The 57,671-nt window shown below is 39.0% G+C and carries 60 protein-coding genes and 6 pseudogenes (1 of these 66 running past the window's edge); 13 read left to right on the forward strand and 53 right to left on the reverse strand.

Annotation, left to right across the window (positions count from 1 at the left end; all coding sequences use genetic code 11):
• Positions 1 to 72: 72 nt before the first annotated feature.
• Both K364_RS0102235 and K364_RS27760 read left to right on the forward strand, forming a co-directional pair.
• Positions 73 to 351: a type II toxin-antitoxin system Phd/YefM family antitoxin gene (locus K364_RS0102235; protein ID WP_028306664.1), complete on the forward strand. Its 279-nt coding sequence runs from the start codon at positions 73 to 75 to the stop codon at positions 349 to 351.
• Positions 350 to 512 (forward strand): annotated as a pseudogene (locus tag K364_RS27760) (type II toxin-antitoxin system RelE/ParE family toxin); the annotation flags it as partial. The gene K364_RS0102235 and the pseudogene K364_RS27760, both read left to right, overlap by 2 nt.
• A gap of 192 nt (positions 513 to 704) precedes the next feature.
• On the opposite strand, the gene K364_RS0102245 reads toward K364_RS27760, so the two are convergent.
• From K364_RS0102245 to K364_RS0102260, 3 genes are all read right to left on the reverse strand, one after another.
• Positions 705 to 968, reverse strand: coding sequence for a hypothetical protein (locus K364_RS0102245; RefSeq protein WP_028306665.1), 264 nt, complete (start codon positions 966 to 968; stop codon positions 705 to 707).
• Between the two features lie 359 nt (positions 969 to 1,327).
• Positions 1,328 to 1,888 (reverse strand): hypothetical protein, encoded by a 561-nt coding sequence (locus tag K364_RS0102255; RefSeq protein WP_156946379.1) that lies wholly within the window; start codon positions 1,886 to 1,888, stop codon positions 1,328 to 1,330.
• A 418-nt stretch (positions 1,889 to 2,306) separates the two neighbouring features.
• On the reverse strand, positions 2,307 to 2,540 hold the full coding sequence (locus K364_RS0102260) for a hypothetical protein (protein WP_028306667.1): 234 nt from the start codon (positions 2,538 to 2,540) through the stop codon (positions 2,307 to 2,309).
• Positions 2,541 to 3,110: 570 nt separating this feature from the next.
• On the opposite strand from K364_RS0102260, the gene K364_RS0102265 reads away from it, so the two are divergent.
• The 3 genes from K364_RS0102265 to K364_RS0102275 all read left to right on the forward strand — a co-directional run bounded on the left by K364_RS0102265 (position 3,111) and on the right by K364_RS0102275 (position 6,025).
• On the forward strand, positions 3,111 to 4,343 hold the full coding sequence (locus tag K364_RS0102265; RefSeq protein WP_028306668.1) for an IS110 family RNA-guided transposase: 1,233 nt from the start codon (positions 3,111 to 3,113) through the stop codon (positions 4,341 to 4,343).
• Positions 4,344 to 4,766: 423 nt separating this feature from the next.
• Complete coding sequence (locus K364_RS22575) at positions 4,767 to 5,276, forward strand: RNA polymerase sigma factor (RefSeq protein ID WP_051533762.1); 510 nt, start codon at positions 4,767 to 4,769, stop codon at positions 5,274 to 5,276.
• A gap of 2 nt (positions 5,277 to 5,278) precedes the next feature.
• Positions 5,279 to 6,025, forward strand: a complete 747-nt coding sequence (locus K364_RS0102275) for a DUF4367 domain-containing protein (RefSeq protein ID WP_035267634.1) — start codon at positions 5,279 to 5,281, stop codon at positions 6,023 to 6,025.
• 113 nt (positions 6,026 to 6,138) lie between these two features.
• Here the strand turns inward: K364_RS0102275 and K364_RS0102280 are convergent, their stop codons facing one another.
• The 3 genes from K364_RS0102280 to K364_RS0102290 all read right to left on the reverse strand — a co-directional run bounded on the left by K364_RS0102280 (position 6,139) and on the right by K364_RS0102290 (position 8,698).
• Positions 6,139 to 7,365 carry a hypothetical protein gene (locus tag K364_RS0102280; RefSeq protein WP_028306670.1) on the reverse strand — a complete coding sequence of 409 codons (1,227 nt, stop codon included), beginning with the start codon at positions 7,363 to 7,365 and terminating at the stop codon, positions 6,139 to 6,141.
• 396 nt (positions 7,366 to 7,761) lie between these two features.
• A complete protein-coding gene (locus K364_RS22580; RefSeq protein ID WP_051533763.1) occupies positions 7,762 to 8,220 on the reverse strand; it encodes a hypothetical protein in 459 nt (152 codons plus the stop codon).
• 19 nt (positions 8,221 to 8,239) lie between these two features.
• Positions 8,240 to 8,698, reverse strand: coding sequence for a hypothetical protein (locus K364_RS0102290; protein WP_028306671.1), 459 nt, complete (start codon positions 8,696 to 8,698; stop codon positions 8,240 to 8,242).
• 527 nt (positions 8,699 to 9,225) lie between these two features.
• Here K364_RS0102290 and K364_RS0102295 point away from each other — a divergent pair.
• Together K364_RS0102295 and K364_RS27765 are read left to right on the forward strand one after the other, a co-directional pair.
• Positions 9,226 to 9,504, forward strand: coding sequence for a type II toxin-antitoxin system Phd/YefM family antitoxin (locus K364_RS0102295; protein ID WP_028306664.1), 279 nt, complete (start codon positions 9,226 to 9,228; stop codon positions 9,502 to 9,504).
• Positions 9,503 to 9,665, forward strand: a pseudogene (locus K364_RS27765) (type II toxin-antitoxin system RelE/ParE family toxin); the annotation flags it as partial. The gene K364_RS0102295 and the pseudogene K364_RS27765, both read left to right, overlap by 2 nt.
• A gap of 192 nt (positions 9,666 to 9,857) precedes the next feature.
• Here K364_RS27765 and K364_RS0102305 read toward each other — a convergent pair.
• On the reverse strand, positions 9,858 to 10,121 hold the full coding sequence (locus K364_RS0102305) for a hypothetical protein (protein WP_028306665.1): 264 nt from the start codon (positions 10,119 to 10,121) through the stop codon (positions 9,858 to 9,860).
• 28 nt (positions 10,122 to 10,149) lie between these two features.
• Positions 10,150 to 10,944, reverse strand: a complete 795-nt coding sequence (locus tag K364_RS0102310; protein WP_028306672.1) for a hypothetical protein — start codon at positions 10,942 to 10,944, stop codon at positions 10,150 to 10,152.
• 857 nt (positions 10,945 to 11,801) lie between these two features.
• Here K364_RS0102310 and K364_RS27770 point away from each other — a divergent pair.
• The 3 genes and pseudogenes from K364_RS27770 to K364_RS26535 all read left to right on the forward strand — a co-directional run bounded on the left by K364_RS27770 (position 11,802) and on the right by K364_RS26535 (position 12,359).
• Positions 11,802 to 12,076, forward strand: a pseudogene (locus tag K364_RS27770) (prevent-host-death protein).
• Positions 12,075 to 12,237, forward strand: a pseudogene (locus K364_RS26025) (type II toxin-antitoxin system RelE/ParE family toxin); the annotation flags it as partial. The pseudogenes K364_RS27770 and K364_RS26025, both read left to right, overlap by 2 nt.
• On the forward strand, positions 12,222 to 12,359 hold the full coding sequence (locus K364_RS26535; RefSeq protein ID WP_156946380.1) for a hypothetical protein: 138 nt from the start codon (positions 12,222 to 12,224) through the stop codon (positions 12,357 to 12,359). The pseudogene K364_RS26025 and the gene K364_RS26535, both read left to right, overlap by 16 nt.
• A 289-nt stretch (positions 12,360 to 12,648) precedes the next feature.
• On the opposite strand, the gene K364_RS0102335 is transcribed toward K364_RS26535, so the two are convergent.
• The 6 genes from K364_RS0102335 to K364_RS22590 form a co-directional block, all read right to left on the reverse strand.
• A complete protein-coding gene (locus K364_RS0102335; RefSeq protein WP_028306674.1) occupies positions 12,649 to 13,113 on the reverse strand; it encodes a hypothetical protein in 465 nt (154 codons plus the stop codon).
• A gap of 532 nt (positions 13,114 to 13,645) precedes the next feature.
• Positions 13,646 to 15,205: a bifunctional GNAT family N-acetyltransferase/carbon-nitrogen hydrolase family protein gene (locus tag K364_RS0102340; RefSeq protein ID WP_028306675.1), complete on the reverse strand. Its 1,560-nt coding sequence runs from the start codon at positions 15,203 to 15,205 to the stop codon at positions 13,646 to 13,648.
• A gap of 51 nt (positions 15,206 to 15,256) precedes the next feature.
• Positions 15,257 to 15,934: a GNAT family N-acetyltransferase gene (locus K364_RS0102345; RefSeq protein ID WP_028306676.1), complete on the reverse strand. Its 678-nt coding sequence runs from the start codon at positions 15,932 to 15,934 to the stop codon at positions 15,257 to 15,259.
• Between the two features lie 19 nt (positions 15,935 to 15,953).
• Positions 15,954 to 16,292 carry a phage holin family protein gene (locus tag K364_RS0102350; RefSeq protein WP_028306677.1) on the reverse strand — a complete coding sequence of 113 codons (339 nt, stop codon included), beginning with the start codon at positions 16,290 to 16,292 and terminating at the stop codon, positions 15,954 to 15,956.
• A 211-nt stretch (positions 16,293 to 16,503) separates the two neighbouring features.
• Positions 16,504 to 17,883: a germination protein YpeB gene (gene ypeB, locus K364_RS0102355; protein ID WP_028306678.1), complete on the reverse strand. Its 1,380-nt coding sequence runs from the start codon at positions 17,881 to 17,883 to the stop codon at positions 16,504 to 16,506.
• Positions 17,884 to 17,924: 41 nt separating this feature from the next.
• Positions 17,925 to 18,413: a cell wall hydrolase gene (locus tag K364_RS22590; protein WP_242841637.1), complete on the reverse strand. Its 489-nt coding sequence runs from the start codon at positions 18,411 to 18,413 to the stop codon at positions 17,925 to 17,927.
• Between the two features lie 162 nt (positions 18,414 to 18,575).
• Here K364_RS22590 and pylSc point away from each other — a divergent pair, with 162 nt between their 5' ends.
• Together pylSc and pylD are read left to right on the forward strand one after the other, a co-directional pair.
• Positions 18,576 to 19,421, forward strand: coding sequence for a pyrrolysine--tRNA(Pyl) ligase large subunit (gene pylSc / locus K364_RS0102365; RefSeq protein WP_277995527.1), 846 nt, complete (start codon positions 18,576 to 18,578; stop codon positions 19,419 to 19,421).
• Positions 19,422 to 19,480: 59 nt separating this feature from the next.
• Positions 19,481 to 20,293, forward strand: a complete 813-nt coding sequence (gene pylD / locus K364_RS0102370) for a 3-methylornithyl-N6-L-lysine dehydrogenase PylD (protein WP_028306680.1) — start codon at positions 19,481 to 19,483, stop codon at positions 20,291 to 20,293.
• Between the two features lie 34 nt (positions 20,294 to 20,327).
• On the opposite strand, the gene pylSn is transcribed toward pylD, so the two are convergent.
• The 23 genes and pseudogenes from pylSn to K364_RS0102485 form a co-directional block, all read right to left on the reverse strand.
• Positions 20,328 to 20,654, reverse strand: a complete 327-nt coding sequence (pylSn, locus tag K364_RS0102375) for a pyrrolysine--tRNA(Pyl) ligase small subunit (protein ID WP_028306681.1) — start codon at positions 20,652 to 20,654, stop codon at positions 20,328 to 20,330.
• Between the two features lie 51 nt (positions 20,655 to 20,705).
• Complete coding sequence (pylC, locus tag K364_RS0102380; protein ID WP_028306682.1) at positions 20,706 to 21,872, reverse strand: 3-methylornithine--L-lysine ligase PylC; 1,167 nt, start codon at positions 21,870 to 21,872, stop codon at positions 20,706 to 20,708.
• Positions 21,869 to 22,981 carry a methylornithine synthase PylB gene (gene pylB / locus K364_RS0102385; RefSeq protein ID WP_028306683.1) on the reverse strand — a complete coding sequence of 371 codons (1,113 nt, stop codon included), beginning with the start codon at positions 22,979 to 22,981 and terminating at the stop codon, positions 21,869 to 21,871. The genes pylC and pylB overlap by 4 nt, the downstream gene beginning before the upstream one ends.
• A 299-nt stretch (positions 22,982 to 23,280) precedes the next feature.
• A complete protein-coding gene (pduL, locus tag K364_RS0102390) occupies positions 23,281 to 23,970 on the reverse strand; it encodes a phosphate propanoyltransferase (RefSeq protein WP_028306684.1) in 690 nt (229 codons plus the stop codon).
• A gap of 17 nt (positions 23,971 to 23,987) precedes the next feature.
• On the reverse strand, positions 23,988 to 25,451 hold the full coding sequence (locus K364_RS22595; protein WP_051533764.1) for an acetaldehyde dehydrogenase (acetylating): 1,464 nt from the start codon (positions 25,449 to 25,451) through the stop codon (positions 23,988 to 23,990).
• Between the two features lie 384 nt (positions 25,452 to 25,835).
• Positions 25,836 to 26,102, reverse strand: a pseudogene (locus tag K364_RS27180) (BMC domain-containing protein); the annotation flags it as partial.
• Between the two features lie 106 nt (positions 26,103 to 26,208).
• Positions 26,209 to 26,484: an ethanolamine utilization microcompartment protein EutM gene (gene eutM / locus K364_RS0102405; protein ID WP_035267638.1), complete on the reverse strand. Its 276-nt coding sequence runs from the start codon at positions 26,482 to 26,484 to the stop codon at positions 26,209 to 26,211.
• Positions 26,485 to 26,605: 121 nt separating this feature from the next.
• On the reverse strand, positions 26,606 to 27,301 hold the full coding sequence (locus K364_RS0102410; RefSeq protein ID WP_028306687.1) for a cupin domain-containing protein: 696 nt from the start codon (positions 27,299 to 27,301) through the stop codon (positions 26,606 to 26,608).
• Between the two features lie 134 nt (positions 27,302 to 27,435).
• Positions 27,436 to 27,984, reverse strand: coding sequence for a BMC domain-containing protein (locus K364_RS0102415; RefSeq protein ID WP_035267640.1), 549 nt, complete (start codon positions 27,982 to 27,984; stop codon positions 27,436 to 27,438).
• On the reverse strand, positions 27,984 to 29,315 hold the full coding sequence (locus tag K364_RS0102420; RefSeq protein WP_028306689.1) for a 4Fe-4S dicluster domain-containing protein: 1,332 nt from the start codon (positions 29,313 to 29,315) through the stop codon (positions 27,984 to 27,986). Before K364_RS0102420 ends, K364_RS0102415 begins: the two co-directional genes overlap by 1 nt.
• A 13-nt stretch (positions 29,316 to 29,328) precedes the next feature.
• Positions 29,329 to 29,595, reverse strand: coding sequence for a EutN/CcmL family microcompartment protein (locus K364_RS0102425; protein ID WP_028306690.1), 267 nt, complete (start codon positions 29,593 to 29,595; stop codon positions 29,329 to 29,331).
• Positions 29,596 to 29,684: 89 nt separating this feature from the next.
• The gene (gene eutJ, locus K364_RS0102430) at positions 29,685 to 30,515 is read right to left on the reverse strand and encodes an ethanolamine utilization protein EutJ (protein ID WP_084295464.1); all 831 of its coding nucleotides are present in this window, start codon (positions 30,513 to 30,515) and stop codon (positions 29,685 to 29,687) included.
• A gap of 23 nt (positions 30,516 to 30,538) precedes the next feature.
• Positions 30,539 to 31,264: a hypothetical protein gene (locus K364_RS0102435; RefSeq protein ID WP_028306692.1), complete on the reverse strand. Its 726-nt coding sequence runs from the start codon at positions 31,262 to 31,264 to the stop codon at positions 30,539 to 30,541.
• A 104-nt stretch (positions 31,265 to 31,368) separates the two neighbouring features.
• On the reverse strand, positions 31,369 to 32,022 hold the full coding sequence (eutL, locus tag K364_RS0102440) for an ethanolamine utilization microcompartment protein EutL (protein ID WP_028306693.1): 654 nt from the start codon (positions 32,020 to 32,022) through the stop codon (positions 31,369 to 31,371).
• Positions 32,023 to 32,040: 18 nt separating this feature from the next.
• Positions 32,041 to 33,510: an ethanolamine ammonia-lyase reactivating factor EutA gene (locus tag K364_RS0102445; RefSeq protein WP_028306694.1), complete on the reverse strand. Its 1,470-nt coding sequence runs from the start codon at positions 33,508 to 33,510 to the stop codon at positions 32,041 to 32,043.
• 62 nt (positions 33,511 to 33,572) lie between these two features.
• Entirely contained in the window at positions 33,573 to 34,487 is a 915-nt protein-coding gene (gene eutC / locus K364_RS0102450; protein WP_028306695.1) for an ethanolamine ammonia-lyase subunit EutC, read from the reverse strand.
• 16 nt (positions 34,488 to 34,503) lie between these two features.
• The gene (locus K364_RS0102455; RefSeq protein WP_028306696.1) at positions 34,504 to 35,868 is read right to left on the reverse strand and encodes an ethanolamine ammonia-lyase subunit EutB; all 1,365 of its coding nucleotides are present in this window, start codon (positions 35,866 to 35,868) and stop codon (positions 34,504 to 34,506) included.
• Between the two features lie 25 nt (positions 35,869 to 35,893).
• Positions 35,894 to 36,046 (reverse strand): EutP/PduV family microcompartment system protein, encoded by a 153-nt coding sequence (locus K364_RS27775; RefSeq protein WP_084295465.1) that lies wholly within the window; start codon positions 36,044 to 36,046, stop codon positions 35,894 to 35,896.
• 240 nt (positions 36,047 to 36,286) lie between these two features.
• Positions 36,287 to 36,928 (reverse strand): HAD family hydrolase, encoded by a 642-nt coding sequence (locus tag K364_RS0102465; RefSeq protein WP_035267643.1) that lies wholly within the window; start codon positions 36,926 to 36,928, stop codon positions 36,287 to 36,289.
• 87 nt (positions 36,929 to 37,015) lie between these two features.
• Positions 37,016 to 38,458 carry a trimethylamine methyltransferase family protein gene (locus K364_RS0102470; RefSeq protein WP_035267646.1) on the reverse strand — a complete coding sequence of 481 codons (1,443 nt, stop codon included), beginning with the start codon at positions 38,456 to 38,458 and terminating at the stop codon, positions 37,016 to 37,018.
• A gap of 170 nt (positions 38,459 to 38,628) precedes the next feature.
• On the reverse strand, positions 38,629 to 38,934 hold the full coding sequence (locus K364_RS0102475; protein WP_028306699.1) for a hypothetical protein: 306 nt from the start codon (positions 38,932 to 38,934) through the stop codon (positions 38,629 to 38,631).
• 117 nt (positions 38,935 to 39,051) lie between these two features.
• Positions 39,052 to 40,059 carry a DMT family transporter gene (locus tag K364_RS0102480; protein WP_028306700.1) on the reverse strand — a complete coding sequence of 336 codons (1,008 nt, stop codon included), beginning with the start codon at positions 40,057 to 40,059 and terminating at the stop codon, positions 39,052 to 39,054.
• A gap of 28 nt (positions 40,060 to 40,087) precedes the next feature.
• The gene (locus K364_RS0102485) at positions 40,088 to 41,302 is read right to left on the reverse strand and encodes a phosphotransferase (protein ID WP_028306701.1); all 1,215 of its coding nucleotides are present in this window, start codon (positions 41,300 to 41,302) and stop codon (positions 40,088 to 40,090) included.
• Positions 41,303 to 41,932: 630 nt separating this feature from the next.
• On the opposite strand from K364_RS0102485, the gene K364_RS0102490 reads away from it, so the two are divergent.
• Complete coding sequence (locus K364_RS0102490) at positions 41,933 to 42,892, forward strand: choline/ethanolamine kinase family protein (protein WP_028306702.1); 960 nt, start codon at positions 41,933 to 41,935, stop codon at positions 42,890 to 42,892.
• A 76-nt stretch (positions 42,893 to 42,968) separates the two neighbouring features.
• Here the strand turns inward: K364_RS0102490 and mttB are convergent.
• The 16 genes and pseudogenes from mttB to grdA all read right to left on the reverse strand — a co-directional run.
• Positions 42,969 to 44,402: pseudogene (gene mttB, locus K364_RS27185) on the reverse strand ([trimethylamine--corrinoid protein] Co-methyltransferase).
• Positions 44,403 to 44,742: 340 nt separating this feature from the next.
• Positions 44,743 to 46,164, reverse strand: a complete 1,422-nt coding sequence (locus tag K364_RS0102505; protein ID WP_028306705.1) for a sigma-54 interaction domain-containing protein — start codon at positions 46,162 to 46,164, stop codon at positions 44,743 to 44,745.
• Between the two features lie 86 nt (positions 46,165 to 46,250).
• Positions 46,251 to 46,673 (reverse strand): Fur family transcriptional regulator, encoded by a 423-nt coding sequence (locus K364_RS0102510; RefSeq protein WP_028306706.1) that lies wholly within the window; start codon positions 46,671 to 46,673, stop codon positions 46,251 to 46,253.
• Positions 46,674 to 47,522 carry an energy-coupling factor ABC transporter ATP-binding protein gene (locus tag K364_RS0102515; protein WP_028306707.1) on the reverse strand — a complete coding sequence of 283 codons (849 nt, stop codon included), beginning with the start codon at positions 47,520 to 47,522 and terminating at the stop codon, positions 46,674 to 46,676.
• Complete coding sequence (locus tag K364_RS0102520) at positions 47,507 to 48,223, reverse strand: energy-coupling factor transporter transmembrane component T family protein (RefSeq protein ID WP_028306708.1); 717 nt, start codon at positions 48,221 to 48,223, stop codon at positions 47,507 to 47,509. Before K364_RS0102520 ends, K364_RS0102515 begins: the two co-directional genes overlap by 16 nt.
• Before the next feature lie 15 nt (positions 48,224 to 48,238).
• Positions 48,239 to 49,060, reverse strand: a complete 822-nt coding sequence (locus K364_RS0102525) for an energy-coupling factor ABC transporter permease (RefSeq protein ID WP_028306709.1) — start codon at positions 49,058 to 49,060, stop codon at positions 48,239 to 48,241.
• A gap of 134 nt (positions 49,061 to 49,194) precedes the next feature.
• Positions 49,195 to 49,758, reverse strand: coding sequence for a TIGR01440 family protein (locus K364_RS0102530; protein ID WP_028306710.1), 564 nt, complete (start codon positions 49,756 to 49,758; stop codon positions 49,195 to 49,197).
• Positions 49,759 to 50,050: 292 nt separating this feature from the next.
• Positions 50,051 to 51,229 (reverse strand): MFS transporter, encoded by a 1,179-nt coding sequence (locus K364_RS0102540; protein WP_028306711.1) that lies wholly within the window; start codon positions 51,227 to 51,229, stop codon positions 50,051 to 50,053.
• Positions 51,230 to 51,411: 182 nt separating this feature from the next.
• Positions 51,412 to 51,816, reverse strand: a complete 405-nt coding sequence (vapC, locus tag K364_RS0102545; protein ID WP_028306712.1) for a type II toxin-antitoxin system tRNA(fMet)-specific endonuclease VapC — start codon at positions 51,814 to 51,816, stop codon at positions 51,412 to 51,414.
• Positions 51,813 to 52,043 (reverse strand): type II toxin-antitoxin system antitoxin VapB, encoded by a 231-nt coding sequence (gene vapB, locus K364_RS0102550; protein ID WP_028306713.1) that lies wholly within the window; start codon positions 52,041 to 52,043, stop codon positions 51,813 to 51,815. Before vapB ends, vapC begins: the two co-directional genes overlap by 4 nt.
• 257 nt (positions 52,044 to 52,300) lie before the next feature.
• Positions 52,301 to 52,627: a type II toxin-antitoxin system RelE/ParE family toxin gene (locus K364_RS0102555; protein ID WP_028306714.1), complete on the reverse strand. Its 327-nt coding sequence runs from the start codon at positions 52,625 to 52,627 to the stop codon at positions 52,301 to 52,303.
• On the reverse strand, positions 52,617 to 52,904 hold the full coding sequence (locus tag K364_RS0102560; protein WP_028306715.1) for a type II toxin-antitoxin system Phd/YefM family antitoxin: 288 nt from the start codon (positions 52,902 to 52,904) through the stop codon (positions 52,617 to 52,619). Before K364_RS0102560 ends, K364_RS0102555 begins: the two co-directional genes overlap by 11 nt.
• 90 nt (positions 52,905 to 52,994) lie before the next feature.
• Positions 52,995 to 54,494, reverse strand: coding sequence for a glycine betaine uptake BCCT transporter (locus K364_RS0102565; RefSeq protein ID WP_277995528.1), 1,500 nt, complete (start codon positions 54,492 to 54,494; stop codon positions 52,995 to 52,997).
• 38 nt (positions 54,495 to 54,532) lie between these two features.
• A complete protein-coding gene (grdD, locus tag K364_RS0102570) occupies positions 54,533 to 55,699 on the reverse strand; it encodes a glycine/sarcosine/betaine reductase complex component C subunit alpha (protein ID WP_028306717.1) in 1,167 nt (388 codons plus the stop codon).
• Between the two features lie 32 nt (positions 55,700 to 55,731).
• Positions 55,732 to 57,273 carry a glycine/sarcosine/betaine reductase complex component C subunit beta gene (gene grdC / locus K364_RS0102575; RefSeq protein ID WP_028306718.1) on the reverse strand — a complete coding sequence of 514 codons (1,542 nt, stop codon included), beginning with the start codon at positions 57,271 to 57,273 and terminating at the stop codon, positions 55,732 to 55,734.
• A gap of 78 nt (positions 57,274 to 57,351) precedes the next feature.
• Positions 57,352 to 57,671, reverse strand: the 3' portion of a protein-coding gene (gene grdA / locus K364_RS0102580) for a glycine/sarcosine/betaine reductase complex selenoprotein A (RefSeq protein WP_277995531.1). Its footprint extends 142 nt past the window's final position; the window shows 320 of its 462 coding nt (coding positions 143-462); the start codon falls outside the window, past its right edge — the gene reads right to left on this strand; the stop codon is at positions 57,352 to 57,354.

Here is a 57,671-nt window from a genome sequence, read left to right on the forward strand (position 1 = left end):
GAAGAATTGATTGATATCATAGCATGATAGGAATAAAATATGGTTAGGATGTTACTACAAGGAGCTGATACCATGCAGATTAAACCGTCCGCAAGTATAAGGCAAAATTACAATGAAATTGCGGCTTTATGCAAGTCTACCGGAGAACCTGTTTTTCTTACCAAAAACGGGGATGGAGATCTTGTCGTCATGGATATAGAGGCGTTTATCCGCCGTGAAAAAATGCTGAAGCTGCGCGAAGAACTGCTGGCTGTTGAGGAAGACCGTCTGGCAGGGCGTGCAGGAGTTACGCCGGATGAACTGGACAAATACCTGGACAGTATTATTGACGAGATGGAACATGGAAAATGAGCATTTTCCATTTCTGGAGGCAGAATTTATCCCACCAAATGAAATATCACAAGATTTTCGTAGAGAAAAGGCATTTGTTTTTGTATCAGATCAAAGACCAGATGGTGTATGTTGATTATATAGTTGATTGCAGACAGGATTATGGATGGCTGGCGCGGTAGTTGTACCAGATGCAGACATTCAATAATTAAATTCACCAGCTAAAACCGCAACAGGAGAGACATCAAAGCCTCTCCTGTTTTTTTGTTTTAAAAAATCCTTTAATCCTAAAACGCTTTTATGTCTTCATTATAAAAGTTTATCTAAGGTTCCACAATACCAACTGTCATTTACTGGATAATACATTTGGTCTATTATTCATTTAATCCTTCAATATACTTTTCAAAAATCAGAATAGCCCATCCATAAACTAATATTATAGCACCTGCAAGTTTTAAGGGTTCGATATTAGTAAATTGACTGATTTTTGAAGCTATAAGCATTGCAATGCCTATAACAAGGATATCTGTAATTCTTTTTTTATTATGTTTTGAAGTACTTGCAACTCGAACCCAATAAGCTAAAGCTACTACCAAAACTATTATTGCAATTATAGAGTAATATGGTGTTGTTGACATTGTTTAGGTCCCCTTTTAAAAGCAAATTTTAGTATAATTTATTTATGCTGATTCGTTCCACATAAATATGTCTTCTTTGGCCATCAAATTCTCTAGAAGTAAAATCACTCATTGCAACTCCCCCTAGTGTACTAGCATTTGCTTCCCCTTTAAACCTTAAAGCATAGCTATTATTAGCTTGCAAGTAAAATGTTTTTGATTGATATTATTAGATATAGTATTTTTTTAGATTGAGATAAATCTGAAAAGGGAAAATGCACTACCAAAATATCTCTCTTTACAAATTCATCTATAAATCCAGTTGTTACGTCAAGGGAATTACAGTCGGCAGTGAATTCAAATCCATTTGCTATAAATGTTTATTGTTGTTTATCTATGCGAATTAAATCTTTCATTTCCCGATGAGTAAGGACTAAACTAAACCATTCTTCCATACACTCTTCTGATTCTATATAAGCATCTAGAGTTATTTCATGGATTATTGTAAAAACATGATAACTATTCTTACCAATTACATCATTTTTAATAAATTCTTTAGTATAATCTAAACCATAATCTAAATTCAATACTTCTAACAAATCTTCAAATTCCTCATGTGTCCAAGCTCTAACTGTAAACATTACAACCCTTATGTCATCACATATGATACAGTAAACAACTGTATCTTTTTTCTCCTCCGCTATTTCGTACACATCTTTCCATAAGACTGGTATATCTATAAAAAAATTATAAGCTGAATTATAATATGTTGTTGCTATTTCTATAGGGTTGCCTGTTTGGCTGTAATCTCTATCATCCACGGCATTATTTAAAATACCATAAGCTTCTTGTGTAGCTGCTTTAGGTTCTTTATTATAGCAATAGCAAATCTCTTTATCTGCACGCATATCTTCTGCTTGAGCATCATCTGCTTGATCCACTAATGGATGATGGAAACAACCAGAACAAAAACATATCACCATAAATATAATAAAAACTATTCTAATATCAATACACCCCTATCTCAATTTTTTAAATAATCTCTTAGCTTTTGTTAATTCTGTGAGAATTAGGAAAAATAATGATTTTTTAATCATGAATTTTATAACAGTAGAGGCTGTGGAAATGTGGGCAACAGTTTATCTTTGTCCAAAATAAATATGTCTGGTGTTGTTGCTTCGTGTTTTTACGAGTTATCCTATCTCATAGTTTAAACCTCCAGTTTGTATGGCGTTTTGCGTCTACTAGCAAACATTAATCATAACTGGAGGTTATTTATTATCAAAGAAAATTTTTATTCATTACAGGAATGCTTAGTGGAAATAACACTATTTATTAAATACTAACTAAATTATACCACTAAGTCCTGGCGGGTAAACTGCTACTGTAATATGTTGTAGGAAGATAAACGTTATGTATTTGACGGATTCCCACATCGCTTCTTGGTTCAGTATATTTACCATCTTTTTCAGGTTGCATCATGTATCCATCAAATGAACCGTATTTATCCAATGAAACACTAGTACTTGCCAATCCGGCACCTGAAATGAACAAAACCATCAAAATAAAAATAATTAAAGTAATTTTTTTCACAATAATCCTCCTCGTATAATTAGTTTAAACCTTAAATTAATCGTTTTTTCCAGTTACAACTCAAGTGAATGTTTAACTCAGAGAATTTCCAGTTTCTTATCACTTGAATGTTTTATTAATAACAACATCAACATCGATTTTGTTAACAGCAGCCGGAGCTGTGGGTATGTGGGCAACGCTTGCGTTGTCCAAGCGATTGTGGACCCTGTGAGCAGGTGCGAAGCAGCTGTCCACAAGTCCACATGAGCGGCATATACACAGTTCCCATGGCCCCTTAATTTAGGGTGTTATCTCTGACCTGCCTATGGGATAATAGGGCTGACAAGCTTTTCTCAGGGTATTTCTTTTCCTCCTTGCAGACCTATTGGTACTGCGGTAAAGAGCCTGCTACCCATGGCCCATCATCGATTTTCTAACCGCTGGTTGCACACCTTTTCTTGAAGGGGAGTAGCACCCATGTTGTCTTCATTTAAAGGATAGTGCTGATGACGAGGATGCTGTAGGTGGTTCCCATGGGCACCCAGGTCTGAGTTAGCTTGATTATTAAACTATAGCTAGGAGGTGATATTTATGTCCCAAATGCTAGTTGGTATAGACGTAAGCCTACGTTCTCATCATGTACAACTCATGGATGAAAAAGGTAGAGATCTGGCTTCTTTTTCTGTCTCTAACGATCTCCCCGGGGCCGATACCCTGATTAAGAGGACGATTAAGGCAGCTAATAAGTCTAATAGTCAATCTCTCCGTATTGGTATGGAGGCTACTTCTAATCTAGGTTGGCATCTTGCTCACTATTTACAGGACCAGTTCCAAGCCTACAAGCCTAATCTTAATACTCAGATTTACGTCTTAAATGCAAGAAAGATAGCTCGTTTTAAGAAGGGGTATGATACTCTTCCTAAAACCGATCGTATCGATGCCTGGGTTATTGCAGACCACTTGCGCTTTGGCCGACTGCCTCATGAAATGAAAGATACTATCCAATTTGAAGCCTTGCAGCGGCTTACTAGAACCAGATTTCACCTTATGAAGTCTGTTGCTCGTGATAAGACTTACTTTTTAAACCAAGTGTTTTTAAAGTTCAGTGGTTTGCGTCAGGATAACCCTTTTTCTAGTACTTTTGGCACAACTAGTTTAGCCGTTATTCAAGAACTAGAGCCTGAGCAAATTGCTGCTATGTCTATTGAGGAGCTTATTGATTTCCTAAAGGTTAAGGGCAAAAACCGCTTTAATGATCCTGAAGAAATTGCTAAATATCTTAAAAAATTAGCTCGTTCTTCTTATCGTCTTAATAAAGCTATGGCTGATCCGGTTAATATTTCTTTGGCTTGCATGCTTAGTGTTATTAATCATATGGAATCTGAGATTAAGAAATTAGATAAGGAAATCGCTAAGATCATGAAAGCTATTACTCAAACACTAACTTCTGTTAAAGGCATTGGTGATGTTTTGGCTGCTGGTATTATTGCTGAAATAGGTGATATTAATCGCTTTGATAATCACAATGCCCTAGCCAAGTATGCCGGCCTGGTCTGGAACAAACATCAGTCTGGTGAGTTTGAGGCTGATGATACTAAAAGAATGCATACCGGTAATAAATACCTTCGATACTACTTAGTTCAGGCTGCTGACTGTGTTAGAAAACATAATTCAGAGTACAAATCTTTTTATCAAAAGAAATACAATGAAGTACCTAAGCATAACCATAAAAGAGCCCTCGTCCTTACCACAAGAAAACTGGTACGGTTGGTGTATATGCTACTGAGCACCAACAAATTGTACACACCACAGGAGAGGAGATGATATTTCCTATTGTGATGTTATATATTCCCATTTCTTCCAACTCACCATAACATGATATTTTACATATATTTACTTTTTATGGTGGGTTTATTTCACTGTGCCCTTTTTTATGGTTATTTTGCTTTTAGCTCTAAACTTTTTCCAATTTTCTTTAATCAACCCCTTGACATATTACCGCTGCGCTTGTTTATTTTTATTCAAATTTATTCAAATTAAGTCTGTTTTTATGGCACTTTCATATACACCACCCTTCTAAATTTAATGTCTTCACCCCTTAGTGTGTTTTTAAGCCAAAAAAGTTCCCTAAAATTAGAAAAAAATTAAAAAAATTTTAAAACAGGACCTGGGTCCTATAATAATATAAAGGAAATAACTTACTTTAAATAGAAATAATAGGGAAAATAGTAGAAACAGGAGGTAATAATGTCTAAACAAATCCTTGACTCCCTTATCAAGCTTCATTATGAAAAAGTCTTTAAAATTCTATATTTGATATTCCAAGATAAAACTATTGCTGAGGATGCTTGCCAGGAAGCTTTTTATCAAGCTTCTAAAAATCTTGATTCTATCAAAGATATCAGTAAGTTTCACTCATGGGTGTTGACAATAGCTACAAGAAAAGCTTTTCAAATGATAAAAAAGAAGGATAATATAGTCCTAACTAATAGGATTGAGGATGAAAAAGACTTTAGTGTTAATGTAGAACAGCAGGCATTAACTAAAGAAATGCAAAGTGAAATTCAACAGCTGATAAAAGAGCTAGATTTTATCTATAGACAGGTGGTAGTATTAAGGTACTACTATGATATGGAGGATAAGGAAATAGCCATGATTTTGGATATACCAATTGGGACAGTTAAAAGCAGGCTACATAGGGCAAAGAGTATTCTAAGAGATAAAATCATGGCAAATACTAAGCAGGTGGTGAGATGAACATGAGACGGCATGATGATTTTTTAGATAAGCTATTGTCTGCGGAGATTAAAAAGATGATTGATAATATTCCTCCTCCTGATTCTGAAAAGGCTTATAACAACATAAAGAAAAGGCTTGATGCTTATTATAGAAGAAAAACCCTCCTTAAGAGGGCTGCTTCAGTTGCAGTATTATTAGTAGTATTTATTAGTGGTATTCTAGTTGGTACAGGCAATGCTTCTACGGCTGATATATGGTTTATTAAATCCTTTAAGTCGCTTTTTGATAATTCCCTTAATATAAAAATAACCACAGATGATAATTCCTTGGATACGGGTCAAAATGTACCCCCTGAAACCAATTTAGGTATGGAAGCAAAACTTGTCTCTTTGGAAGATGCTCTATTAGTTTTAAAACAACCTATATTCATGCCGACGTATATTCCTTTGGAATACTCTTTTCATGGCATCTATATTGATCAGCCAGTTCAAGAAGCAGCCATCATAGAGGTACAGTTTATTAACGGCGAAAATAAGTTAATCAATATAAAACAAATCCCATTAAAGCTGACTACATCTATTGCCTACAATGTTGGTTCTAGTGATGTTAAGACTGTAATGATAAATGGAAGAGAGGCTACTTTAATAAAACTAAGTAATAGGTCACAGTTAATTTGGGATAATTATGCCACACAATTTATATTAACTGCTCCACTAGATGATGATGAGCTGATTAAAATGGCTAACTCCTTAAAACCATCTGACTGATACCAAAAAGAGAGAAAGCAAAAGGTTAAAGCTAATATTACACAGATTTCTAATGAATCTCATCAAAAACAAATCCCCTCATAAACTTGAGCAGGATTTAGCCAAATCTACTCTCACCTTTTTTCATAAATATTTTTAAGATAGCTGATTATGTTCTTAAAAATATTGTTTTTTGGGTAACTAATATAATGCTTATGTAATGAGTGATAGATCAATGTTGATCCATCTGGTGAAATAATTATATTGTCTCCAATAACGTTACGGTTTTCCCTGGATAGATTTTTTCCTCTTATTACATAGGTATCAGTTGCAACATCGTATACACATAAATTAACAGTTCCTTCGGTGGTTCTCCCCCATTCGTTCCAATCAATAGGACTATCTGCAACTGAAGCTGCAACCAAATTGCCTTGTAACCTTGATAAATAAGCAACATTTTCCAATTCCAAAAAAATTAATTTGTTACTAGAATAATCAATTATCCCTATTGTTCCATGGGGAGGGCCAGTATAATCATTGATATAGGTAAATCCACAGTAATTTTCATTATTTCTATAGGGGTCAATAAAGAATTTGTCATCACCAATATATGTCTTCGTTTTACTTTCTTTTGAGATGTTATAAGTAATAATAGAGCTACCCTTATATTTTTCTATATCATCAAAGGCCCCTAGAATTAAATTTTCTTCATCAACCCAACATGCCCTGTAGATATTTTCTTTAAATGTCAATTTTGAAAAGTCTTTAAAATTTAGATCTGTTAAATACCACCATTCTTTGTCCTGAATTAGTACGTTTCCTGTATATGGATGAGCTACAATGCTATGAACTTCAAAATTTATTTGCTCTTCTATCATCTGTTTAGGGAACAAAATTTGCTTGTCAAGTTCATCATTTTTTATTAATACAAGAGCAAGATGATCCACAACAGCAAAATTGTTAGTATTTTTTATATATAGATTTTGAGCATAGTCGTTTACATCTTGGAAAAGCCTATCTATTTTTTTCGTTTTAAGATTATATCGATACATATAAAAATTGTCTTCTTTTGGCAAACGGGCTAAATATAGAAAATTATCATTATCTAAAAAACAGACAGGTGTCCAAAAATTATCTCTATAAAGTCCATCAAGTTCTTCAAACTCTCTTGTTATATAGTTAAAAGATTTATCTACTAATTTAGGGGTTATCCTAGTTTCTAAGACAAACTCTTTAGAAAAATCATATGATTTTCCCAAGTTTACACTAGGCTTGACATCCTCTGGTTCATTAGATAAAAAGTAGCATCCTGATGATAGAAATAAAAGGCAAAATATAATAATCATAAATAGTCTTAACATTTGGGCTACCTCCACATTCCTTCTTATTTATCCTTTCACTCCTTAGTACGTTTTTAAACCAAATTAGTTCCCCAAAATTAGAAAAAAATTTAAAAAAATTCAAAATAGGACCCAAGGCGCAAGAAACTTTTAAAGAAAACTGAAAATCTGGTGGGAAAGAAAAAACCAGCCATTTGTATAACAACTGGTATATCTGAACTCTGTAATTTTCGAAATGTTTGAAAAAATGAGGGTTAAGGTATACTTCCCTCTATTAATGAGAATAAGGTGAAAGACCCAACCGTCCTTTCACCTTATTAAAAACATTTAGTGCGGAAATATATAATTGAGAAACTTATTCACTTTAATGAAAGGGTCAAAGCTTAACTTATGGGCCGACCCTGCACGTAGTTTATATTATTCTGGTAATTCAATAGTTATCCCCAATTTTTCCATCTTCGCATTAAATTCTTCTTTCGTATATTCTTCTAACATTGGCGGGCCGATCTTAAATTCTCCCAATACTGTTTTTCCGTCAGCCGCATAAAGAGGTATGGTATGTCCGTTACTTGCTTGGCTCATTTTCATCATCGCTAAAGCTTCTTCGCGAGTTTTTGGCATTGGCCCATCTAAATCTGTTTTAAGAACATAACCTGTAACTCCATCTTCATCAACTGCTGCGATTAAATCGGGTTCTCCACCATGCAACTCGGAATATAAAGAGGAACCATAAGTTTGCCCAGATTCATTTACTTTATATTCCATCCTATTATCTTTTGCATTAACAATACCTGTTACAAAAGAACCCATAATCAAACTCAATACTAAAACAATGCTTGCCAATAGAATAAACCGTCCTTGTTTTATTAAGGTCATTATTTTCACTCCTTCTCTTTTATGGAACTGTAACCATCCTACTGGAATTTGCCTCATGTTGGGTATAACCATTGCCATTATATGCCCTGCCTTGCCCTTTGGAATAGTAAGATTGTCCTTGGACACCCGTCATCAAAGATGTATAAGCCTGTGCTACCTTATTTGTACCGCTTTCAGCATTATATGCCCATGCTGTAGTTCTTACAATGTTACCACTACCATCATACAAGCGCGAACGCGCACCCATATCGCCAACGGCTGCATGACTAGTAGTATAAATATAATGATGTGCGTATACGTCATTATTGTCAAGTACCAAATAAACATTAGATATTTGCGAATATTTTTTTCCTAATACAGTAAAATCGTTCCATGTGCCACTTCCAACAATAGCACTTGCTAACGCAGAAGATAACCCTGAGGAAAATAAAAATCCGACTATAAATACTGCTGTTAAAATTTTAATTTTTTTTAACATTTTCCCACTCCTTACATTGTTAATTTGGGATAAAGCACTACAAACATTAACCTCCTTTAAAATCTCCCTTCACAAATATCCCATAGGAAGGTTACAAGAATTAAGAACCTACCATTTGTGTAGGGGCCTCCCCTCATAACCAACCTTGCTTTTTTGCTTATAAGGGGTATTAAACACCTTCAGATCATTAATCCTTTGCTAAAAAAGTTGATCTGGAAAGCCTTTAAAATGAAGACAGAGAGCTTTTTAAAGTAATAGTGGTATTAAAAACATTCCCTCTTTAAAATTGTCTTCACACCTTAGTGTCTTTTTAAGCCAAATTAGTTCCCAATTTTAGCAAAAAAAATTAAAAAAATTTTAAAACAGGACCTGGGTCCTATAACCACAGATGATAATTCCTTGGATACGGGTCAAAATGTACCCCCTGAAACCAATTTAGGTATTGTTATAATTAAGAAGAATTGATTGATATCATAGCATGATAGGAATAAAATATGGTTAGGATGTTACTACAAGGAGCTGATACCATGCAGATTAAACCGTCCGCAAGTATAAGGCAAAATTACAATGAAATTGCGGCTTTATGCAAGTCTACCGGAGAACCTGTTTTTCTTACCAAAAACGGGGATGGAGATCTTGTCGTCATGGATATAGAGGCGTTTATCCGCCGTGAAAAAATGCTGAAGCTGCGCGAAGAACTGCTGGCTGTTGAGGAAGACCGTCTGGCAGGGCGTGCAGGAGTTACGCCGGATGAACTGGACAAATACCTGGACAGTATTATTGACGAGATGGAACATGGAAAATGAGCATTTTCCATTTCTGGAGGCAGAATTTATCCCACCAAATGAAATATCACAAGATTTTCGTAGAGAAAAGGCATTTGTTTTTGTATCAGATCAAAGACCAGATGGTGTATGTTGATTATATAGTTGATTGCAGACAGGATTATGGATGGCTGGCGCGGTAGTTGTACCAGATGCAGACATTCAATAATTAAATTCACCAGCTAAAACCGCAACAGGAGAGACATCAAAGCCTCTCCTGTTTTTTTGTTTTAAAAAATCCTTTAATCCTAAAACGCTTTTATGTCTTCATTATAAAAGTTTATCTAAGGTTCCACAATACCAACTGTCATTTACTGGATAATACATTTGGTCTATTATTCATTTAATCCTTCAATATACTTTTCAAAAATCAGAATAGCCCATCCATAAACTAATATTATAGCACCTGCAAGTTTTAAGGGTTCGATATTAGTAAATTGACTGATTTTTGAAGCTATAAGCATTGCAATGCCTATAACAAGGATATCTGTAATTCTTTTTTTATTATGTTTTGAAGTACTTGCAACTCGAACCCAATAAGCTAAAGCTACTACCAAAACTATTATTGCAATTATAGAGTAATATGGTGTTGTTGACATTGTTTAGGTCCCCTTTTAAAAGCAAATTTTAGTATAATTTATTTATGCTGATTCGTTCCACATAAATATGTCTTCTTTGGCCATCAAATTCTCTAGAAGTAAAATCACTCATTGCAACTCCCCCTAGTGTACTAGCATTTGCTTCCCCTTTAAACCTTAAAGCATAGCTATTATTAGCTTGTAAGTAAAATGTTTTTGATTGATTATATTGTTCATAATCAAAATAGCTGTTACTATTTCTAAGCAATGTTTGCTGGTGTAAAGTACCAGTGTCACTATTATAAACTTCAAGGTATGTTGCAAAATCGCCAGCAATATTTCTTCCTTTTAATGTGTAGAGAACATTTAAATCATACATTCCAGATTGTGACGGAGTAAACCAAACCCAACCAGTTCCATTTGCCCAAAAGTTACCACCCAACTCAGCTCTTGAGCCGATTCTTAATGTGTTCATATTATCCCATTGACTTTCACTATAACCAATACCTGATCCTCCATGCCCGTGACTATTACCATGCAACCTCCACCAAGTACCAGAAGTACTCTGTATTACAAATTCGTTGTCAAGCTTTTTTGCTTGTTCAGTTAGATTAGTAAGTTCTTTAAACTGATATTCAAGCTTTTGTTTCTCAGCTATCTGAGAATTAATTTTATATTCTTCTTCCAGATTTTTTAAGTTATCTTCTTTATTTTCAAATGCTGCTAGAAAACTAGATGTGTCCCAAACACTAAAGTTATCATTATTTGTTGCACCTACACTAGAAACAAATACTACTGTTAATAATACTAAAAGACTTATTAATATTTTACAAGTAGATTTCATAATATACTTTCCTCCTGTCCTTATTTTTTTCAAATTAAAATCTCTATAACATTAAATTGCTACATATTAGTTTTACACCCTCATAAACACCACCTCCCTCCAAAGATAATCTACCCTCATGCAACAGATACAGCTTAAAGATAGCCTATATTTACTGCAATATGCTATGGACAAAAGCTTCTGGGTGGGGAGCCTCTTTTTGCCCATTAACACCTCAATGCAATTGTGTTAAGCTGCCTACTGCACATAAACTGAACTAGTTATATCACTCTTATCATCATCAACAATGCTGCCACTCACAGCCTTATGATATGTCGCCAGCCTATAATATCTCCCCCTTCTACTTGAACCTGCCTACTACCAATAAAAACCACCTTTCTTAAAATTGTCTTCACCCCTTAGTGTGTTTTTAAGCCAAAAAAGTTCCCTAAAATTAAAAAAAAATTAAAAAAGTTTTCAAAATAGGACCTAGGTCCTATAATAATATAAAGGAAATAAATTACTTTAAATAGAAATAATAGAGAAAATAGTAAAAACAGAGTAAGAATAATGCGAAGAAAAACCCTCCTAAGAGGGCTGCTTCAGCTGCAGTATTATTAATTGTATTTATTAGTGGTATTCTAGTTGGTACAGGCAATGCTTCTACGGCTGATATATGGTTTATTAAATCCTTTAAGTCGCTTTTTGATAATTCCCTTAATATAAAAATAACCACAGATGATAATTCCTTTGGATACGGGTCAAAATGTACCCCCTGAAACCAATTTAGGTATTGTTATAATTAAGAAGAATTGATTGATATCATAGCATGATAGGAATAAAATATGGTTAGGATGTTACTACAAGGAGCTGATACCATGCAGATTAAACCGTCCGCAAGCATAAGGCAAAATTACAATGAAATTGCGGCTTTATGCAAGTCTACCGGAGAACCTGTTTTTCTTACCAAAAACGGAGAAGGAGATCTTGTCGTCATGGATATAGAGGCGTTTATCCACCGTAAAAAATGTTGAAGCTGCGCGAAAAACTGGCTGTTGAGAAAGACCGTCTGGCAGGGCGTGCAGGAGTTACGCCGGATGAACTGGACAAATACCTGGACAGTATTATTGACGAGGTGGAACATGGAAAATAAGCGTTTTCCATTTCTGGAGGCAGAATTTATCCCACCAAATGAAATATCACAAGATGTTAGTAGAGAAATGGTATTTGATTTTGTATCAGATCAAAGACCAGACGGTGTACGTTGATTATATCGTTGATTGCAAACAGGATTATGGGTGGGTGGTGCGGTAGATACTCTAGTTGCACAGGATGGCAGCCTTGGACTGCACAATCCAATTTTCGCAGTTCAGCTGCTGCAGCAATCCTATAGTCAGCTCACTGGAGAAGATGTACCAGATGCAGACATTCAATAATTAAATTCACCAGCTAAAACCGCAACAGGAGAGACATCAAGGCCTCTCCTGTTTTTTTGGTTTTAAAAAAATCCTTTAATCCTAAAACGCTTTTATGTCTTCATTAACACCTAATTCGCCTTATATAGAGAATACGACTCTATAATTTTTTTATTCATCTATGCATATTAAATATTTGCTGGGAGTCGGTCTTGCTAATATATAAAAAATCATAAACCTCTCTTTTTTACAGTTTCCTTTGTAAATAAATGCATAATAATAAGTTTTGGAAAGCATCCTGCTTAGTAGATTACATTTTCACATTTCCACCGATTACCTTCCAACTGTCATGAATCTTTTCCATATATAGGTGAGCTGTTTTAATATGAATTAAAGCATTGTTTTGGTTGTCAAATACTCTTATCTTTATAAGAACAATTTCATAATCTCTATCATAATATTTGACCTTATTAATTAGTTTTGAGGATTGACCTATTGTGATTTTATCAGGATCAAACTTAACAAATTCATTAAATTCTTTCCAGTTTAATTCTTTATAAATGTTCTTAAACTTTGAATGCTCCTTCCATTCATTCCACTCTTCTCTAGTTAAAATATATTCACTATTTTCCTTTCCACTTTTTGCCTCTTCTACGATAGCATTAGCGATAACATAAGGCTCATTGTATAACACCGAAACATACCACATCCAACTTCCTATTAAAAATACAATTATTAAAGGTATAAAATAAAATACAATTTTTCGATTTTTCATTAGACCTCCTATTTGTATCTAGTGCTTAAATAGTCCACATACCCTCAATAAATAGTAAAACCATATAACTTTTTCACCCTACTATTACTTAATCTAAACTCAAACCCTCATAAGCACCACCTCCCCCAACCTAGTCTCTCCTTTACTTCAGGCTGGGTTAGGTTTAAAATTAACTTAAACCTAATCTTTGCCTTTGGTAAAGGAGGGTATACTCCCGGGCAAAGGGAGCTTTCCAGGTTGCCACTATTTGCCCGGGAAAATTAAAAATTTTATTAGAACATTACTCTACATAAACAGATAATGTCGCATCACTCTTATCATCATCAACAATATTGCCACTCACAGCCTTATGATATATCGCCAGCCTAAAATATCTCCCCCTTCTATTTGAACCTGCCTTCTCCCAATAAACCCACCTTTCTTAAAATTGTCTTCACCCCTTAGTGTGTTTTTAAGCCAAAAAAGTTCCCAAAAATTAAAAAAAATTTAAGAAACTTAAAAAATAGGACCTAGGTCCTATAGAAAAAACCCTCTATCGAAAAGATTGAGGGTTAGGGCAGTCCTTAATTATTAACTCGTAAATATCCTTCCTTCTGTCATTTAACAGGGTAACTGTTCCAGATTTACGGTGACGTTTAAGGATTTCCAGGTCCAGGTCACCAACTACAACCATCTCAATATTAGGACTGCACTCACCTACTATGCCGTCCCGTGGAAAAGCAAAGTCAGAAGGGGTGAAGATGGCAGATTGTGCATATTGGATATCCATATTTTCCACCTGGGTCAGGTTGCCTACTGTTCCTGCAATTACCGTATAAATCTGATTTTCAACAGCCCTGGCCTGAGCACAATATCTTACACGTAAATAGCCCTGACGTTCATCTGTACAGAAGGGAACAAAAATAATGTTAGCACCCTTTTCTGTTACTATTCTTGAAAGCTCAGGAAATTCTATGTCATAGCAAATAAGAATGGAAATCTTACCACAATCTGTGTCAAAGATTTTTATCTCATTTCCACCAGATATTCCCCACCATTTTCTTTCATCTGGGGTTATGTGGATTTTGTATTGCCTATCAATGGTTCCATCCCTTCTAAACAAATAGGCAATGTTATATATTTTCCCATCCTCTTCAACAAAATGGGAACCTCCTATAATATTAACGTTGTATTTTAAAGCTAAATCAGTAAACAAGGCTATATACTGTTCAGTAAACTGTGTAAGTCTGCGCACAGATAGGCTTGGTGTCTTTTCTTCAACAAATGATAAAAGCTGAACTGTAAAAATCTCTGGAAAAACAACAAAGTCACTGTGATAATTAGAGCCTACATCAACAAAATATTCACACTGGTTGGCAAACTCGTTAAAGGAAGAAATGCTCTTCATCATATACTGAATAACACATACCCTTACTGGGAACGCTGTCTTGAAATGCTTTTTAGACTGGGGACGATACTCAACATTGAACCATTCCATGAGAATGGCATTATTTAGTGACTGTTTATCATCAGGCAAAAAATTGGTGTTTACTCTTTTAACAACAAAGTCATTTTTTAACTGAAAACCTAGAATAGGATCAAAGATATTATGGTTTTTGACCTCCTCTACATACTCTTTAGGAGTCATTTTATCTGCATGTAAATGGTAATTTGGAATCCTGCCTGCGATAATAATGCTCTTCAGGTTTTTCTTTTGGGCTAATTCCTTTCTAGCATCATATAGTCTTTTGCCAAGCTTCATATTACGAAAATCTGGGTGAACCATTACTTCCACACCATACAGGTTTGAGCCCTCTGGATCATGATTTGTAAGGTATCCCTTATGAGTTATCTCATCAAAGGTATGCTGGTCGTCATATTCATCAAAATTAATAATTAAACTAGAGCATGAACCAACAATTTTTCCTTCATATTCTATGCAGAACTGCCCCTCTGGAAATACCTTTAAATGGCTTTCAAGATGTTTTCTAGTCCAGTTCTCCATATTTGGAAAACACAAATTCCCCAGTTCAATTATCTGGTCAATATCATCTGCTTTTATATTTCTCAATACTATCTTTTTTTCAAATTTAGTCAGGTCAATGTTTGCCACGGATATAAACCCCTTTTAGAATGTATTTATTATACAATAACAAAGATACCCTTAATTCCCTTTGAAAGGATTTTTCCATTCCATTAAAACAGCATAGTTGCAGGATTCCTGGTCTTCAAGGTAGTTTTCCACAACTGTCAGGGGTATTCTGCCACATCTTAACAGGAAGGTGATAACAGGGTCTTTTATATCTCCCTGCACCACAGATGCAATATACTCCTCTGCTGTCATCATGGAAGCCTTTTTATGATAACCAGGCATTCTTCCTCCGCCCAGCAGCCTGTCTAAGCCTTTAAAAACAACAACTTCATACATGGTCTGCATCAGCCATTTTCCAAGGCCAAGCTTTCTATATGCGGGTTTAATACAGATATCTACCACATAAAGTGAATTTCCCTGAGGATCATGATTTCTTATATACCCATTATCAGTAATTTCACTCCAGGTGTGGGTGGGGTGGTTTGGATCAAAGGACACAATCACCCCAGTCATGGACCCTACCAATTCTCCCTTTATATCTACACACAGGGCACCCTCAGGAAAAAGGTTCACATGGTTTGACAACTGTTCATAATTCCACCATAGTTCTGAAGGAAAGGGAGGTGGGAAGCTTTCCTTCTGTATTGCTATCATTGCTTCAAAGTCTTTTTCCAGGTAATTTCTTATAACTGCTTTAACTGGTTTAGCATTGTGAAAAACGTACAGCTCTTTATGAACTACATGGACCATTTTGTAAAATCCCCCATTGCTATTTTACTAATTTATTAGCTAAAGCGCTAATCAATGAAAGCAGAATTGTGGCAACAATAGCAGCCAAAAACCCATTTATTTGGAAGCCATCAACTACAGATGCTACCATATATAATATAAATCCATTTACTACAAAGGTAAATAAACCCAGGGTCAAAATATTCAACGGCAGGGTTAATAACAGCAATATGGGTCGAATAACAGCGTTGACTATTCCCAGCACCAAAACAGCTATTAAGGCCGCACCGAAACCCTGCAGGGTAATATTTTCAATGATATTTGCAATTAAAAGCAACCCAAGAGCGTTGATTACCCATCTTACCAATAAGCCTGTCATTTTACACTCCCCCTCAAAGTTTTTATTATACTTTCTTGATTCGATGTTGTATAGATTAATCCTTCAATATTTCAAAGAAACTTTCATTTAGTACTACTAGCGCTACCCATGGTAAGCAGCTCTAATTCAAGCAGAAAATAGTAAAAAACCTCAAGTCCTATGATTTAGACCTGAGGCTTTTACTTTGGATATTGATTTGGTGCGTTTCACTCTATATGCTTCTAGTTCCTTCCTCTGTCTCCACAATCAAGAGAACTTTTTCTTCCTTACCTGTTTGTGCATTTATATAAACATAATAGATATCTTCATTCATGGTGCCTTTTATTTCATAGCACAGCTTTTCATCCAGATTGGCCAGGGGTATAAGGGCCAACCTTACCTCTTCAACCTGTAAATCGTGATTTGCTTTTTTCCTTGCTTCTTCCTCAGTTATTTCTGGTTCAGGCAGCTCCCTTTCTGTATGGGATGTATAGAACTTTGCTGCATCATATCCTACTATATTCCCACTTTCTAATGATATGGTTACCTGAAGCATATCAGGATAGATTATAACCCCATCCTGGACCATGGCATAATTAACCAATAGCTCATTTCCTTCTTCCAAAAATCCTATTTGTGTAAACTCACCTAAATCTCTTTGGTCAATAAATTCCTGTGCCTTTTCAAAAGCGGCTTCCCTGTTAATCTGCTCATTAGCTTGTGGTGCTTCTCCATACATCATCCACACCACATGGCCTCCCTGCTGACTTATGCCAACAACTGTTTCCCCTTGTCTCTGCCCCTGGGGCCTTAACCTAACATTATAGGTAGGTATATGACCGGTAGTTTCTTCACTTCTTTCCACATTCAAGTCATAGCCTAGTTCATTCACAAAGTTCAGGGCTATTTTTGACGCTTCCTGGGGACTTACCTCATCACCAGTTAGTCCTCTCGGCTCCATATTTACAACGTGATCAGAAAAAGGCCCATCATATGTTAAGGTTGGAACTTCATCCTGAAGTCTTTGATCCATTTTCCCAAAGCCATCTACAAACAGCCTGGCCTCAGGAGTTAATTTTCCGGTACGCCTTGCCAGATTTGCAAATCTAAACTGCTTCTCCTCGGCTACTGTAGTGGTTAATTCCCTTAGTTCTTGATGCATTGTACGGGTTTCATTGTGCAGCTTCTCTAATGTGTTCATTTCCTCCTGGCTGATTTCCATGTCTTCAGCCAGCTTTTGGGCCAATGAGTAGCAAAAATCTCCTAGTTGTGCCATGTAATGCTGGCTGCGCATCATGGCAGGCATTTCTAAGGGAAGCTGTCCCAGGCTTATTCTAGCCCTTTCTGCTTCATGCCAGGCCGTTGTAAGGGTAATAATATTTTGCCCCTTAGAGTCAGACACCAAAGCCTTACCTAAAAGTACATCTAGATTTTCAGTGCTATCAATCAGGTCAAAAAAGGCAGTTTGGTAACTAGCTTCCAGATTATTGTCCATTGCATAAGCTCTAGCACCAATGCCTGAATACCAGATTAATCCTATGCCAATTAATAATGCAGCAAGGACACCCAGTAGAACATTCTTGTAGTTGGCAAGTATATCTCTATAACCCACGGCAAACCACCTCCACTTCTTTTTTAATTAAAATTTTTTATTTAAAATCCAAAAACATGTCTGCCTATCCTGGATGTGATAGTTCTGGTCCAGATCCACCTGCTTGTTGCAGTGGCAGGATTCCAGAAGAATGTTGCCCCACCTGTTGGATCCCAGCCATTAAGGGCATAACGTGCTGCTCTTACATGGTCAGCAGTGGGATTAACCCTCCAAAAGCTGCCATTTTGGATTGGTTCAAAGGCTAATGGCTGATAGATGACTCCATTTACTGTGGCCGGAAAACGAGGGTCTCTAACCCTGTTGGCAATAACTGCTGCCACAGCAACCTGTCCTTGAAAGGGCTCTCCCCTTGCTTCCGCAGCTACCATTCTGGAAATCATCCATACATCATCGGCCCTGGGCTGCCCAACACCAGGGGCCTGGGTAGGGATAGCCTCTCCCTGAAATACTTGCTGACTAATGGAAAATGCTCCAAAGGCAGCACCAAGTAAAAAGCTACCAAGAAGCAAACCAGCTAAAAACTGTTTCATACATAACCTCCTACTCATATTTTTTTTCCATATTAGATTTCCCCCTTTTCATCTAAATATTCCATAAGCATAAGCTGCGTCATATAAAAAATGAAGGATATATAGGCATTTCGTTGAAATATATAGGAAATACTTACGATAAAACCTGTGTAGGAAAGAGGAGTGGTTGTTCTGGAATTTACCTGGAGCAAGGTCCAAAAACAAAGACTGGTTGAATTAAATGCAGATGAATCTTTGTTGCAATATACATTTCAGGATGCAAAAAAAAGAGACAGGGCTTTTCAAAGCCTTGATAAAGAATTGGTATTAGCAAACAAAAAACACCTTATAGATTTAAGAAACAAAGAGCTTCGTCCTCTATTATGCCAGCTAGAAAGTCAGCTTGTTCAGTGTCTAACCCAGGAAGGCTTTGTACAGGTAGTAACACCTCATTTACTGCCCAGGGATATGCTGGAGAGAATGACCATCACAAGTGAACACCCCCTCTCAAATCAGGTGTTTTGGGTGGACAGAAACAAGTGCCTTCGACCCATGCTTGCACCTAACCTTTATTCTTTATTAAGGGATTTAGAGCGTATCTGGGAAAAGCCAATTAAAATCTTCGAAATCGGTACCTGCTTTCGTAAGGAATCCCAGGGTGCTAATCATTTAAATGAGTTTACAATGCTTAATCTGGTTGAGATGGGAGATCTGGAGGGTAGGCAGAAACAAAGACTTGAGGAGCTTGCACACATGGTCATGGAGTCAGCAGGTGTGACTGATTATGCTCTAGAAGGCTGTGAATCAGAGGTATACAAGGAAACAGTAGATGTAGTTGTAAAGGATCTGGAAATAGGCTCAGGTGCCTATGGTCCCCACGACCTTGACAATAACTGGGGGATATTTGATCCTTGGGTAGGAATTGGTTTTGGCCTGGAAAGACTGGTAACTGTTAAGCGAGATTATAAGAATATACGCAGGTCAGGAAGAAGCATCTCATACCTGGATGGTTCGCGCCTAAATATATAGCAATTAGTGCAGCCAGTAATGCTGCAAGTAATGTCAACTGTTGAAGGGATGGATAGGTAGTGACAAGACTGACTGAAGGAGATCTTAAGGGGTTAGATAACCAGATCAGAGATTACGATAAGAACCTAAAGAAAATTTGTGGGGCTTCCCTTATGGAAATAGCTGCTCTAGCAGGAGATATTACTACAGCCAGCTTTAATGAAGCCATGACGAAACATACAGTTGGGGTTATACCCATTACGTCAGGCCAGGGGATTATAGGAAATTTTTCCCAATCAGTAAAGAGCTTTATTGATTATTTGGGCTTTCACGCCTTTGTCACAAATAGCCATGATGTATCAGGAATAGCAGAAGCCATTGCAAGAAAAGCTTCCCTGATTTTTATGGCTGATGATAATCAGTTTATCGCAGTCAACTTGAATGCAAAAAAAGTAGTGGACAATGGGGAAGCAACAGGAAGGGGATTTGCAGCTGCTTTAAGCTTATTGGCTGGTGGACTAAAAAACCGCCAGGTCCTGGTGGTTGGTGCTGGCAGGGTAGGCACCCATTGTGTAAATTATCTGCTGGCTGAAGGGGCAAGGGTTGCAGTATTTGACATAGATAAAAATAAAATATCTTCCCTGGTTCCAAATATAACCATTGAAGATAACCTTTCAGATGCTGTGTCAAAATATAGATACATCATAGATGCCTCGCCTGAACAAGGCTTCATGACATTAGACAATTTGCACCCAGAGACAAGAATATCAGCTCCTGGAATGCCATTAGGATTGACTGCTGATGCCTTTGCAGCATTTGAAGGCAAGGTCATACATGATCCTTTACAAATAGGAGTAGCTACAATGCTGGCCATGGCTGTTAATAAGAGCTAATTGAAGTCAAGGTATTGGTCTTTTGGATAAGGTATTATTCCCTTTTCTCTTTTAACTCGGAGCCATAATGCTGGGTAAACATTGTGGTGGAATATTTTTCCAGCTTCCAGCTGGGTATTTTACATGCTTTACAGGTGCCAGTCATCCACTTGTTCCTGAGCCATCTTGCAGCACGACTTTTTCTTGAATTTACTACTGTAAAGGTTTGGTTGCAGTGGGTGGTTAACTCTGCATATTTTCCCTTTTCTTTGATGGACCTGATGCCATGAAGCACGCCGGTGCGAGAAGGCCAGAGCTTAATCTTATTTAACAGGCGGAAAAAATCAACTTGTTTTCTGTAATATCTTTTTACTTCCGTCATTTGATTGCCCTCCAGTAGAGTGGTTAATTGAATGGTTATTTAGATGGTTATCTAGAACCTTGGAAATGAATCATTGTATGATGATATTTTATGCTCTTCCATTATATTTCGCAGGATCACAGATCTTTTATCCCAAACATCTTTTTTGCTGGCAGCAGATATTATTAAAGCAGCTGCCCAGGCCTCCCTGTCTGGACAATAATTGGTGATAGCCTCATCAGCTCCAAAAAAGTTCTCAATTAATTGTAAAGGACCAGCCTCTGCCATAATGTGCTCGCCAAGTGTTTCCATTTTTCGTGGAGTTACTGCTATATGTTCAAAGATGACATGTTTTTTTTCTAAAGGGTTTTTAACTTCAGGCAGTCTATCATATACATAAATATCTGCAAGGTGAGCAAGCATGTTAATGCCTGTGGATTGATATACTGTGATAGGCGTTTGGCTGGGCAGTCTAGCATCAATTTCTAATACCTTTAATTGCCCGTTGTTAATAATTACTTCAATGTCCATGATGCCCGTAAGATTCAAAATCCTGGCAAGCTTTGCCGATACTTCATGAAGCATAGATTGAAGCTCGCCTTCCATAATTACAGGGGCTAAAACCCTTTTACAGTCATACCCTGCATCCACCTGTATCTCTGTAATTTGCAGGGTAATATAATTACCCCTATACCCCATTACCTCCAGAGAATAAGATGGACCTTCCAAATACTCTTGAATAACCCATTTTTCACCCTTGCTTTGAATATCTTTAATAAATTCTTTTAAGATAACCTCATCTGTAAACTTCCTTACCCCGTGGCTTCCACTTAGCTCTGAGGGCTTCGCTATTACAGGAACCTTACAATCAGGCCAATACCTTGGTGCTGGTATGTTATTATCCGCAAATAGCTTGTCAGATTTAAGCTTGGAAGATGAAATAATATTTGCTTCTATATCAAAGGCAACTGGAACCTTTTGACTTTCAGCTACACTTTTAATTATTTTTACCGCATCAATGTCTTCCAGGGCCGGAAGCACCAGGTCCTTGCCATGTATAACTTCTGCAAGGCTGCCCTTTTCATCTTTTGTTATATTTATTTCATAAAAATTGCTGCACATACCTGCAGCTGGTGCCTTTGGGTTTTTATCAACCAGGAAAACCTCCCATCCTGCTTTTTGGGCAAGATAGACAGCTTCCACTCCCTGGAGTTTACCGCCAATTATTACTACTTTCATATGACTGCACCAGATTTCTGCCATTTCATGGCTGTTTTGCTTTTTTCACTGTCTACCCAGGCTCTGTATTCAGCTGTTGTAGCTTTTCTAAGGCCCATTGCTTCAATAACAGGTGTAATTCCCTGAACGGTTCTATAACCCTCATTTATGTCTTTGCTGCATTGTGCCACCCCAGCCAGGCCAGCTTCAGGCGGAATAATAGATGTGATAACATTTGCTCCGGCATCCAATCGTTCCTGCAGACCTTCAACTCCATCAATATCAAGGGAAGCAGGTATCAGCTTGTCAGGAAACACGAGTCTCAAAATGGCAATTATTTTAATTTCTTGACCGCGTGGGGCCTGGGGCCGGGATTCCATGATGCTTCCAGATTGTGGAACAAAGCTCATAACTCGCACCTGATTTGCTCCCAGATATCTCATACACTCCATGGAATGGGCAATATCCCCAGGAGTTTCTCCCACACCTGTTAAAATGCCCTCTTCTATTAGCAGCCCTGCAGCATTTGCCTTTAATTTGCTCTGGAATCTTTCTTCATAGCTTTGTTCAAGGCGTAATATATTAAATAACTTTTCATTATGTGTTTCCTGATAACATGCGTACCAATCAGCACCAAAAGCCTGAAATTTTGTGAGATTTTCTTCTGAAACTAGACCAGGTGAAATCATAACTGGCAGCTTGGTCTGGGACTTAATATCGGCAATTAACTCAAAGAGTGGTTTAAAGCCACTGCTATTCATATAATATTTGGGGTCCTCCCCCATGGTTAAGTCAATTAAATGTACCCCTGATTCTGTTAGGCCCATTACTGTATCCATTATTTCCCTATTTGATTTTCTATATCTTTTACTACCTTCATTGGACTTCCTGTAATAGCAAAAAGCACAATCATTACGACACCAGGTAGAAAAATAAACAAATCCATATAGAAAAATCTTATTGCCAAAATGTCTATTGCGTAATTCACGTGCTTTCTCATAAATCCTTTGAAGCTCGTCTTCTTTTTCTATGCCCAGGAGATATATTATTTCATTTTTTGATAAAAACCTGTTATTTTCCGCCTTGTCCAGTATTTGTTCCAGGCTTATTGCTGGATCAATCCTATCCACTTAGGCCACCTCTTTTAGATAATGATTATAAAAGATTCTAGCCATGACTAGAATCTTTTGCTAAACAAACTTCTTTGGCGGGGAGTCCGGGAGTCACACCCGGCTACGTAAATTTAGAGTCTACGCGATCTATGCCGATCCACCCCCCATATTTATGAAAATTGCTCTAGATAGTATATCATATTTGCACTATCCTAGACATCATACTATATTTGACATCTAATTGCTAAATCCTTTATTAATTATAAAATCCCTTAATATTTACAAAAATTAGCTAATTTGCACAAAACCCATGCCATCTACTTAAAACAAGCATCAGAAAACTTCACTATCTGAACTCTATCACCATTTTTTAATGAGGCAGCATTGGCTTCGTCAATATCTACATGCATCTCAAGTTTGAATTTATCACTTACTCTCACCAGCACCTCAAGGAAAACTATGACCCTCTGGTTACCAGAGGTTTTAACGTTTACCTTATCCCCGTCTTTGACTCCAAATCGTTCAGCATCAGATGGATGCATATGAATATGCCTTGCGGCTATTATAGAGCCTTCATCCAATGTTACAGAACCAGCTGGACCTACAAGGGTCAGCCCAGCTGATCCTTGTAAATCTCCAGAATCTCTGATGGGTGCTTTAATACCAAGCTTGAAACAGTCTGATAAAGAAAGTTCCACCTGGGTTTTATTTCTAGTGGGTCCAAGTACTCTCACCTTTTCTATTACGCCTTTTGGGCCAACCAGGGTAACTGTTTCTTCACATGCGTACTGGCCTGGCTGGGACAATTCCTTGAGGACACATAAGCTGGCACCCTTACCAAATAAGACCTCAAGGTCATTTTGTGACAGGTGTATATGTCGGTTTGAGATGCCAACTGGAATTGTATGAGTATCAATAACTTGACACTCTATTTCATCTTTTTTTTGGTTTTTTAAGTGTTTGTAAACAACTTCTGTAACAATTTCAATCAGCTGCTTTTCATTCATTTGTTCCACCTGCTTTTTTAAGCATGTTTCTCAGACTCTAATCTTGCAAGGACCTGCTTTACTATCTCTGAAATCTGGTCTGGACTATAAGTTTTAGTACTGCAAGTGCTTGCCTGACTTTTTTCAAAATCCACATTTACCGTTCCATAGGCAAGTTTTTTAATGTTTATCAAGTGTAATGGAGTCAGGTTGTCAGATAAACTGCTGCCACCCCAGGTACCACAACCTAATGTCATTGAGGGTGCAAGGCCTGTGGAATAACCAATACCACCCAGTGCAGAAGGTGTATTTACCAAAATTCTAAATACAGGCTTTTGAATAAACTCTCTAATAACCTCATCATTTTGAGAGTGAATTACAAAGGAATGGCCTATCCCACCCAGCTTTAACAATTCAATGCTTAATAAACAACCCTCATGCCAATCCTTGACTACATACAGTCCGAGGACTGTGGTTAATTTTTCATATGATAATGGGTATTCAGGACCATATCCTTCTAATGGAGCAATGAGAATCTTGGTTCCTGCAGGTACTTCAATACCAGCCTTGGCAGCTATAAAGTCAGGGCTTTTCCCTACAAAGGCAGGATTCATCCCTCCCTTGGGGGTCATGATAAGGCGACTCACCTTGTCCACTTCATCCCTATTTAAAAAGTAGCAGCCCTGCTTCTTTAATTCATTAATTACTTGGTCCTTAATAGGTTCATCTATTATTATTGCCTGTTCGGAAGCACAAATCATACCATTATCAAAGGTCTTGCTTGTAATAATGTCCTTCACTGCCTGCTGGATATTAGCAGTTCTTTCCACAAAGGCCGGTACATTGCCAGGCCCAACCCCAAGGGCTGGCTTTCCCGCACTATAGGCTGCCTTAACCATTGCAGAGCCACCTGTGGCTACTATAAGAGCTATGGCTTCATGGTGCATGAGTTCATTTACTGCCTGCATGCTTACCCTGGACATACAGCTGACTATACCGTCTGGAGCCCCTGCCTTTACTGCTGCTTCATTTACCACCTGAGCAGCTGCACAGCTGCACTTGATTGCAGCAGGATGTGGTGAAAAGACTATTGCATTTCCCGCTTTAATGGCACATAAAGAATTGTGTATTAATGTTGATGTAGGATTTGTTGTGGGAATAATACCAAGTATTACTCCCACGGGAACTGCTACTTCAACTACCTTGTTAACAGGATCCTCTTTAATGATGCCAGTTGTCTTTAAGCCCTTTATATACTCATAGACATCCTTGCCGGCAAAAAGGTTTTTTATAACTTTGTGTTCAACTACTCCATATTTTGTCTCATCCACTGCCATTTTTGCCAGCCAACTGGCATTTTCAATAGCAGCTTCCGAAATAGAGGCAAGAATCTTATTTATTTTTTCTTCTGAGAAGGCAGCTAAAACCTCCTGAGCCTCTTTAGCTTTTCTAGCAAGGTCCCTGGCTTCTTGAATTATCCTTAAATCATAATCAATTGCCACCTTTATCCCCCTTTCCCCCTAAGGTGCATTTACCTATCTTTCACTTTTTGCCTTGTTAATTTCCTTGATGAGTGATTCCTTATTTGCCACAGAAATTTGTCGTCCAGTTAAAGCGATACCTTCAACCTTTCTAGCCAGCTTTCTTAATTGGCCCACTGTTAATCTTTCTAATTCAGTATCTGCTGTCATTTCTTCAATAGTTTCTGTTTCTTTTTTAGTTTCTGTTTCATGTACAGTTTCTGCTTCTTTTATAACTTCTGCAGCATTAGTTTTTTCATGTGTTTCATTGGGCGTTTTATTGTGTTTTTTATCGGCTGTTTCCTTTTCTTCCCTTATCTCCTCTGAAACCTGCTCGCTTCTTTCAGGTATTTCAGGGGTTGGATCAGGAAGAATGGGTTCTAATTCTTCATGAGGTCTAGCAATTACATGGACGGATATTAGTTCACCTACCCGTGAGGCAGCGGCCGCACCAGCATCAGTTGCTGCCTTGACCGCTCCCACCTCACCACGCACCATTACAGTCACTAATCCGCCGCTTATTTTTTCCTTGCCAACCAAAGTAACATTTGCAGCTTTAACCATGGCATCTGCTGCCTCTATTGCTCCAACCAAACCCTTGGTTTCTATCATGCCAAGTGCTGATTGTGTCATATGCCCAACCCCTTTTAATCCTTAATATTTACTGCTCAACCCTTGGAAGGATCATTTCCACTTCGCCATGGGGCCTTGAAATTACGTGGACAGAAATGATCTTAATTTACTTCATTTTTGGTAAAATCATTTCAACGTCACTGTGTGGTCTTGGGATTACATGTACAGAAATAAGCTCTCCAACCCTTTGGGCAGCTGCAGCACCAGCATCAGTAGCAGCCTTGACAGCTCCAACATCTCCACGTACCATAACTGTTACCAACCCACCACCTACATGCTCTTTTCCTATCAATGTAACATTTGCCGCCTTTACCATAGCATCCGCAGCTTCTATTGCTCCTACTAAACCTTTTGTTTCTATCATTCCTAAAGCATTATTCATTGTAATTTCCTCCTTAGTTTTTGTTTATAATATAGAATACAGGAGTCAGGAGTCAGGAGTCAGTAGCCTTCTGAATTCTGTCTTCTGAATTCTGTCTTCTGAATTCTGCAGTTAAACCCAATTACTTTTCATATCCAGATAACTCAGCCCAGTTCGCTGGGTATGTTACAAAGAAAAACTTAACCTTATCAGGTGCTGAGAATGTTACTTTGGTATCTGCAGGGATAAAGAACACATCTCCTGCTGTCCCTGTGTACTTTTTCCCGTGAACGATAAATTCCAATGTTCCTTCAACTATATAATCTATTTCATCGTAGGTCAGATGCCAATCAAAGGTGGTATTTTCCATTGACATGAAGCCTGTTGCCATGTTGGGGCTTTCTTTAATACTTAAAATCTCTTTAATTTTCACATTATGGCTTGGATCACCTGTATTAAAGTTTTCTAGCACAACACTATTGCCCTTTACCAGTCTCAAACCACTAGGATCTGCTTCTTTAACCAGTTGAGGGGGTTTTGGAGATTGGTTGAGGCTTTTTATTACTTCTCCAACAATTTTTGCTATTAAAGCTGGATCTACAGCCCCTGATGCTTCTTGATTTACATTTTCTGTTATTTTTGTGGATATACCTGCTTCATTCCTTTGATGTTTTTCAGAGATTTTTTCTGGAGGAGCACCTACAACAATTTTGATACCACACTCACCTGCTGCATCCCTTGCTGCTGGAGTAACTATGGTGTTGGCGTCTATATACATTGTCTTTTTACCGCTGCCTGCAAATTGCCTAATTTCTGAAACTGTTATTAATGTTTTCAAAAATTTCACCTCCTGTCTTTCCTTTAATCATGTCTGCTACCTGTGTCCATTAGCCTCTTCTCTCTTCAAGGTATTTTGATAAAACAAAACTTGGCTTGCGCCATGCCCTTGAACTCAAGCAGAAGCTTTAGTTTTTATAGCAGCGTTTTTTTAAGGTTTTTGTGGGGTGAAGGTATAACTACCCTTTCCACAAGCATTCCCTTTTCTGATGCTGAAGCGGACCCAGCTTCAATAGATGCTTTTACAGAGCCAACATCTCCAGTGAGGGTTACAAAGGATTTTCCTCCAATGCCCATGGCAACCCTGATTTCTATTAATTCCACCTCTCCTGCCTTTGCAGCTATGTCAGCTGCTACAATGAGAGAGGCTATGGAAAATGTTTCTATTATGCCAATAGCACTAATTTCTTGTACTGATGTAGCGGCAGAAATAGCCTTTATTACCGAAGGATGTACATTTGGCAGGATAAATTCATCAACTACCGTTGTCGAGCCTGCATTTCTGCCTGCTGCTACTGCATTTTCAACTGCCGATACGTCTCCACATATGAGAACTATATATTTTCCTGGACAGATGGGTTTTGCCTCAAGGAGCTCTACTAGTGATGCTTTTATCATTGCATCAGCTGCTTCTATTCCCTTTGCTATACTTGTAAATTCCACTAAACCAATAGCCTGTATCATTATCTGTCACTTCCTTCCCCTGATGTAATGACTATGCTATCAGATATTTCTACAACAGTTCCGCTTATACTGGCATGTATATTTGCTCCTAGTGCATTATCAGGAATTTTTGCTATTAGACTGCCCCTTTGTACCCTTTGCCCCATTTTTACAACTGGGATAGATGGCGCTCCCACATGCTGGTGAAGCTTGATATACACCTTGTCAACTGTATATTCATTTTCACTTAGAGGTGCCTTTTTATCATATTGGGTAAGTCCAAGTCTGGATATTAACCTTTTTACTGGTATCTTCCTGTGGGGCTGTATATTTAAAACTGCCTGCTCTTTTGGCATTTCGGGCTTTAGGCCTTTTTTGCCCAGCTCTTTTTTCAGCATAGCATTCACCTTTCTAGGGGAAAGGTCCACAATACATGCATACTGCTCACAAACACCACACTCAGAGCAAACCATTGCCATTTTCAAGGCTTCTTCCTGCCCCTGTATGTGCTTTAGTGCCCTCATGATTTTGTGGGGTTCTAGTTTATGACCTAACAAATATCTTGGGCACAAGTCCGTACAAAATCTGCATTGTATACAGGCAGCATTGGATTCCCTGATGATTCTATCTATGGCTTTTTGTCGCTTTGTTATCAATGGATGGTCTTCTGGAAGCACTATTAGACCCTTTGTTGTCTTGGTAATGGGCTCAGCTAAATCCTCAACTATTTTGCCCATCATTGGCCCCCCGTCTATTACCTTCATACCCTTTAGATTCCCTGCTCCAGCCAGTGATAAAGCTGTATTAATTGGAGTTCCTATTGGCAGTTTAAGGGTAACAGGACTTGCTATTGCGCCAGTTACAGTAATATAAGTATCTACAACTGGCTGTCCTGCCAGTGCCCCTGCTACATTAATTAATGTTTCTACATTAGTTACCACACAGTCTACCTTTAAAGGTATTCCACCCTGGGGCACCAGTTTGCCTGTTGTTTCATAAACAGTAACATGTTCATCTCCAGCAGGATAGAAATCATCTAACACATTAAGTTTTATGGGTTTACCTGCAATTTCTCTTTGCAGGGTATTTATGGCCTCTTTATACTTGTCCTTTAGAGCTATTATCCCTTCTTGGGCTCCTGTTAACTCCATGACAGTTTTTAAGCCTTCAATCATCTCCTTGGCATTCCTGGCCATAAGCTGCTGATCCACCCTTAAAAGGGGCTCACACTCAGCACCATTTACCACAATGGTCCTTGCAGATGCTGATACCTTGACATGGGTAGGGAAGCCTGCTCCACCCGCGCCTACTACTCCCGCATCCTGAATCTTTTTAATAGTTTCTTCTCCCATGATTATCTCCCCGTTAGCTTTCCTTTTCTTCGTCAATGATACCTACAATCATTGCATCTATGGGTGAATTCTCAAGTCCCTCTACACGTCTAGCCGAGCTTCCTTCAGTTACCAGCACCCTTTCCCCAATACCGGCACCAATTAAATCAGCTGCCACTATTATTCTGCCATCCTCTTCCCTGGGCCTATCGTGGAGGTGAACTATCATTAATTTAACTCCTACAAGTGATTCATCTTTTCTAGTAGACCAGATACTGTTTATAACTGTTCCTATTTTCAATCTTTCACCCTCTTTCAGGACACACCGTCCTAGGTAATGGGATTCATCTCAATTTTGAAGTCTGCTTGACGTTCCAGCTATCTACCAGCTCATGTTTTTTGAACTTCCAGGGCAATCCCCAGGGGAGTTACTAACAGCGGGTTATCCGGTTTAATTACAGGAATCTCCAGCTCCTTTTCTATAACCTTTTCCATCCCCTCAAAACAGCTGGTTCCTCCAACTAAATAAACAGTATTCACGTTGTGTCCTTTAATGTGTCTCTGAACTATTGCGGCCACTTTTTCCACTACTGGCTTTACAATTGGGAATAGTTCCCCATGTCTTGCAAAGTCTCTTTTAAGCTCTTCGGCCTCCAAAAATGATATTTTATGGGACCCTGCTATGACCAGACTAAAATGGGTACCCCCAGTGGGTTCATCTGCAACATACACAACTTCTTTGTTTTTTAAAACCGCTATGCCTGTGGTTCCTCCTCCAATATCCACTACAGCTCCATTTTCAATTTTCAGTACATTATTTGCAGCAGTTGGTTCGTCAATCATGGATATAACTTCAAAACCAGCTGCCTCTGCTACATAACCAATGGCCCTCTGGTCTCCGCCAATTGTACCTGGCGGGTAGGCTGTTCCTGCTTCCAGGAGGTCATAACCCAGGGCACCTTCTAACCTTTTCTTAAGGTTTTTAACAATATCCACTGCTCCCATGTAATCAACCACAAGTCCGTCCTTGACCACCTGGGCAAACTGCATGGCACCTGCTACGGGCTCTCCCGCTTCATCCACTACAGCCAGGACAATATAGGCTGTTCCCAGGTCTACACCTGTAAAAAGCTTTTTCCCCTTAACTAAAGCTGGTTTATTAAAGGTATCCTGAAATTTTTTAATTAGATTATTTGCCTGGTTTAGTGATTCCACTAGCATCACTCCCATCCAAGGATATGCACCTATCCTATCTTGTAGTGACCTGATAGAAGCTGTGCCATAAAAATATAAATTAGGCTGCTAAAACGGTTAAGGGCCTGGAGAATATCTTCTCTATCCACCTGTGCATCACTATAAAAAGCATCTATAGCAGTTAGTTCCAGCTCCCTGGCCTGGGTTCTAAGATAGTTTAGCTGTACGACCAGTCGTCCATGACCAGCTTGTGGGGTGAAATGGTTAATATCATAATACTTTTTTACATAATGGGAGCGTTCCCGAATTTCCTGGGGAGACCAGCCTCGAAACTTTATTTGCGCAAGGGGCTCCTCTTTTACTTCTGCTCGCATCATCTGCCTTGAGTAATCAAGGAGGTCCTGTAGGTCTCTTGCTAATTCCTGATAACCTGCACCTTCAGCCTCTATTATGGCTGAAAGCAATAGCGCTTCAAAGGTATCAAGTTTTCCCCTGAATCTAATAACAGGGTGGGCTTTAGAGATCAGCTCTGTTCCCCTCAAGTGGGTCATATACTCTGGCTTCTCGTTGCCATTTCCTTTGTTTACCCCAGTGGACTTCTCTTTAACTGGCTTTTTATTCATTGAAGCCTGCTGCCCAGTAGTAACTTCAATCTTTCGCTCACTAAGAAACTGGGCAGCTGAGGGTGTCAGCCTGCATCCTTCTGGCAGCTTAAAGGAGGTAAATGGAGCCTTTTTGTATTCATCTCTAAGTTCAATCTCTGTTATTACCCTCACTTACATCAAACCTCCTCTTTAATTTACGGGGACAATTTTCCTCAAATTCAGAACATCTAGGCTGAAATGGCCTTGAAAATTAGCCACGAGAACCGTCCCCCTGGTCAGTCTTTTGGATTTCTGGCTACACTTAGCACAGCATCTCTAAAGGCCTCTGTTGCTGCTTTACATGCACTCTGGGATCCTGTAAGCAATCCGCCACCAAAGTTGGTTTCTCCTGGAGGCCCATACCATACAGCCATCCTTACATCTGCTGCCTTTAAGGCTGCATCCACTCCGTAGACTGATTCTAGCGGTGGAGCTATTAGGTAGGCCAGGGAGTCTCCTTCATTTATACCAGCAACCTTGGACAGGTATGAACCAGTTCTTGAGATACAGTGTGCGTAAAATGCTATTGTTCCTTCTTCATTGGCAGAGTAAAACCAGGCTTCATCTCTAATGCACATTGCGGCTGCTTCCAGGCCGGCCTTTACTTCTGCCGGATTTGGCCCTGCCAGGATGCCAATGAATTCTCCAGATAGGGGACCTGATGCATGGGCTGCTCCAGCGTAAAAACTCCTTGCATATACTACTTCTACTGCTGCTTTTTTAGTAGCTTCATCTATGGCAGTATAGCCAGCATCATCCACATTGCATGTAAACATCCCTATACTTCTTTGTTCTGGTGCAAGCTTTAAGTCCCTTTTCAGGTCCTCTGATACATTTGGTATGAATTTAACGGCCAAAATTTCCGGCTTTATTGGATCTAAGATACCCATTTTAATTAAAACCTCCTTTTAATGTGCTGTCTTTTCAAAAACCAGGGTCTTGACAACTACTGGTACTACCCTGCCTCCCATTACAGGTTTGCCTATATCTATATAGTCACCTTCGTCAACTTGTATCTGGTCTATACAAACCAGTTCATGCGACCCTTTAAGAATTATGCTTAAACACTGGCCCAAGACCTTTCCGCAATCTGCCTCAATAACCACAATGATAGGCTTCTGAAGAGTCAGATAGTCTTCCATTCCCCTTGCAATACCATGTGCCAATTCATTTATAGAATTAAATGACATGTCATAAGGCTCTTTTAATGATATGGCCAGGTTTTGCTCAGTCCTGTCTTGTATGGTTAACTTATGGACTTGACTTTTTAACAGCCTTGCCACATCTTCAGCTTTTTCCGGTACCCCTTCTGGAAAGGGTGATATTACTGTAATATTACGCATTGGCAGGGTGCCGCTATTGACGTGGATTGTGCTGCCGCTTATTTCCAAGGAATGTATTCCTGCTCCAATTACTGTAGCCCTTATTGTCTCTAAAGGCTTAACCAGGTCTATCCCAGCCTTTGCAAATGTTTCCCTGATGGCCCAACCAAGAACGGGTCCAATATCACCATATTTTGTAATGTCTGTTACTGATACTGGACGATAATCGTTATATACATAGTCAGCTACTCCACCCGAGATCATTACCTTTTCTATGGTATAATCAGTTTTGAGTGGTGGTGTCATCATTAATTTGTCTGCCAAACCTAGCATGTTCCTTTTTGTAATGGTTTCAAGTATGGCTTCTGCCATTTTTATGGCTATTTGGACAAGTTGGCTTTGTGTAATTCTATCCCCGACTCTCAATGGCAGGCTTAAATCATTTAGAATAAGCCTTGCAGGTTCAGCTATATAGGTTATTCGGTCACTATTTTTTTCTAGTTCTATAAGGTGGCCTCCAATATTGATACACGCCGTGTCTAGTGTTCTGCCGCCTTTGAAAACCCCAATATTTGAGGTGCCTCCCCCCACATCTATATTGGCTACTGTTTTGTGGTTTTCCTTGGAGTACTTTGCTGCCCCTGAACCCTTGCCTGCTAATATGGATTCCAGATTCACTCCCGCTGTGGCAACTACAAAGTCTCCTGCAAAACCAGCTGTAGCTTCCAAGATGCTTTTGGCATTTTCCTTTTTGGCTGTTTCCCCTGTGATAATTACTGCTCCAGTTTCAACCTCTTCCTTTTTTATCCCAGCCTGCCTGTATTCAGTCTCTATAATTTCCTTTACCCTCTGGGCATCTATTAGCTGGTGTTCATTTATGGGCGTAAAATGAATGCTGCTTCTATAGACTATTTCCTTGTCGGCTATCTCCATTTTGGGGATAACTGCTCCCGGAGAAGAGTTTTTAATAGTCAACCTGCTTATAACCAGTTGAGTTGTAGTGGTACCTATGTCTATTCCAACACTCGTGATTTTTTGTTGTCCAGTCTCTCCTATTTAAATCACCACCCTTGACGCTGCAGCTCCTTTGTTCAGGTTTCTTTGGGCAAAGGAGGCCACTAGTCTTTCAATGCCTTGTTCAGCTTGATGCCGCTGGCCTTCTTCTCAAGCATTTGTTTTACAAGGTCAACTATTTGTGCTCCCGCTTCTGCCGGTGGAGTTCCCCTTTTATGAATGTTTGAGATCATTGTTCTATCTGCTTCAACTGTCTTTTCAGTGGGTTTGTAGATTAGATATGCACTCATGCTTTCCGCTGTGCCAAGGCCAGGTCTTTCCCCTATTAGTTCTAATACTACTTCTGCATTTACAAGCATTCCTATCTGATCCATGACCCTAACCCTTCCATTCTTAACAAAGAAGGGGGTTCCTACTTTTATTCCTGCTGCTTTAAAACCCTGCATTAATGCTGGCAATATATCAGGTATATTTCTTTCAATGGCTGTTGAGCTTAACCCATCTACTGCAATTATCTGTACTTGAACATCCTTCTCGCACTTTTCCTTGATTATCTTTACTGCTTCATCTGACAGCTTCATCCCCAGATCAGGCTTGGTTAGAAATTCTTCTTTATCTGCCGCGGCACTAGCCACGCAGAAAAGATTCATTTTTTGCAAAAACTCTTCTGATACATCCATGAATACTGCATCTCTAGCTACTGCATGGTCTGCAAGGAATCTAATGAGTGAGTCTGTTTTTTGTCTTGTACCTGCTCTATATAATCCAATTCTAGCATTTGTTGATTTTTTCATTGCTTCCAGGGCTTCTGGGTTAGCTGGTTCTGGCACCCAATGTTTTGAAATATCTGGCAGTTCTATAACTTCATCTAATATTGGTTCTTTTGCCTTTTCATGTGCAGCTGCTTCTTTTGCCTTTTCTACAACCTCTGAGCCCTGTTTTCCTACTACACCTCTTTTGCTTAGTTCCTGCAGGACACTTTCTATGATTGCTTTTTCCATTTCAGTTGATACTGTCATCTATTTCACCTCCTGTTTATTTGTCAAATATTGATGGGTCACCGGCTTTTTTAGTCAATTTGCCGTTTTCCATGAGCCCCACTTTTTCTAACCATTTTTCAAATTCTGGCAATGGTCTTAATCCAAGTATTTCTCTTACAGTGGCATCATCATGGAAACTGGTATCCTGATAATTTAACATTACATCGTCTCCGCCTGGTACACCCATGAAGTAATATGCCCCTGCCATGGCACAAAGCATGGTTCCTATTTCCTGGTCATTTTGATCTGCCTTCATATGGTTTGTGTAGCATGGAGCTATGCCCATTGGCAGTCCATGGAGCTTGCCCATGAATAGGTCTTCCAGATCTGCTCTTACTACCTCGCGTCCATCATAAATTGTTTCTGGCCCTATAAATCCTGAGACGTTATTTACCATAAATGGTCGGTATTTTCTACCAAAACCATAGGTTCTTGCTTCCAAAGTCATTTCGTCCACACCGCAATGGGCATTTAAGGAAACCTCTGAACCTTGTCCTGTTTCAAAGTACATTACATTTGGTCCTGTCGCAGTACCTTGAAGTGTTGCCATTGCTAGAGCTTCGTCCAGAAGCGCTGCATCTACGCCAAAGGCTTCATTGGTTTTTTGTGTTCCTGCAATGCTCTGGAACAACAAGTCTACTGGTGCTCCCTTTTCCATGGCCTTCATCTGGGTTGACACATGAGCAAGAACACAGTTTTGTGTTGGTATCTCCCATTTTTCCATGAACTCTTTTACAGTTTTAAGCATATACGCTGTATTTTCTGCATTGTCTTCTACAGGGTTGATACCGATTACCGCATCTCCTGAACCAAAGGTTAATCCTTCCTTAATAGATGCCATGATCCCGTTCATGTCATCTGTTGGGTGATTTGGCTGATTTCTAAAAGCCAGGGTGCCAGGCACTCCTATTGTGGTGTTGCAGTGGGCATAGGGACGCATCTTTTTAGATGCATACACCAGGTCCATATTTGACATTAGTTTTGCAACCGCAGCAATCATTTCACTTGTTAGGCCACGGCTGATGTTTAATAAGTGTTCACCTGTAGTTCCGTGATCTAGTATATACTCCCTTAACTCTCCTACTGTCCACCCCTTTATTTTTTTGTAAATACTGGTGTTTAGGGTGTCATAAATTACCCTTGTTACTTCGTCCTCTTCATAAGGTATCACTGGATTTTCGTAAATGTCCTCTAATGTCATCCTGCTTAATACCAGTTTGGCTGCAACCCTTTCACTTGAGGACTCTGCTGCTATCCCTACTAATATGTCTCCTGATTTTTCTTCATTGGCTTTGGCCAATACTTCTTTGACTGTCTTAAATGTAAATATCTTGTTATAAATATTTGCCTTTAATTTCATTCAAAAGCCTCCCTTCTGAATACTGTTACCATTTAAGTGCTTTCTTTAATTCCCTTATTCCCTCTCCTGTTAAAGCAGATACAGGATATATTTGCCCAGCAAAACCTAATCCCTTTAAAATGCTTTGAGCTTTTTCCAGATCAGCTTCGGGGTGATCGGTTTTACTGATAACGCCAATACATTTTTTTGATTCAGGTCATTCAGCATGATTTTCTCCTGCGTGCCACCTGGGGCAGCCCTAAGATTTTTGGCATTTTTTCTATTAATAATTGCAAAATTCGTGCCACATTTTTAAAGCAGCCTGAGCTTAACGCACCTTCCCCAACAAGCTTCCCAAATAGCAGAAGCAGGAATTTTGAGTCATTATTGCCTCGACGAGTCATTTTTGACTTAAGGCTATTTGACTTTTATTGAGTCACTATGATTTACATGCCAATTCATGGAAGAAAGCCACCAGGTCTTCAGGAGAATTGGCAATGTAGTCTGGAGCAGCTTCTGTTAACCTGTCCTTGCCGTGCCACCCCCAGGCGGCACCTATGGTTTTTACGTGCGCCTCTTTGCCCTCATAAATGTCCCCTTTTGTGTCACCTATGAAGTAAGCATCCATATTGGCATATGCTCCCGTAAGATTCTTAATTTTTTTAATCTTGCTTTTTTCCTTATCTGCACCAAGGACCTCCTGAAAGGATTTGATGCCTTTGCTGTTTAAAACCTGAACTGCTGCTTCAGAAATATTAGATGTAATTATATAAATTTTATTAATAACCGCAAGCTCCTCTAAGCATTCCTTCATACCGGAGAATAACTGGATTTGGTGTAAATACTCTTTTTGCATGATTCCATAATCTGCTAGAATTTTATCAATAAGGTTTACTGTCAATCCCCTTTCAAGGAGACAGTTATAGACATTTCCTTCATAAAGGTTTAAAAGCTCCTCCCTGGTGCTTATACCTAGATACCCATTGTCACGGCATGCCAGGATAAAACATTTTGCATGGATTTCAAAGGAATCGACAATAACACCATCATAGTCAAACATAATCAAACCTGGTTTTTTCATACAACCCACCCTGCTCCTGGATTAATGTTTAAAACTCCCCTTCCCTCAAAAGAGCAAGGGGAGCTAGAATGCTCTTGAAACAATTTATTACTTGTTCCAACAAACATCTCCTGGCACTATACCTGGGAAATAAGCACGTATTTTTGCATCAAGCTCTGCTGAAAACTTTGAAGAAGTGTCTCCACTAAAGATTTTTTCAACCTCCTGCATTGCCCGGGTGTGGGTGTCAGGCTTGCCCTCATCCTCCCACTGGCTTCTCATGTCACGAGACGTTATCTTTGGCAAGTAAGCAATATTTCTCATATGCTTGACAGTATGTTCTTTATCCATATACATGCCAGCTGGTCCAACTTCTTTTATAAGATCCAGGCATAGGTTCTCCTCACTAAACTCCATGCCGCGTTTTATACGTTTGAGCATCATGGCAATCTCATTGTCAATAACTGCCTTGGCAAAATCAAAGGCTGTAAGGCTATCCAATAAACCGCCCATATTAAAAAGATCCACGCCAGCAAGAAGTCCAGCCGTAGTATTCATTCCTGTTTCATATCCTGATTGCGCATCATTGGAATGTGCATTAGTTAGTCCAATATAACCGCCAGATGGCACTCCATAGAACTGGGCCATTTGACTGTGGGCCATATGGAGCATGCCTGTCTCAATGGCACCTGGAGTGTAGTTTCCTGTGCGCATATCAGCCACTGTAGGCAGAGTCGCATATATAACTGGATTTCCAGGGCGAACCATCTGCAGCAATACACTTAATGCAAGAAACTCCGCATTGCCAACTGTGAGGGTTCCAACCATTGTCATGGGTGATGTCATGCCTGCATTTGGAACAATAGTTCCATAGATGGGCAGACCCATCTCTGCTAGATAGATTACAGCTTCGGTAGATTCCACATCCATGGTAAGGGGTGAAACCACGGGACAATAATGATGGTTTATAAAGGGACGTTCAAAATAGGCTTCCTTGCTGCCGGCTATCAGGTAACCTAACTCAAGAACCTGATAAAGGTCCTTCATGTCAGGAGTATTGCTCCTAACTGGTTTTTTGCAGTTTTTTAAAGCTGGATAGAAGCGGGACAAACTAAATTGACCTTTGGGTGCATCTGCTGCCAAGGTGGATATGGAAAACACATCAAATCCTGGAAGTTCATTAATCAGATATGCTATATTGGCAATATCAGTTGATGTTGCACGTCTCTCTTTGCCTGTATGGGGATCAATAATGTTAGGAGCTGAGCTGCCAGTAACCACCAGCGGCCTGTTATCAGGTATAGTCCTGTCAAATTCAGGTGCCCGGGCTGTAAAGGTATACCTGGGAACAAAGCCTTTTCTATATTCTTCAACTACCTTGGCCGGCATCTTTACAATTCCAGTTTCTTTATTGACCTCACATCCATGTTTTTCATAAATTTCTCGTGCTTTTTCATTGTGGACCAAAAGACCAACCTCTTCTAATATGTCAAGTGATGCGGAATGAACCCTTTCCACTTGTTCTTGTGTCAATAGCTTTGCAAATTGCATAATTAGCAGCCTTCCTTTCATGTTTATTTTGTCCTTATTTATTATTCTAGCAAATTTAATGCCATAATTCTGATATTACAAAAAATGCAAAATATTTAAAATAACTTGTAACTTGCAAAAAGACCAGAAGCTTCTGATCTTTTTTGCGTGATGTATAGAATTACTATTTTTTAGCTGCTTACAGACTTGGACAGCGGTTGCCAGCCAGATGGCAAGTATTCGAGTCTGCTAAAGCCATATTCGGTAATTTTAAACTTTACCACCAGCTCTCCTGCCTTATCAAAGAAAACCTCGGAATGTTCCAGCATGCCTACTGCTTTTAGTGATTGAAGGTGGGTACCAACCAGGTTTTTATTAAACTGACCTTCACCACCATATTCTTCCTTGAGAGCTTCCATAATTTCATCTAGTGAATGGCTCTTACTATCTGACAGAAAATGCAGTATTCTGTATCTCAATGGAAGTTTCTGACCCATCATCTCACACTCCTTCTAATTTTATTAAACATCTCGTCAATTTACTCTTCAATAATCCATTAAACCAAAATCGACTTGTTGTCTTTAAGTCAATTTCGACTTAAAGAAATGCTTGTTTTAAACTTTTCTTAGGTTTAATAGTTCTTTTGGGTTAGCTAATACAAGGATAGTACCAGTTGTAATTACAAGAGCTCCTACAACCAGGTTAGTAGTTATTACTATGTCAGTTAGGAAGTAACCAAATACAATTGCCCACAGGGCATAGGTCACATTAAAGGCCATGGCTCGGCCAACACCTGTCATATTAAGAGCTCTATACCAGGCCAGATAGGATACTGCACCCAAGAAACCTGCTAAAGCCATAAACTTCCATGCGTTTGTTGTAAATGCTTCAAAGAATAATATTGTTCCAGCAAGGACTGGTAATATAAGAACAAAGTATACAACAAAGGAGGTAGCCTGACGGATACCAATGGCTATATCAGGATCTGCCATGTCCATTCCATAAGTTGATAGCACACCTTCAATACCCCAACCCAGGGTAGCAAGCAGGGATAAGCCCATTCCAAGATAGAACAATGGATAAGCATCTCCTTCAGGAGGCACCCAGTTTACAATGATTGCTCCAAGAATACACATTGCTATACCAACATATACACGCGGAACAATCTTCTCCTTCAAAATAAATACTGCAGCAATAGCACCTACCGCCGGATACATGGCGGTGATTGCCAGGGCATATGAAGCACCTGCCAGCATAATACCTGCCGAATAACCAGTCATGGCTATTGGGCCGCCAAAGAGTGCTGCTAGACAAACAATCTTTCCAGGTCTGGTACGAAGTGTTCTCATATATTCCTTCCATCTTCCTGTAAACAGGTTGTACCAGAACAGCCAGAAGGCAGCAAATCCATCATGCATTGCAGCCGAAGCAACTGAAACAGCAATAATAACTTTCAAGACATCAGATTCAATTGCAAATGGTAAAAACATGAAGGCCATTCCCCAGATTACACCATCAAGTCCCCAAGTAGCACCAGAAATAATTCCCCAGAAAAGACCTTTTTTTGCGTGGCCAAGCTCATGCTGTTCAAGCATCCTCTTGGCATCAATTTGAGTTCTCATACTCTTCCCCCTTTTTCTATTAAATTATTTAAATGGTTTTAACCATTTCTGTAATATCCGCCAGATGTCGTTTAATATATCTCAAAAGCTTGATATGGTGACTCAGGTACACTCTATACTCAAATACATTAAGATTTTCTGGATCACCATAATATGCACTAACTGCCCAGTTAATCAGATATACATTGACTATTGAAAGCATATCAGGCAAGTACTTCAACTCAAGTTCATTTAACGGTTCCAATCCATTTAATTCTTTTAACTTATCCTGATAAGCCTTTAAAAATATAGAGCATTTGCTTAACAATAAACGCCCATCAGTTTCTTCATCCCAGGAGCTGCAGAAGTAAACCAGGGCCTCACAGACATCAAACAATCTTAAATCAATCTTGGCCCAGTCAAAGTCGAATATACCAACGGCTTTATTGTCCTGGTATTTAAGATTGCCTGGATGTATATCGCAGTGAATAGGGTTCATTGGCAGTTTTGCTGCATCTTCTGCAGGGATTAAGGTCATAACCCTATCGATCTCTTCTAAAATCTCGTCTAGATTTTTTTTATAATAATCATGAAATTTATTGTGCAATTCCATTTGCGCAAATTGTCTGTAAGTTTTAGGCAGGGTTGGGATAAAATCCATTATTTTAGGCTCGGCTCTTTCTAGTCCATGGGGATCAAAATTCTTGGTAGCATCATGCAAAACCGCTAGAACCTCAGCTGCACTTGCATATTCTTCATCATTTAGATTGGGAGTATCCCATGTATACTTGTCTTCACCTGACAGATACTCATAAATGGCGAAAAACCTTTCTATACTCTTACCGCCATTTTCTTCCAAGAGTTTCACATAGGTGCTTCCATCTTTAGTAGGTATCAGTCCCGCCGCAATATCCAGTCCATTTTCTTTAGCACAGCTTATTAATGCATGTTCAAATTTTACTTCATTTTCACCTATGCCCTTTTTATACTTTCTTATAAAGTATTCTTGCCTTTGTCCATCCTTATGGGCATAAATACCAAAGCTTTTGTTTACATAGCCTCCAAAAATTTCGTAGGCATCTTCAATGGTGCCAATATCATAATGATTTTTGACAATATCATGTATCTGATTTCTCACCAGGGTTATTTCCATTGTTTCATACAAGTTTTCAGCAAATTCCTTTAACTGTGCACTCTGCGCCAACATAGCGGAGGCTTTTTTTGTGTCTATTTCTTTTAAATGCATCATCCTGCTGGTATCCATAGTAGTCCTCCCTTACATATAGATCTTTTTAAGTAACACCATGAAAATTATTCTAACTATTTGTCAATAATTTAAAGTTTATGTCAGTTACTATCTCCCCTTCCTATAAATAAGTACCTGCGTATGATACAAATTTACCAGTTTGTAAAATATTTTAAAAAATTCAGTAATTATAAATTGTTGCAATATTGGTGCCAAGGATTAGTTGATTAAACGATGGTTGAAAATCCTTAATAATTTTTAAAACAGGCCCATTATATTAAGTCTATTTTGACTGAATAAGTCCTAAATGACTTGCAAAAAGTATAATTTTATTAAGATTGCAAATTATCTAATAAGATTTTTTTAAGTGAATTTGAATTTGCTGCTTGCTTATAATAAGAAATTATAAATATAAAACTTTTTGTAATTTTTTTAAACATATATGGATTTTCGGCATGAAAATTGCTTTTATAATTTAATTATTATTACATCCCAGAACCTATCATAAAGGGGGCTAGTTCATGGTTTATTTCTTAGCAGCGTTTGTATTTCTTTGAGATGATTAATTATAAAACTATTGCGGTATTATTTCAATAAATTTAAATTTTTAATTATATTTTATTTTAATTAATTAAGGAGGCTAAAAAGATGCAGGAACAAATTATTTTAGATTCATCCATGAAATTAGATCACGTGGGTAGAATTCTATCCATGATCAGCAAGGTGCCTTATTTTACAGAAAAAAATGCCAGGGTAAGTCAAATAGAATATTTGCTTGGGGGATTAACAAACAGCAATTACAAAGTAACAATTGATGGTAAAGCTTATGCTATTCGTGTTGCAGGTGATGGTACAACTGAATATTTAAATCGTCCCGCCGAAAAGCATAATGCGTCTTTAATGTCTGACATGGACATTAATGCAAAAATTTTCTATTATGATGAAACTACTGGAAATCAGATATGCAGCTTTATTGAAGGCAAGACCATGCATATTCCTGACTTTCAGGATGAGAAAGCCCTTAAAATGGCAGCCCAAATTTTTAAAAAATACCATTATTCCGGCCTGGAATTTATGGATCACTTTGACCCAATTAGGATCACAGATGAATATAATGCTCTCCTTGCCAAAAAAGACTTTAAAGAATTCTTTGAAGGATTTGACAAGGTACGAGAAAAATTCGAAGCAATCAAGGAGGCCTTTGAAAAAAATCCTCCAAAGCTAGCCCCCTGCCACAATGATCCACTGCCAGAAAACTACATTTTAAATGGAGAAAAGATGTATCTAATTGACTGGGAATACTCAGGAATGTGCGACCCATCCTTTGACCTTGCGGCTTTGATAATCGAAAACAATTTAACTCCAGAACTAGAAAAGGTGTTTTTAGAAGAGTATTTCGGCGGCGAGCTGACAATGAAGCAATACGGTCAGGTAGTTATCAACAAGTTCCTCTGTGATGCTCTCTGGTCAATCTGGGCACTATTACAAATTGCCACCGGCAAGCCATACGAAGATTACTGGCCATACGGATTGAACAGGTTCCATAGGGCATTAGGCTTTATGAATGATGAAAACTTCGATAATTATATAGAGGCAATTAAAGGCTAAGGCTAAGTCTAAAACAACTTAAGTAAAACACCATAATTAAGGGGGACCAGATGGTCCCCCCCTTGTTCTTTAAGTTCTACTTCTTTTCCCTGGCCTTAATTTCTGCCGTTTCTGCTTCAGCTTCTGCCAATATATCCTTCAAGCCCTTTTGAATGTGCTCTGGCAGCGCTTCTGGCTTAAAGTTTTCAAGAATGTCTATGGCGGCTTCATAGGATCTTTCAACAATATCCTTACCGCCCCTTTCCTCCCATACTTCACGGGTATTTCTGTCAATTAACTTGGTTTTTGATAATTCTCTAAAGTTCTTATAAGTATGTTCGTGACTGATGAATTCGCCAGCGGGTCCTACCTCTGCAACTACATCAACAGCCATCTTCTCATCACTTATAGGAATTCCCTTCACAGTATGCAGGAGCATCTCAGCCATTTCATTCTGCATTAACAGCTGAGCATAGTCCCAGGTCAATCCACCCTCAAGCATACCTAAACCATATATCATGTTGGCACCTGCCAACGCTGGTAAGAGCGCGGTTAGGGTAAACTCGTGAGCTGCCTGGGCATCAGGCACTTTGCTATCACACTATCCACCTGCAACCCAGCTTGGAATCTTGTAGAATTGAGCCAGCTTTGCTACCGCAGCACTAAATAGGGCCAGTTCAGGTGTTCCTACTGCTGAAATAGTTGTTCTTAAGTCAATCATGGTTGTAGATGTACCATAAACCATGGGATATCCACGTTTAACCTGCTGAGCAAGGACAAACATGCTAAGGACTTCAGCATTATGAGTTACTAACACGCTGCCCAGGTTAACACACGCAGTACCGCCAGCCAGGCCCATTGCGTTGATTTTTGCAGGCAGGCCTAATTCAATGGCTTGCAGAAGTGAATCTACAGCATGTTCTGAATGGAGCAGGGGACTAATGGGATCAGTACTTGTGGAAAATAGAGGTCTCTGTCTAAACTTATCCTCACCGCCTGCCACCAAGGCTCCCATTTTAAAGGCAGCACGAATGTTTTCAGGTCTGTTCATTCCAATATAAGCATGCTTTGTACAATTATTTAAAAAGGCTTCCACAACGTATACTTGACCTACATCAGGGTCCACCTCTTCTGGGACCAGGCACCTTTCATAAACAACAATGTTATCTAATGCTTCACATACTCTGGCAGAATCCCATACATCCTCCTTGGTAGGCTTTCTAAGTTGTCTCGTATAGGGATCTATTAGTTTAACAGCTTCACCAAAGTTAACAAAGCCTGTTCTATTTGATTCACAATACCAGTCATTTTTGGGGTTTCTCCCGCAAGCCCTAAAAGTGCTTGGCACTGAATGGATTGCGTCCTCTACCAGGTGTGCGGGAATTTTAACAATTTTTGTATCCTTATCTACTACACACCCGCTGCTGTAGAATATTTCTCTTGCCTTTGCACTATCAACCCTGACCCCAACATTCCAGAGAACATCTAAGGTAGCCAGGTGAATGTCATACAGCTCATCATCAGTAAACATTTTCAGGCCTAGTCCATTGAGCTTATGGGAACCGGCATTTAAACCTCTTACCAAAATATTCACCTCCAAATTTTTTTACACTTTATTTATACCCTTAAGTATAAATATAAGAATTAAGAGTTATCCAGACACCTCCCTTGTATTTTACTAAGGTTTCATATCATACGCAGTTGCCATAATAATTTGCAATTTCTATGCCATAAAAAAGATAATGCCCGGTATAAAGCCCGGACATGCTTATCTTATTTAAAGATAAAATTTATTTTGCATTCTTTGCAATCTATCTAATCCATCCTTTTTATTAAAAATTTAAGTCAGAAATGATTTGCTTGTTTTAATATTATTTATTATTGCAATATTTCCTTATTAATCTGCTGGCCTTGCTCTGGCTAATTCCCAGGGCCCTTGCCACTGCATAAGAGCTGCCTAGATCCTTATATGCATTTTCCACTAGACGCTTTTCTACTTCTGATACAGCATCATCTAAAGGCATGTGGGTTGTGGTAAATGTTATCAAAGATTCTGACTTGGAATTAAATTGGAAGGTTTTGGGAAGGTGGCATACATCTATCACTTCCTCTTGAATCATAACCACCAATCTCTCTATGGTGTTTTCCAGTTCCCTGACATTTCCAGGCCATGAATACTGTATCAAGACATCCAGTGCTTCCTGGGTAATGGCATGGGACATGTTATATTTATCATTGAACTTGTTTAAAAAGAATTTTACAAGGGGTACTATATCGTCTGTCCTTTCTCTTAACGGTGGTATGTCTATCTCAAAAATATTTATTCTATAAAACAGGTCCTCTCTGAACTCACCCTTGTTCACCATCTTTTGTAAATTGCTATTAGTTGCAGCAATTATCCTGCAGTTGACCTGCTTTTCCTCCCGTCCCCCTACCTGAAAATACTGTTTTTCCTGTAAAGCCTGCAGGAGCTTGGCCTGTAGTCTTAAAGGTATTTCACCTATTTCATCTAAAAACAGGGTGCCCCCGTTAGCAAGCTCAATTAACCCAATTTTCCCCTTTTCACTGGCACCGGTAAATGAACCGCCTGAATAGCCAAATAATTCTGCCTCCATTAGTTCTGAGGGAATGGCAGCACAATTGATTGCTATAAAGGGTCCGTCACTTTGACTGCTGTTTTTATGGATAAATTTAGCCAGGACCCCCTTGCCTGTGCCAGATTCTCCCAGAAGAAGGACAGTTGAGTTAATTCTTGCAATTCTTTGTGCAAGTTCAAGAATATTCCTCATTTTTTTACTATGGCAGACAAACCCTGGTGTTTCTATTTCTTTCTTGCGTAATTCCTCTACTTCCAGTTTGTATCTTTTAAGAAGCTGTTTGCTCATCTCCAGTTCGTGCTTGATGCCATCTGTTTCAGTAATGTCCCGGGAGTTCTCAATTATAAATTCTATATTGCCGTTTTCATCGAATATTGGCGTGGCGGTAGTTAACAGGGTTTTTCCAAGGCAAGTCTTCTGCTCCAGGGTAATACTCTGATTCTTTTTAAAAACCAGGGGACTTACCCTTGGACTCCAGTATTTTCTTTCCCCAATCTCCTTGGAGCTTTTTCCAATTATGTCAGATTGCTTTACACCATAATGCTTCTCACAGGCTTTATTAACATAGATTACCGTTCCCTCTGCATCAGTAACATATATCTCATCATGGGAATTATCCAAAATCTTTTTAAGGGTGTCAAAATCAAGTTGATCAAAATCAACTTGTGCAGTCTTTTTCTTTTCACCATGTGCCATATATAATACCCCCTGGGACTTTATTGCCTGAAAATTTTGTCGTTTTTTGCAGTAATTATTACTTCGCTATTGTTCTCCTTTCTCCTTCATTTAAAGTTAGAACATTTTGGGCACAGGCCTTTAAGAAAAAGCTCCTGCTTCTCAATAATATAACCAATTTTTAATGGTATTTTGTCTGGCACCTTAACTTCGTCAATACATTCAGTGATGCCACAACTCCTGCATGTAAAATGGGGATGGCCATGACCTTCCTTCTTTTCATTGCCAAGGGCAAACCGCCACACCCTGTCCCCACTTTCTACTTTATGAATAATTCCAGCTTCAACAAAGGTTTCCAGTGTCCTATATATGCTAACATAATTTAGCTTGACCCTTGACATTTTTTTCATGATTTCCTGCTGTGTCATGGGATTTTTTGCTTCAAGAAAAATATTGAGCATGGCAATTCTACCTGGTGTTTTTTTCAGGCCAACGCCATCTAGTATTTTCATGGCAGCTGTATCGTCCAATCATTTCACCTTCTTATCCATTTCTTGAAATATGTCGCCAAGTTCTCTTTCTGCTTCCTCAAGAACAATGGGTATATTCAAGTTGTAGCCTTTGTCCTTCAGTCTTGAAAAAAGCTCCACGAGAATTGGAGGCTCAAGATTTGCTTTTTTTATCATATCAACATTATTAAGGATTTCTCTGGGGGTTCCCCTGCTTTGTATTTTACCCTCATTAATGAGATATACGGTGTCGGCAATATAGGGTACCAGGTTCATATTATGGGTAGTAATAATCAAGGTCATGGAGTAGTCATTATTTAACTTGTTTAGCAAACACACCATTTCCCATTTTGATTTTGCATCTAACGAATCAAAAGGCTCGTCCATAACCAAAAGCCTTGGCATGGTCACAATTGCCCCTGCCAGGGCTACCTTTTTCTTCTGCCCTCCACTAAGATAATGGGGTATTTTATTTAACAGATCTTCTATCTTTAGTTCCCTGGCTATAGCATTAACCCTTGCATCAATTTCTATCCTGGGCAGTCTTTCATTACGCAGGGAAAAGGCAATATCATCATACACCCTTGGACCTATTATCTGCTCATCAACATTTTGAAAAACCACACCAATGTTTTTTCGTAAAATGCTAAAATCTTTATGAGGCTGCAGTTCCATTACCTCCACAGAACCCTCCAGGGGTTTAAGCAGGCCAAGAATATGTGCCAGCAAAGTTGTCTTGCCAGCACCATTAGCCCCTAATACCACTACTCTCTCGCAATTGTGAACTATAAAATCCAATCCGCATAGGCTTACCTCTGTTTTATCAGGATAAACATGCCTCAAACACCGGACCTTTACCAGGGGTTCCATGGCATCACCGTCCCTATCAAAATGAAAATTCCTAGTCCGACAATTATTATATCATTACTATTAAATTGGAACCACTCTACTTCCACATGAATATATCCATTAAACCCCCTCAATGAAAATATTTTATGCATCCTATCGCCCATTTCAAAGGAATGAATTATGAGAGCACCAATCATCTGGGACACATTTCTAAAATTATACAGAAGGGCCAAGGGGCTGTAACCACCCCTTAGCTTGATACTTTTAAAAAGATTCTCTGCTTTTTCAAGGAGTATAAATACTGCCCTGTAAGTAAAAAAGAAAATATCAACAAGTATTCTGGGCAAAACTACTGATAAGCATGCAAAGATATCTACATAAGGGGTAGTGCTTATTAAAAGAATCATGGTTAAAGCAGCCCCTACTGCTTTTAAAATCACAGTCAAGCCGGCAAATACAGAATCCTGGAATTTTATTAAAGCAAAAAGCAGACTAAAAAATGCTGGGTATAATGCCAGGTGCAGCACCTTTAACAGTGGGACTTTAGCCAACACAAACATTACTAGAAGAACTGCTATTAAAAAAATGAGTATGCCTGGTTTATTTGCAGATATAATGGCAGACAGCATTAAAATAGTAAAAATCAGTTTTGATGTTACGCCTGATTTATGAAGGAAGCTCTGTCCAGTATTTGCAAGAAGATCCATTTCAGCCAGGTGCATATTGAAAACCTCGCATTAATTTGATATTTGTGATATTTCTGTATCAAAAATCATGTCAGGTCTCACAGCTGCAAAATATCTTACTATTAGAGTTGTCACAAGGGTTTCTAACATTATGCCTGCCAATAATATGGCAAAAACAGCGCTCCAGCCAGTAATATTTAAAAAATGTATCTCTGCTGTTTTCTCTGCCAGGGTCTGTACTGTTTCTGCATCTCCAGCACCATCCGTATCTATATGAGTATTAGCTTCACTGGCATAATTTTCATCATGTTCATGATGGTCATGATGGCCATGATAGCCATCATGGTCGTGATGATCATAGCTGCACTCCGGGTGAGGTAAAGCTTCGGCTACTCCAACAGTAGCGCTGACTACAGCAACCATTAAACCTACTGAGATTAAAAGAGCAATGACTGTAGCAATGATTACCCTGGGTACTATTGCCAGGTTTTTCAATAATATTCTAAATAAATAAGCTCCAATTAAAACTTCTGTTCCCATTAGCAGGGTATTCAAACCTACTACAGTGATGCCTCCATGTCCAAAAAAAGCAAGAATCATGTTAACCACAAAAGCAACCATAAATCCCAGTCCGGGCCCAAGGAGGATTCCACATAGTACTGCTAGACTAAAATGTAAAGGAATAAACCCCAGGGGAATGGCCATTGTAATAAGCATAATAGCCGCCATGATCCCCGCCAGAGGCACTTTTTTCCTTGCTTCATCCATGTTCATTTTCCTGCTTAGCACAAATATTATGACAATTGCTAATAAATAGCTTGAAACCCACAGCACTGGATGGAGCACACCATCTGGAATATGTATGTGGCTCAAAAAAAATCACCCCTTAAAGTATATTTTTGACAACAAAGAAAGGCTTGTAAATGCAACTTAGTTGCATCTTTGATTTCAATATACAGCCTTCCTCCAAACCTGTCAATAAATATTATGCAGGGGTTAAATAAGTATTACTTAAAACAGCTTGTATTATGATAAATAGCCCTTTCTCCTCCTATTAGTTTAGGCCTTGTTCTTGCCAGGGTTAAATGGGCTTCTCCTATACTTTTTAGTTCTATCCGTACTGGAACGGCCACTTTTTTTAAATGCATTCCTATAAAAGTATCCCCAATGTCCAAACCTGCATGGGCTGCAATGGTTTCTACCACAACTGGCTGTGCAAATCTTTCCATGGCTGCTGCCGCCAACGAGCCTCCAGCTTTTTCATGGGGGTAAACACAAACTATTTCCAAATTGTATTTGGCAGCACACCTCTCTTCCACAACTAAAGCCCTATTTAAATGCTCACAGCATTGTACTGCCATAAAAAGTTCTTTTTCTAGAACTGTTGGCAGCAAACCATCCATAATTGCCCCGGCAGTCTGCAGGTTAGAAGAAGAGCCAATTTTTTTGCCAGCAACCTCACTGGTACTGCATCCTATAACAACTATATCACCTGGCTTTAAATGGGCAGCCCTTAATAAACCTTGGATTGCTTCCTGGGCTTGTCTGGTATACAGGTTCAAATTTTCCATAACAATCACCCCAAATATTAACTTGCTTCTATTATATCCTGGTTATTATCTCTTTTCCAAGTATTAAGAGACAGCATAACATTTTAAATATTATATTAAATGCCAGATAATGGGAATAATAAATCTAGCAGCAAAATATAGTACTGCCACTAAACCCAAAAACAAGAATAAGTACTTATAGGATATTCTTGTTGTTTCCATTAGTTCATCACCTCATAAATAATAGTTCCTCTTAAATAGGGGAACTATTCATGGGGAATCCTTTTTTCGAGTAAGCCTCTTCTCCTTCTTCTTAAGTTTTTATATCAGTTTCACTATAATACTCTGGTATTATTTTATTATAAAACAACCATAAGGGAATAAGAATTATAATGCCACAACTAAGATACATAAATGGTAATCCCGCTGCCTTTGACAAGTAGCCAAGGAGTATTGAACCCAACCCAATTCCCAGGTCAAAGGCACTGAATATGGTGGCATTTGCTGCCCCACGCCTGAAAGGCTCAACCCTATTAATTGCCATGGCTACAGCTGTTGGATGGACAATGCCAAAGCCAATACCCAAAAAAACGGCAGAAAGAACATAATAGGACATTCCACCAGCTAAAAACAGGATAATAAAAGAAATGATAATAGCTATAAAGCCTATGGCCATGATCTTAAAGGGCCCCTGACTGTCAAATACCTTACCTGCATAGGGTCTAACAAAAAGCAGGATAACTGCATAGGCAAAGAAGAACATACCTGGATTATCTATGTTCAAGTCTTTAGCATAGATTGTGATAAAGGATACAATCCCTCCATAACCAAAGGTAATGAAAAACAACATTAATGATAAAGATAAGACCCTGGGTTCATAAAAGCTTTCTAAAGAAAATGTAAACTTATTAGACTTTTTGCTTGATACAGGATAGCTGATGCCAAACATGCATAGAAATCCTAAAATAGAGAGGGCTAATGCAGAGGTGAACAAGAGATTAAAGTCAACCTGGTTTATGATTGTCAGAGCTAACACAGGCCCCACTGCCATTGCCACGGTATTAGACAATCCGTAATAGCCCATGCCTTCTCCTCTTCTGGAGGCTGGAACAAGATCGGCAACAACAGTTCCTGCAGAAGTTGTGGCAAAGCCCCAGGCTGCACCATGAACAAATCTTAATAAAAACAATAAAACCAGGCTTGTCACAAAAATATAACCGGCCATACTAATTACATAAAACAGTAATGCCAGGAAAAATATCTGTTTCCTGCCAACAGCATCTATTAAAAAACCCGATAGCGGGCGTACTGCAACTGCCATTAGGGTAAGAATACCAATAATATACCCTACCTGGCTCTCATCACCCTTTAATACGTCTGTTACAAATATGGGAAGTGTAGGGAGTAAAAAATAAAAGCTTGTAAAAACCAGGAGGTTGAGTATGCAGATTAAAACAAAATCCTTTGTCCATAGGGGCTCCTTGTTATTCATTTTGCCGCCTCCCAGTTATAACTTCTACTACACTCTTAAGTGTTTTCTACCTCATTGTAACATAAAAGACCAGGCTTTAACCTGGTCTTTAAAAGTAATTTAAAAGGGAAACTTGTTGAACCATACCCCAAAGTGTCTCGCTTGAGTCTACTCTTGATCAGCTAAGCTTTGCCGACAGGCTTTCATGAAATAACCCAATTTTCGAGCTCAAGGCCCCCAACTCGCTCGAATTCACGGACATTATTAGTGACGATAATAAGTTCTTTAGCCTTCGCATGCGCCGCAATCAGCATAACCATAACTCCAATCGGAGTTCCTTCCCGCTTTAACGTTGCGCAAATTTTCCCGTATTCTACAGCCGCTTCATCATCAAATGGCAAGATGTCCACAACGGATAAAAATTGATTGAGTGCAAGTGTATTTTTTTCCGGGTATGCACTTGCTTCTACGCCGTGCATGAGTTCTGCAAGGGTAATTGCAGAAATGGCAACACCGTCACCCATGTTCAAATGGAGCTTTATGAGCACATTCTCTGGTTTTTTCTTTATGAGATATATACAAATGTTTGTATCCAGCATGTATTTCATAATGTCTCCCTTGACGTTTGAACACCCTGATTACGTCCGTCTGCAAAGAAATCATCGGTAAAGCTGTTAAGACCGTTAAGAAAGGTTTCCCATGCATGATCTTTTGGAAACAGCATAACAGCATTACCCACTTTTTGAATATATACTTCGTTACCCGAAAAACGGTATTCTTTCGGTAGCCGTACAGCCTGACTCTGACCATTGACAAATAATTTTGCAGTTTCCATTTTTAACCACCTCATTTATAGTATATATTTAAGCATATACTATTATCAAGACCTTTATTAATATTAGTTTTCGCACAGCTCATTTATTATGATAGTTTACAACCGTACCTATGGCTCACATTATATACAAAAAGAAGGCCGCCTAAATGCGCGGTTTAATAGGGAAACTTACTGAACCATACCCCAAACCGATACGGAAAAGCAACGGAAAAGCACTGTCCCTGCAAGGGGATAGCGCCTCCTAATATGATTTACAATTATTTGTTTAAGATGCTCTTGTCATCATCTTGCCGACAATCCTGTATATCATCCACAAACACTTGATTGCCAATAATCTGATAAACGATCCGATACCTTTTGTTTGTTAATATATAACGGTATTTGCCGACTGGAAGATATGGACGGTTATACACAGGATAACGGAACGGATCGGTTTGGAGATTCCGAATATCTTTAAGCAATCCGTCCAAAAGTCTGTTTGCCGCATTAACACTGACACGTGCTAAAAATTCAAAATGGTCATACATTCTGCCGTTTGCATCGGATGCAATAATTACCTGATATACCTTTTCATTACGTTCCATGCTCCGCTCCACTGGCGATAGCTTCCCTCATGTTTTTTTCGAACTCATCAACCGTATATCCTTGAGTTCCAAGCAAACGGGAACGCTCTGCCGAAAGCAAACGCTCGGCTGTCGCCAAATCATCCTCGCGCCGGTTGAATGTTTCTATATCCATGATAACTGTATCGCCGACGCCATTTCTGGTTAAAAATACAGGTACTTTTGCTTTACGGCAAATATCAGCGATACTGTTGTAATTTTTTCGAAGCTCACTTGATGATTTAATTATTGTAATCAATTTTCTCACTCCCGATAGTCAAATTTATATCAATATTATACCCTTATAAGACTAAAATAACAAGAGTGAAACTGCTGATAAATGCTTGGGCTATTTCTTTAATGGTCTATGCTCCTCAGAAACTGCTTTGTAAAGTGAAAGGCAGGCCAAAAGCATAACTATGGCAAAGGGAAAGGCTGCTGCTATTGATGCAATCTGGAGGGTTTGAAGTCCGCCAGTTATTAACAACGCAATTGATAAAGCAGCTAATAATATTCCCCAGATAACCATTTTGATCAGGGATGGATTTAACGCACCGTCAGATGACAGCATTGAAAGAACAAATGTTGCTGAGTTGCCTGAAGTGATAAAGAATGTGGATATGAGCGCAACAGTGATTATGGAAATTATCTGTCCAAAGGGATAATGACTGTATACTACAAAAAAGGCTGTAGAAACATCTGCAATGGCGTTTTGGCCCACTGCAGCAATTCCTGAAATCTCTAGGTTTAGGCCAAGGGTTCCAAAAACCGCAAACCATACAAAGCTTCCCAGGGCTGGAACAAGTATGACACCTGCAACAAATTCACGTATGGTTCTTCCCTTTGAAATCCGCGCAATAAAGGTTCCCACAAAGGGACCCCATGCAATCCACCAGGCCCAATAGAAAAGGGTCCACCCACCTAACCAGCCTGCATCTCCAAAGGGGGCCAGGGTTAAACTGCGTTCTATAAAACCTCCAAGGTAAGCTCCCAGACCTGTAGTCAAAACTTCAATTATTTTTACAGTAGGGCCTAAGAGCAGTGTGGCAATTAATACAAAAAAGGCAGTGCCTAAATTCAAGTTAGATATATACTTGATGCCTTTTTCTATGCCTGTTATAGCTGAACCTAAAAATATAGCAGTAATTACTACAATAATGGCAATTTGAACTGTACTGTTAATAGGCACACCCCAGAGAAAATTTACACCACTATTTATTTGTAATGTGCCAAGACCTAATGAGGTTGCAATACCTGCTACAGTGGCAAAAATAGCTAGAATGTCAATGGTTTTGCCTATGGGACCCTTCACGCCCTTTTCACCAATTATCGGCACAAAGATGCTGCTGATTAAACCTGGAGCATTTCTTCTAAATTGGAAATAGGCCAGTGCCATACCAAGAATACTATAATTTGCCCAGGGATGAAAGCCCCAATGAAAAAAGCTGATGGTTATGGCCTGGATTGCGGCTTCAGGAGTTTGGGGTGTTCCAACAGGAGGCTGCATGTAGTGATATAATGGTTCTGCAACACCCCAAAATACCAACCCTATTCCCATTCCAGCACTAAAAAGCATGGCAAACCAGGAAATAGAGCTAAATTCCGGTTCATCGTTATCTGAACCCAGCTTTATTTTTCCATACCTACTTACTGCCATGAATACTGCAAAGGCTACAAATATGAACATGGCCCAGATATACAGCCAACCAAAGCTGCCTATTAGAAAGCTAAATACACCATTGGCAACTGCAGCAAAGCTTTCAGGGGCAAATAATCCCCACAACACTATGCCCAGAGTAACGCTAAGTGATATTACAAATACTGGATTCCATCTATCCTTTGCTTCCAAAACTCTACACATCCCTTCTGGCAATTTAACTTGGTAGTTTACAGGTAGCTACTTTCCTTCAAAATAGCTATTGCCGTTTCTTTATCTTCTTCTGCTGTCATGATTATTGGTCCAGTACAGCCCATACCACTTGATGCATAGATTCCCCTTTTCCATAATGCTTGGACTGCATCCTCAAGATCTAATATTTCAATGCCTGTTATCTCTGAAGTCACTACTTTTTCTGGAGGTGGCTTTATCTCACCAGCACCTGCTTTTTTAGCTGTTGCTGTAGGACATTCTAATTTGCCCATGAGTTCGTCCCAACCAGCCTTTTTAACTTCAGCAAACTCTGCCTTTACCCTATCCAAAATCCTTCCCTTTGCAAGCTGACCTGCATAAGCAATGGCACCAGCCACAACAGGTGCACCTGAGGCCCTGGATAAAATGCAGATTATTTTATCATATTTTTCACCTATTCCTGGCCCATACCCATAGCCTAAGGACTCATAGTTCCCGCCACTTGTAAAAGCAGAGAACATTTTTATCAATACATTACCAGTTAGGCTGTCAGTAACCATTATGTTTGGAGAACCTAAGAGCAAGTCATTGCCACGCATTACAACTCCACCGTCACTGCGTGCTGATTCTGTAAAAGTTATTGGATAACCATTTTCCTTAAGACTTTTCAAGGCCCTTTCTACTTGTCTGGCTCCATCAATATTTAGTATTCCAACTGTAGGATTCTCTAATCCACAGGCCTTGGCAGCAGCTATACCATAGATGGTATTTTTCAGCATTGCTGTCACACGCTCTGTAGCTGAAGTACCTGTAGTTGTAGCAAGATAAAGTTCTTTTCCCTTGCCAGGGGTAATAACTCTGCCTACTGTAGACACGCCAATAGGGAAGCTGTAATGTAAGGTAACTGCTGAATCTAGAGTTCCTTCAGTCAACATGGTATCCATTATAGTATGGGCCTGTTTTTCATCAGCTGCTTCAATTAGTCGAAGGTTGGTAGCTACTCCCAGGCCAATTACCACCACTTCTATGTCTGGATTAGCCTTTTGGGCTTGTTCAGCACCAGCCAAAAGCTCTTGCGGCCCTAATTCACTTCCCAATATTGTTAAACCAACCCTGGTTTTCTTACCAAAGTTACCTGTCTCAATGCCATTGGCAATATCATTAAAGATTTCACTAATTGTTTTCTTAATGTCTGTATTATCCACCCTTTCACCTCCTTGTTAAGCGTCCCTGTGTTTTATTTTAGGGAATCTGCCAGGTTACGCATGGCCTCGGCAATCATTTTTCTTACTTCTTCCTTATCTACTCCTATGCCGGTATCTACTTTTCCTGTATTATTCTCCATTACAAATGATACACCATCAAACAGGTGGGTTAATCTGCCCAGGAATAGGCTGCCCTTACCTATTATCATGGCCTTGTTTATTTTGCCCTGCATTATCATATCTCGAGCATGACCTATAACTGGAATACCTGATGGAATATGACCCTGGGTAGGTGCAAAGCCAGGCATTCCGAAGCGGGCAACCTGGTTCTCAATATCTGCCCGGTCAAATTCTCCCTGTTTTACCCCCAAGGCGGCAATCATCTTGTAGTTTGCCTTGGGTACGTCTCCTGCTCCGGCAGGCTCGGTTATTTCTGGGTTTTGCATTTCAACAGCAAACAGGTCTATTTCAGACAGCTTGATACCCTTCTTTTCAAGGGGTTCAGTTACTAGTGCCTGGGTAACAGCCTGAGGGGAACCGCCAGAACCAATTTTATGCTTGCCAATAACATCAGTGCGAATAACAGGACTAACTCCATCATTTTCACTAACATGGACTGCAAAGGCTCCTAATAGGTCCTCTAGCACAGGAAGTTTTTTAGCAACATGTTCTTTCCCGTTCATTCCGAGCTTGGCAGTTGCACCACCTGCCAATACCACCACATTTTTATAAACCCCGGCTTGTACAAGGCTGGCAGCCTCTATCAAAGCGTGCACTGGAGCAGCACAAAAGCCCCTGGTATCTGAACCTGTTGCATTTACACAATCACATACCTCTCCAATAGCCTTGGCAAAATTACCTCCACCCCTTTGATTCATGTCTCCACACGCTTCTTCAGATGCTTCAATGATATAGTCAACCTCTTCAGCCTTTAAAGATGTTTTCTGAAATAGAAGAGCTAATGCATAGACTGCAGAGGCTTTGCTTACCAGGTTTTCAAACATGACATGGGCACTTAAGGCCTGGTCGTAATCATGGGCTTTTTTTACGTAGCCCGCCAGCTTATGCTCGTAATATATGGGCTCTGCAGCATGCTCCTTCTGGACAATTTTCTCTATTTCTTCCATTTCCATCCCATCCTTATCAAGCTTTGCCAAGCCTTTTAAGCTTTTTAAAACTGGATGGGCTGTAATTTTTGCTTTTACACTTTCCTGGAAATTCTTCTCTAGAAAAACCAGTTCGAAGACATCCACTACCTTTATAAGCCCTATAAATTCATCCTCGGGCATGATTTCCCCATATTTTCCAACTCGATTTGCATCCTTAAAAGGGTTCTCATACCATGGCCTTGGAATATCTCCTAATTCATGGGGAGTTATATTTCCAATATAAGCCTGATTAGGTGGGTATTGGACTGCTTCTTCAAAGGACCTAAGCTGCTCAGGAAGCTTCTTAAGGTATTCAGAATCAGGATTTTTTCTCTTTTCTGATGTTTGGGTTGTTCCTTGATGTACGACCATATTGCATGCTTGAATTAATCCATAGCTAGCTCCTTTAATAACAGCAAAATTCACCTGTAGATTCACCTCCAGATTGTATTTTGGGTAATGGAACTGTCTTTTTTCTTCCATTACCCAATTTTGATTTAGATTTTAACTTGTGTACTGCTCTCTAATAGACTTCACTTCATTAACAACCTCGTCAACGTCTAACACCATTTCCATCATGCTGATATGCTCTTCATATACTTCAGGAGCGACATCATTTTTAATTTCATCTTCAAAAATATGATATGCCTTGAGTCCTAACTGGACTCCTGCTAATGGACCAGCAAAGGTAGGATCACCATTGGATACTGTTTCGGCAGCTAACCCAGAAGCTTCAGCCTCTGCACCACCCAATACAACTATAAGGTTCTGGTTACCGTACTTTTCAGTTAAGTCTTTAATTCTTTGCTGATTTTCTAGGTCCA

The organism is Desulfitibacter alkalitolerans DSM 16504 (genome assembly GCF_000620305.1).
Lineage (GTDB): Bacteria > Bacillota > DSM-16504 > Desulfitibacterales > Desulfitibacteraceae > Desulfitibacter > Desulfitibacter alkalitolerans.

What these genes read in the sequence shown, in the direction of transcription:
- K364_RS0102235 (WP_028306664.1), top strand. Translation starts at nt 73, where the DNA reads ATGCAGATTAAACCGTCCGCAAGTATAAGGCAAAATTACAATGAAATT.
- K364_RS0102245 (WP_028306665.1), bottom strand. Translation starts at nt 968, where the DNA reads ATGTCAACAACACCATATTACTCTATAATTGCAATAATAGTTTTGGTA.
- K364_RS0102265 (WP_028306668.1), top strand. Translation starts at nt 3,111, where the DNA reads ATGTCCCAAATGCTAGTTGGTATAGACGTAAGCCTACGTTCTCATCAT.
- K364_RS22575 (WP_051533762.1), top strand. Translation starts at nt 4,767, where the DNA reads ATGTCTAAACAAATCCTTGACTCCCTTATCAAGCTTCATTATGAAAAA.
- K364_RS0102275 (WP_035267634.1), top strand. Translation starts at nt 5,279, where the DNA reads ATGAGACGGCATGATGATTTTTTAGATAAGCTATTGTCTGCGGAGATT.
- K364_RS0102280 (WP_028306670.1), bottom strand. Translation starts at nt 7,365, where the DNA reads ATGTTAAGACTATTTATGATTATTATATTTTGCCTTTTATTTCTATCA.
- K364_RS22580 (WP_051533763.1), bottom strand. Translation starts at nt 8,220, where the DNA reads ATGACCTTAATAAAACAAGGACGGTTTATTCTATTGGCAAGCATTGTT.
- K364_RS0102290 (WP_028306671.1), bottom strand. Translation starts at nt 8,698, where the DNA reads ATGTTAAAAAAAATTAAAATTTTAACAGCAGTATTTATAGTCGGATTT.
- K364_RS0102295 (WP_028306664.1), top strand. Translation starts at nt 9,226, where the DNA reads ATGCAGATTAAACCGTCCGCAAGTATAAGGCAAAATTACAATGAAATT.
- K364_RS0102305 (WP_028306665.1), bottom strand. Translation starts at nt 10,121, where the DNA reads ATGTCAACAACACCATATTACTCTATAATTGCAATAATAGTTTTGGTA.
- K364_RS0102310 (WP_028306672.1), bottom strand. Translation starts at nt 10,944, where the DNA reads ATGAAATCTACTTGTAAAATATTAATAAGTCTTTTAGTATTATTAACA.
- K364_RS0102335 (WP_028306674.1), bottom strand. Translation starts at nt 13,113, where the DNA reads ATGAAAAATCGAAAAATTGTATTTTATTTTATACCTTTAATAATTGTA.
- K364_RS0102345 (WP_028306676.1), bottom strand. Translation starts at nt 15,934, where the DNA reads ATGGTCCATGTAGTTCATAAAGAGCTGTACGTTTTTCACAATGCTAAA.
- K364_RS0102350 (WP_028306677.1), bottom strand. Translation starts at nt 16,292, where the DNA reads ATGACAGGCTTATTGGTAAGATGGGTAATCAACGCTCTTGGGTTGCTT.
- K364_RS22590 (WP_242841637.1), bottom strand. Translation starts at nt 18,413, where the DNA reads ATGAAACAGTTTTTAGCTGGTTTGCTTCTTGGTAGCTTTTTACTTGGT.
- pylSn (WP_028306681.1), bottom strand. Translation starts at nt 20,654, where the DNA reads ATGACGGAAGTAAAAAGATATTACAGAAAACAAGTTGATTTTTTCCGC.
- pylC (WP_028306682.1), bottom strand. Translation starts at nt 21,872, where the DNA reads ATGAAAGTAGTAATAATTGGCGGTAAACTCCAGGGAGTGGAAGCTGTC.
- pduL (WP_028306684.1), bottom strand. Translation starts at nt 23,970, where the DNA reads ATGAATGAAAAGCAGCTGATTGAAATTGTTACAGAAGTTGTTTACAAA.
- eutM (WP_035267638.1), bottom strand. Translation starts at nt 26,484, where the DNA reads ATGAATAATGCTTTAGGAATGATAGAAACAAAAGGTTTAGTAGGAGCA.
- K364_RS0102415 (WP_035267640.1), bottom strand. Translation starts at nt 27,984, where the DNA reads ATGATACAGGCTATTGGTTTAGTGGAATTTACAAGTATAGCAAAGGGA.
- K364_RS0102420 (WP_028306689.1), bottom strand. Translation starts at nt 29,315, where the DNA reads ATGGGAGAAGAAACTATTAAAAAGATTCAGGATGCGGGAGTAGTAGGC.
- eutJ (WP_084295464.1), bottom strand. Translation starts at nt 30,515, where the DNA reads ATGCTAGTGGAATCACTAAACCAGGCAAATAATCTAATTAAAAAATTT.
- eutL (WP_028306693.1), bottom strand. Translation starts at nt 32,022, where the DNA reads ATGGGTATCTTAGATCCAATAAAGCCGGAAATTTTGGCCGTTAAATTC.
- eutC (WP_028306695.1), bottom strand. Translation starts at nt 34,487, where the DNA reads ATGACAGTATCAACTGAAATGGAAAAAGCAATCATAGAAAGTGTCCTG.
- K364_RS0102455 (WP_028306696.1), bottom strand. Translation starts at nt 35,868, where the DNA reads ATGAAATTAAAGGCAAATATTTATAACAAGATATTTACATTTAAGACA.
- K364_RS0102465 (WP_035267643.1), bottom strand. Translation starts at nt 36,928, where the DNA reads ATGAAAAAACCAGGTTTGATTATGTTTGACTATGATGGTGTTATTGTC.
- K364_RS0102470 (WP_035267646.1), bottom strand. Translation starts at nt 38,458, where the DNA reads ATGCAATTTGCAAAGCTATTGACACAAGAACAAGTGGAAAGGGTTCAT.
- K364_RS0102475 (WP_028306699.1), bottom strand. Translation starts at nt 38,934, where the DNA reads ATGGGTCAGAAACTTCCATTGAGATACAGAATACTGCATTTTCTGTCA.
- K364_RS0102480 (WP_028306700.1), bottom strand. Translation starts at nt 40,059, where the DNA reads ATGAGAACTCAAATTGATGCCAAGAGGATGCTTGAACAGCATGAGCTT.
- K364_RS0102485 (WP_028306701.1), bottom strand. Translation starts at nt 41,302, where the DNA reads ATGGATACCAGCAGGATGATGCATTTAAAAGAAATAGACACAAAAAAA.
- K364_RS0102490 (WP_028306702.1), top strand. Translation starts at nt 41,933, where the DNA reads ATGCAGGAACAAATTATTTTAGATTCATCCATGAAATTAGATCACGTG.
- K364_RS0102505 (WP_028306705.1), bottom strand. Translation starts at nt 46,164, where the DNA reads ATGGCACATGGTGAAAAGAAAAAGACTGCACAAGTTGATTTTGATCAA.
- K364_RS0102515 (WP_028306707.1), bottom strand. Translation starts at nt 47,522, where the DNA reads ATGGAACCCCTGGTAAAGGTCCGGTGTTTGAGGCATGTTTATCCTGAT.
- K364_RS0102520 (WP_028306708.1), bottom strand. Translation starts at nt 48,223, where the DNA reads ATGCACCTGGCTGAAATGGATCTTCTTGCAAATACTGGACAGAGCTTC.
- K364_RS0102530 (WP_028306710.1), bottom strand. Translation starts at nt 49,758, where the DNA reads ATGGAAAATTTGAACCTGTATACCAGACAAGCCCAGGAAGCAATCCAA.
- K364_RS0102540 (WP_028306711.1), bottom strand. Translation starts at nt 51,229, where the DNA reads ATGAATAACAAGGAGCCCCTATGGACAAAGGATTTTGTTTTAATCTGC.
- vapC (WP_028306712.1), bottom strand. Translation starts at nt 51,816, where the DNA reads ATGAAATACATGCTGGATACAAACATTTGTATATATCTCATAAAGAAA.
- vapB (WP_028306713.1), bottom strand. Translation starts at nt 52,043, where the DNA reads ATGGAAACTGCAAAATTATTTGTCAATGGTCAGAGTCAGGCTGTACGG.
- K364_RS0102555 (WP_028306714.1), bottom strand. Translation starts at nt 52,627, where the DNA reads ATGGAACGTAATGAAAAGGTATATCAGGTAATTATTGCATCCGATGCA.